The sequence below is a fragment of the Arthrobacter psychrochitiniphilus genome (genome assembly GCF_003185915.1).
Classification (GTDB): domain Bacteria; phylum Actinomycetota; class Actinomycetes; order Actinomycetales; family Micrococcaceae; genus Specibacter; species Specibacter psychrochitiniphilus.
Genome location: NZ_QHLZ01000007.1, coordinates 115,344 through 173,014 on the forward strand (window position 1 = coordinate 115,344; position 57,671 = coordinate 173,014).

49 protein-coding genes and 1 tRNA gene (1 of these 50 only partly in view) are annotated in these 57,671 nt (G+C 60.2%); 36 read left to right on the forward strand and 14 right to left on the reverse strand.

The window, feature by feature from the left end:
* The 3 genes in view from hrpA to CVS29_RS12225 are tightly spaced (at most 48 nt apart) and all read right to left on the reverse strand, a layout consistent with a single transcriptional unit that may run on beyond the window.
* Window positions 1–3,812 carry the 5' portion of an ATP-dependent RNA helicase HrpA gene (gene hrpA / locus CVS29_RS12215; protein WP_110106609.1) on the reverse strand. The gene continues 205 nt to the left of window position 1, outside the view, so the window shows 3,812 of its 4,017 coding nt (coding positions 1–3,812); its start codon is at window positions 3,810–3,812; the stop codon falls past the left edge of the window.
* Between the two features lie 12 nt (window positions 3,813–3,824).
* The gene (locus CVS29_RS12220; protein WP_110106610.1) at window positions 3,825–4,703 is read right to left on the reverse strand and encodes a hypothetical protein; all 879 of its coding nucleotides are present in this window, start codon (window positions 4,701–4,703) and stop codon (window positions 3,825–3,827) included.
* Between the two features lie 48 nt (window positions 4,704–4,751).
* Window positions 4,752–5,237, reverse strand: coding sequence for a MarR family winged helix-turn-helix transcriptional regulator (locus tag CVS29_RS12225; RefSeq protein WP_110106611.1), 486 nt, complete (start codon window positions 5,235–5,237; stop codon window positions 4,752–4,754).
* Between the two features lie 45 nt (window positions 5,238–5,282).
* Between CVS29_RS12225 and CVS29_RS12230 the strand changes: the two genes are divergently transcribed.
* The 3 genes from CVS29_RS12230 to CVS29_RS12240 all read left to right on the forward strand — a co-directional run bounded on the left by CVS29_RS12230 (window position 5,283) and on the right by CVS29_RS12240 (window position 8,875).
* Entirely contained in the window at window positions 5,283–6,239 is a 957-nt protein-coding gene (locus CVS29_RS12230; RefSeq protein WP_110106612.1) for an EamA family transporter, read from the forward strand.
* Window positions 6,157–6,648, forward strand: a complete 492-nt coding sequence (locus CVS29_RS12235) for a GNAT family N-acetyltransferase (protein WP_110106613.1) — start codon at window positions 6,157–6,159, stop codon at window positions 6,646–6,648. The genes CVS29_RS12230 and CVS29_RS12235 overlap by 83 nt, the downstream gene beginning before the upstream one ends.
* Window positions 6,649–6,883: 235 nt before the next feature.
* Window positions 6,884–8,875 (forward strand): HNH endonuclease, encoded by a 1,992-nt coding sequence (locus CVS29_RS12240; RefSeq protein ID WP_110106614.1) that lies wholly within the window; start codon window positions 6,884–6,886, stop codon window positions 8,873–8,875.
* A gap of 13 nt (window positions 8,876–8,888) precedes the next feature.
* On the opposite strand, the gene CVS29_RS18675 is transcribed toward CVS29_RS12240, so the two are convergent.
* Together CVS29_RS18675 and CVS29_RS18680 are read right to left on the reverse strand one after the other, a co-directional pair.
* A complete protein-coding gene (locus CVS29_RS18675) occupies window positions 8,889–9,068 on the reverse strand; it encodes a carboxymuconolactone decarboxylase family protein (protein WP_211315130.1) in 180 nt (59 codons plus the stop codon).
* A complete protein-coding gene (locus CVS29_RS18680) occupies window positions 9,065–9,340 on the reverse strand; it encodes a carboxymuconolactone decarboxylase family protein (RefSeq protein WP_211315131.1) in 276 nt (91 codons plus the stop codon). The genes CVS29_RS18675 and CVS29_RS18680 overlap by 4 nt, the downstream gene beginning before the upstream one ends.
* Before the next feature lie 137 nt (window positions 9,341–9,477).
* On the opposite strand from CVS29_RS18680, the gene CVS29_RS12250 reads away from it, so the two are divergent.
* From CVS29_RS12250 to CVS29_RS18915, 4 genes are all read left to right on the forward strand, one after another.
* Complete coding sequence (locus CVS29_RS12250) at window positions 9,478–10,761, forward strand: MFS transporter (protein ID WP_170120968.1); 1,284 nt, start codon at window positions 9,478–9,480, stop codon at window positions 10,759–10,761.
* Between the two features lie 74 nt (window positions 10,762–10,835).
* Complete coding sequence (locus CVS29_RS12255; protein ID WP_110106616.1) at window positions 10,836–12,617, forward strand: sulfatase; 1,782 nt, start codon at window positions 10,836–10,838, stop codon at window positions 12,615–12,617.
* 140 nt (window positions 12,618–12,757) lie between these two features.
* Entirely contained in the window at window positions 12,758–13,546 is a 789-nt protein-coding gene (locus CVS29_RS12260) for a glycosyltransferase (RefSeq protein WP_245932218.1), read from the forward strand.
* Window positions 13,547–13,849: a glycosyltransferase gene (locus tag CVS29_RS18915; RefSeq protein ID WP_281268048.1), complete on the forward strand. Its 303-nt coding sequence runs from the start codon at window positions 13,547–13,549 to the stop codon at window positions 13,847–13,849.
* 13 nt (window positions 13,850–13,862) lie between these two features.
* On the opposite strand, the gene CVS29_RS12265 is transcribed toward CVS29_RS18915, so the two are convergent.
* Both CVS29_RS12265 and CVS29_RS12270 read right to left on the reverse strand, forming a co-directional pair.
* The gene (locus tag CVS29_RS12265; protein ID WP_110106617.1) at window positions 13,863–15,242 is read right to left on the reverse strand and encodes a GH1 family beta-glucosidase; all 1,380 of its coding nucleotides are present in this window, start codon (window positions 15,240–15,242) and stop codon (window positions 13,863–13,865) included.
* Between the two features lie 251 nt (window positions 15,243–15,493).
* Window positions 15,494–15,566 (reverse strand) — tRNA-Arg (locus tag CVS29_RS12270).
* A gap of 165 nt (window positions 15,567–15,731) precedes the next feature.
* Here CVS29_RS12270 and CVS29_RS12275 point away from each other — a divergent pair.
* The 10 genes from CVS29_RS12275 to CVS29_RS12320 all read left to right on the forward strand — a co-directional run bounded on the left by CVS29_RS12275 (window position 15,732) and on the right by CVS29_RS12320 (window position 29,653).
* On the forward strand, window positions 15,732–17,033 hold the full coding sequence (locus CVS29_RS12275) for an MFS transporter (protein ID WP_110106618.1): 1,302 nt from the start codon (window positions 15,732–15,734) through the stop codon (window positions 17,031–17,033).
* Between the two features lie 161 nt (window positions 17,034–17,194).
* Window positions 17,195–18,847, forward strand: coding sequence for an arginine--tRNA ligase (gene argS / locus CVS29_RS12280; RefSeq protein WP_110106619.1), 1,653 nt, complete (start codon window positions 17,195–17,197; stop codon window positions 18,845–18,847).
* Window positions 18,848–18,850: 3 nt separating this feature from the next.
* A complete protein-coding gene (lysA, locus tag CVS29_RS12285; protein WP_110106620.1) occupies window positions 18,851–20,320 on the forward strand; it encodes a diaminopimelate decarboxylase in 1,470 nt (489 codons plus the stop codon).
* Between the two features lie 36 nt (window positions 20,321–20,356).
* Window positions 20,357–21,718, forward strand: a complete 1,362-nt coding sequence (locus CVS29_RS12290) for a homoserine dehydrogenase (protein WP_110106729.1) — start codon at window positions 20,357–20,359, stop codon at window positions 21,716–21,718.
* Window positions 21,718–22,821 carry a threonine synthase gene (gene thrC, locus CVS29_RS12295; RefSeq protein WP_110106621.1) on the forward strand — a complete coding sequence of 368 codons (1,104 nt, stop codon included), beginning with the start codon at window positions 21,718–21,720 and terminating at the stop codon, window positions 22,819–22,821. Before CVS29_RS12290 ends, thrC begins: the two co-directional genes overlap by 1 nt.
* A 68-nt stretch (window positions 22,822–22,889) precedes the next feature.
* Window positions 22,890–23,843 carry a homoserine kinase gene (gene thrB, locus CVS29_RS12300; protein ID WP_245932220.1) on the forward strand — a complete coding sequence of 318 codons (954 nt, stop codon included), beginning with the start codon at window positions 22,890–22,892 and terminating at the stop codon, window positions 23,841–23,843.
* A 339-nt stretch (window positions 23,844–24,182) separates the two neighbouring features.
* Window positions 24,183–26,456 (forward strand): transcription termination factor Rho, encoded by a 2,274-nt coding sequence (gene rho, locus CVS29_RS12305; RefSeq protein WP_245932221.1) that lies wholly within the window; start codon window positions 24,183–24,185, stop codon window positions 26,454–26,456.
* Window positions 26,457–26,631: 175 nt separating this feature from the next.
* Entirely contained in the window at window positions 26,632–27,705 is a 1,074-nt protein-coding gene (prfA, locus tag CVS29_RS12310) for a peptide chain release factor 1 (RefSeq protein ID WP_110106624.1), read from the forward strand.
* Window positions 27,706–27,853: 148 nt separating this feature from the next.
* Window positions 27,854–28,723 carry a peptide chain release factor N(5)-glutamine methyltransferase gene (gene prmC, locus CVS29_RS12315; protein ID WP_245932228.1) on the forward strand — a complete coding sequence of 290 codons (870 nt, stop codon included), beginning with the start codon at window positions 27,854–27,856 and terminating at the stop codon, window positions 28,721–28,723.
* A 72-nt stretch (window positions 28,724–28,795) separates the two neighbouring features.
* Window positions 28,796–29,653 carry an L-threonylcarbamoyladenylate synthase gene (locus CVS29_RS12320; protein WP_110106626.1) on the forward strand — a complete coding sequence of 286 codons (858 nt, stop codon included), beginning with the start codon at window positions 28,796–28,798 and terminating at the stop codon, window positions 29,651–29,653.
* Window positions 29,654–30,297: 644 nt separating this feature from the next.
* Here CVS29_RS12320 and CVS29_RS12330 read toward each other — a convergent pair.
* From CVS29_RS12330 to CVS29_RS12340, 3 genes are read right to left on the reverse strand one after another with little or no spacing between them, the layout of a single operon-like run.
* Window positions 30,298–31,296: an NAD-dependent epimerase/dehydratase family protein gene (locus CVS29_RS12330; protein WP_110106628.1), complete on the reverse strand. Its 999-nt coding sequence runs from the start codon at window positions 31,294–31,296 to the stop codon at window positions 30,298–30,300.
* Window positions 31,293–32,255 (reverse strand): glycosyltransferase, encoded by a 963-nt coding sequence (locus CVS29_RS12335; protein ID WP_110106629.1) that lies wholly within the window; start codon window positions 32,253–32,255, stop codon window positions 31,293–31,295. The genes CVS29_RS12330 and CVS29_RS12335 overlap by 4 nt, the downstream gene beginning before the upstream one ends.
* Window positions 32,252–33,151 carry a glycosyltransferase family 2 protein gene (locus CVS29_RS12340; RefSeq protein ID WP_110106730.1) on the reverse strand — a complete coding sequence of 300 codons (900 nt, stop codon included), beginning with the start codon at window positions 33,149–33,151 and terminating at the stop codon, window positions 32,252–32,254. The genes CVS29_RS12335 and CVS29_RS12340 overlap by 4 nt, the downstream gene beginning before the upstream one ends.
* A 312-nt stretch (window positions 33,152–33,463) precedes the next feature.
* Between CVS29_RS12340 and CVS29_RS12345 the strand changes: the two genes are divergently transcribed.
* The 15 genes from CVS29_RS12345 (at window position 33,464) to CVS29_RS12415 (ending at window position 48,935) form a co-directional block, all read left to right on the forward strand.
* Entirely contained in the window at window positions 33,464–35,230 is a 1,767-nt protein-coding gene (locus tag CVS29_RS12345; protein ID WP_308467745.1) for a polysaccharide biosynthesis protein, read from the forward strand.
* A complete protein-coding gene (locus CVS29_RS12350) occupies window positions 35,230–36,300 on the forward strand; it encodes an MraY family glycosyltransferase (RefSeq protein WP_110106631.1) in 1,071 nt (356 codons plus the stop codon). The genes CVS29_RS12345 and CVS29_RS12350 overlap by 1 nt, the downstream gene beginning before the upstream one ends.
* A 135-nt stretch (window positions 36,301–36,435) precedes the next feature.
* On the forward strand, window positions 36,436–36,957 hold the full coding sequence (locus CVS29_RS12355) for a Cg1360 family ATP-synthase-associated protein (RefSeq protein WP_110106632.1): 522 nt from the start codon (window positions 36,436–36,438) through the stop codon (window positions 36,955–36,957).
* A complete protein-coding gene (locus tag CVS29_RS12360) occupies window positions 36,950–37,204 on the forward strand; it encodes a hypothetical protein (RefSeq protein WP_110106633.1) in 255 nt (84 codons plus the stop codon). Before CVS29_RS12355 ends, CVS29_RS12360 begins: the two co-directional genes overlap by 8 nt.
* A gap of 91 nt (window positions 37,205–37,295) precedes the next feature.
* Window positions 37,296–38,108 carry a F0F1 ATP synthase subunit A gene (gene atpB / locus CVS29_RS12365; RefSeq protein WP_170120969.1) on the forward strand — a complete coding sequence of 271 codons (813 nt, stop codon included), beginning with the start codon at window positions 37,296–37,298 and terminating at the stop codon, window positions 38,106–38,108.
* A gap of 92 nt (window positions 38,109–38,200) precedes the next feature.
* Window positions 38,201–38,416 (forward strand): ATP synthase F0 subunit C, encoded by a 216-nt coding sequence (locus tag CVS29_RS12370; RefSeq protein WP_038463392.1) that lies wholly within the window; start codon window positions 38,201–38,203, stop codon window positions 38,414–38,416.
* A gap of 76 nt (window positions 38,417–38,492) precedes the next feature.
* On the forward strand, window positions 38,493–39,044 hold the full coding sequence (locus CVS29_RS12375) for a F0F1 ATP synthase subunit B (RefSeq protein ID WP_110106635.1): 552 nt from the start codon (window positions 38,493–38,495) through the stop codon (window positions 39,042–39,044).
* Window positions 39,044–39,859, forward strand: coding sequence for a F0F1 ATP synthase subunit delta (locus CVS29_RS12380; RefSeq protein ID WP_110106636.1), 816 nt, complete (start codon window positions 39,044–39,046; stop codon window positions 39,857–39,859). Before CVS29_RS12375 ends, CVS29_RS12380 begins: the two co-directional genes overlap by 1 nt.
* A gap of 114 nt (window positions 39,860–39,973) precedes the next feature.
* Window positions 39,974–41,611 carry a F0F1 ATP synthase subunit alpha gene (gene atpA, locus CVS29_RS12385; RefSeq protein WP_110106637.1) on the forward strand — a complete coding sequence of 546 codons (1,638 nt, stop codon included), beginning with the start codon at window positions 39,974–39,976 and terminating at the stop codon, window positions 41,609–41,611.
* Window positions 41,612–41,681: 70 nt separating this feature from the next.
* Entirely contained in the window at window positions 41,682–42,575 is an 894-nt protein-coding gene (locus CVS29_RS12390; RefSeq protein ID WP_110106638.1) for a F0F1 ATP synthase subunit gamma, read from the forward strand.
* A 51-nt stretch (window positions 42,576–42,626) separates the two neighbouring features.
* Window positions 42,627–44,084 (forward strand): F0F1 ATP synthase subunit beta, encoded by a 1,458-nt coding sequence (atpD, locus tag CVS29_RS12395; protein WP_110106639.1) that lies wholly within the window; start codon window positions 42,627–42,629, stop codon window positions 44,082–44,084.
* Window positions 44,085–44,086: 2 nt separating this feature from the next.
* Window positions 44,087–44,377, forward strand: a complete 291-nt coding sequence (locus CVS29_RS12400) for a F0F1 ATP synthase subunit epsilon (RefSeq protein WP_110106640.1) — start codon at window positions 44,087–44,089, stop codon at window positions 44,375–44,377.
* 25 nt (window positions 44,378–44,402) lie between these two features.
* Window positions 44,403–44,819: a DUF2550 domain-containing protein gene (locus CVS29_RS12405; protein ID WP_342766784.1), complete on the forward strand. Its 417-nt coding sequence runs from the start codon at window positions 44,403–44,405 to the stop codon at window positions 44,817–44,819.
* Between the two features lie 118 nt (window positions 44,820–44,937).
* Window positions 44,938–46,308, forward strand: a complete 1,371-nt coding sequence (locus CVS29_RS12410; RefSeq protein WP_110106642.1) for an alpha/beta hydrolase — start codon at window positions 44,938–44,940, stop codon at window positions 46,306–46,308.
* A gap of 41 nt (window positions 46,309–46,349) precedes the next feature.
* Window positions 46,350–48,935 (forward strand): bifunctional lysylphosphatidylglycerol flippase/synthetase MprF, encoded by a 2,586-nt coding sequence (locus CVS29_RS12415; protein ID WP_170120970.1) that lies wholly within the window; start codon window positions 46,350–46,352, stop codon window positions 48,933–48,935.
* Window positions 48,936–49,034: 99 nt separating this feature from the next.
* On the opposite strand, the gene CVS29_RS12420 is transcribed toward CVS29_RS12415, so the two are convergent.
* The 3 genes from CVS29_RS12420 to nucS all read right to left on the reverse strand — a co-directional run bounded on the left by CVS29_RS12420 (window position 49,035) and on the right by nucS (window position 51,368).
* A complete protein-coding gene (locus CVS29_RS12420; RefSeq protein ID WP_110106644.1) occupies window positions 49,035–49,238 on the reverse strand; it encodes a cold-shock protein in 204 nt (67 codons plus the stop codon).
* Between the two features lie 144 nt (window positions 49,239–49,382).
* A complete protein-coding gene (locus CVS29_RS12425) occupies window positions 49,383–50,627 on the reverse strand; it encodes an N-acetylglucosamine-6-phosphate deacetylase (RefSeq protein ID WP_110106645.1) in 1,245 nt (414 codons plus the stop codon).
* A 36-nt stretch (window positions 50,628–50,663) separates the two neighbouring features.
* Entirely contained in the window at window positions 50,664–51,368 is a 705-nt protein-coding gene (nucS, locus tag CVS29_RS12430) for an endonuclease NucS (RefSeq protein ID WP_218868028.1), read from the reverse strand.
* A 60-nt stretch (window positions 51,369–51,428) separates the two neighbouring features.
* On the opposite strand from nucS, the gene CVS29_RS12435 reads away from it, so the two are divergent.
* Both CVS29_RS12435 and CVS29_RS12440 read left to right on the forward strand, forming a co-directional pair.
* On the forward strand, window positions 51,429–51,797 hold the full coding sequence (locus CVS29_RS12435; protein WP_110106646.1) for an ATP/GTP-binding protein: 369 nt from the start codon (window positions 51,429–51,431) through the stop codon (window positions 51,795–51,797).
* A gap of 10 nt (window positions 51,798–51,807) precedes the next feature.
* Window positions 51,808–52,599 carry an alpha/beta hydrolase gene (locus tag CVS29_RS12440; RefSeq protein ID WP_110106647.1) on the forward strand — a complete coding sequence of 264 codons (792 nt, stop codon included), beginning with the start codon at window positions 51,808–51,810 and terminating at the stop codon, window positions 52,597–52,599.
* Window positions 52,600–52,705: 106 nt separating this feature from the next.
* On the opposite strand, the gene CVS29_RS12445 is transcribed toward CVS29_RS12440, so the two are convergent.
* Window positions 52,706–54,055, reverse strand: a complete 1,350-nt coding sequence (locus CVS29_RS12445) for an AI-2E family transporter (RefSeq protein ID WP_373366697.1) — start codon at window positions 54,053–54,055, stop codon at window positions 52,706–52,708.
* A gap of 204 nt (window positions 54,056–54,259) precedes the next feature.
* Between CVS29_RS12445 and CVS29_RS12450 the strand changes: the two genes are divergently transcribed.
* Window positions 54,260–56,584 (forward strand): hypothetical protein, encoded by a 2,325-nt coding sequence (locus tag CVS29_RS12450; protein WP_146213048.1) that lies wholly within the window; start codon window positions 54,260–54,262, stop codon window positions 56,582–56,584.
* 114 nt (window positions 56,585–56,698) lie between these two features.
* Window positions 56,699–57,643, forward strand: a complete 945-nt coding sequence (locus tag CVS29_RS12455; protein ID WP_110106649.1) for a tetratricopeptide repeat protein — start codon at window positions 56,699–56,701, stop codon at window positions 57,641–57,643.
* Window positions 57,644–57,671: the final 28 nt, after the last annotated feature.

Sequence of the window (57,671 nt, forward strand, 5' to 3'; positions counted from 1 at the left end):
GACTGCCCATCCCGGAACACATTGCTGGGCAACTTTTCCAACCGCTTCTCAATCGCGGAGAGGTAGCGCGGCAGCGCGCTGAGCTGGGCAAAGCCTGTCTTGGCCACGAAACCCGGGTAAACCAACAGTTCCAGTTGCTGCCTCACATCGTTGCAAGCGCTGATGAGCGGCAGGCTGGTGCTTGCCTGCAGTGCCTTCTGAATCCGGACCTTGGAAGCCAGGACACGTTCGACGACGGCCGTTACGGAAAACACCGAATCGACAAGTTCCGCGCGCACCACCTCATACAACGCGTCGAAATCCTTTTGGTTCCACGGCAGTGCTGCGGGGGATAATTTATCGATCGTGGCCAGTGTGCAATCGGCAATCAGCTCCGTGACGGAACCGTGCGGGTTCTGGCTGAAGGTGAGCTTTTCGGTGTTGTTCAAGTGGTCCAGTACGTACCTGTCCGGGGACGGAATCCGCAACGCGAGCAAACGGATCACACCGCCGCGCATGGCCTTTTCCGCCACATCCTGGCGTTGGAACACCCGGACGCCAGCCGTGGCACCCTCATCCACCAGCGCTGGGTAGCCCGTCACGGTGTGACCTGCCACTAGGCGCTTGATCTCATGCGGGAGTACGCCTACGTCCCAGGCCGTGATTCCCGAGCGTTCGGCAATGCCGGAAGAGCCTGTGGCTGGCGGATCCTCTGAAGGCCCTTTCTGCGCCCCGCTCTGCGCCCCGCTCTTCGCCCCGCCCTGCGGCGCTGTCTGCGGACCGCTTGACTTGGCCGAAACCTTGGCTGCCCGTGCCGGTGTGACGGTCTTTGGCGTAGCCCCCAGCGATTCGGCAATGGCGCGGCGGGTGGCGCCGGCTAGTTTCGCCTGAAGCCCGGACAGATCTTGATCTTCCTCCAGAATGCGCCCATTTTTATCCACCACGGAGAAGGTCATGCGCAGGTGGGAGGGCACTGCGTCCCAGTTCCAGGACTTTGGCGGGATGACGTGGCCCTTGATCCGGCGCAATGCCAGCTCCAATGAGGCCTCCAGCGTTTCTGTTCCGGGGTCAAAATCGGCTGCCAACGCTGCCGCAGCCTGCCGTCCCACATCCGGGGCCGGTATGAAGTTCTTCCTGATGGCCTTGGGCAGTGACTTGATCAACGCGGCCACCAGCTCCGCCCGCAGGCCAGGAATCTGCCAGCGGAATTGGGCTTCCTGCAACTGATTCAGGAACAACAGCGGCACCTGCACGGTCACGCCGTCGGACGGGTTGGGTGCGGCACCGGGCGCGGTGGGGTGGAATTCGTAGGAGAGCGGCAGCTCAAATTCGCCCTGCACCCACGTCTTGGGGAAGGCGGCCGGATCCAGATCGGGTTCCTCCGCCATGACCACGTGCGCATCGAAATCGAGCAGAGCGGCATTTTGGTGCCGGGCATCCTTCCACCATTTATCGAAGTGCAGCTCGGAGACCACCTCCGGGCCCACACGCTCGTCGTAGAACTCGAAGAGTGTCTCGTCATCCACACGCAGATCACGGCGGCGCATGCGGGTTTCCAGTTCCTCAACCTCGGCCAGGACAGCCTGGTTGCGGTGGAAGAACTTATGGTTGGTATGCCAATCGCCCTCCACCAGGGCATGGCGAATGAACAGCTCGCGGCTCAGTTCCGGATCAATGCGCCCATAGTGGATACGCCGGTCAGGCACAATGGGCACCCCGTAGAGGGTGACCTTCTCATGGGCCATGACCGAGCCCATTTTCTTGGACCAGTGCGGCTCACTGTAGCTGCGCTTGACCAAATCTGGGGCCACTTGTTCGGCCCACAAAGGATCGAACTTGGCGGCCGTGCGTGCCCACAGCCGGGACGTCTCCACCAGTTCGGCGGCCATGACCCAGTCAGGGGACTTCTTGAACAGGGCCGAGCCCGGGAACACCATGAACTTGCTGCCACGGGCGCCGGCGTATTCACGTTTGCGTTGGTCGTAGAGGCCAATGTGACTGAGCAGTCCGGTCAGCAGCGACATGTGGATGGCGTCATGATTGGCTACCGGGTCAATGTCCTTGCCGGAGACCTTAATATCCAACGACTTGCCCATTTGCTTGAGCTGGGCGAACAAATCCTGCCACTCGCGCACGCGCAGGTAATTGATGAATTCGGCCTTGCACAGGCGCCGGAACGCGCTGGAGGACAGCTCCGCCTGCTTGTCCTTGATGTAGCGCCACAGGTTCAAAAAGCCTGTGAAGTCCGAGTTCTCGTCAACAAAGCGCTTGTGCTTCTCCGTGGCAATTTGGGCTTTGTCAGTGGGGCGTTCACGCGGGTCCTGAATAGTGAGTGCCGCAGCGAGCACCATCACCTCGGCGGCAACACCGCGTTTGGCGGCCTCCACAATCATGCGTCCCAGCCGCGGATCCACCGGCAGTTGGGAGAGTTGGCGTCCCACACCGGTGATGGCACCGGCGGCGGTCACGGCACCGAGCTCGCGCAACAAGGTCACGCCGTCGGTGATGGCACGGGAGTCCGGCGGCTGCACGAACGGGAACTTTTCCACGTCCTTGGGACCCTTGGCCACGCCCATGGCCGTCATCTGCAAAATGACGGCGGCTAAGTTGGTGCGCAGGATTTCCGGATCGGTGAACTCGCTGCGGGCGGTGAAGTCCTCCTCCGAGTACAGGCGGATGCAAATACCGTCAGAGACACGCCCACAACGTCCCGAGCGCTGATTAGCCGAGGCCTGGGAGACCCGTTCAATGGGTAGGCGCTGGACTTTAGTCCGGTGCGAGTAGCGGGAGATCCGGGCCGTGCCGGGATCAATGACGTACTTGATGCCCGGCACTGTCAGGGAGGTCTCGGCAACGTTGGTGGCCAGCACAATGCGCGGGCGGTTACCGGGGGAGAACACGGCGTGCTGCTCGGCCAGCGACAACCGGGCATAGAGAGGCAAAATCTGCACATTGCGCAGACGAGGATTCGTTTTAACCCTGCCAGCCAGGGCATCGGCGGCGTCACGGATTTCACGCTCGCCGGAGAAGAAAATCAGGATGTCCCCGGGTGCTTCCTTGGAGAGTTCATCCACGGCGTCACACACGGCGTCCAGGGGATCCCGATCCTCCTCGTCGTTGCCGCCGTCGCGTTGCCGGTCACCCAAGCGATCCCTTGCCGAGCGGTCGGCACCCACGCCTAGTTCGTCGTCGTCCTCCCCATCCTCAGAGGCTCCATTGGCGGGGCCAGAGAGCGGGCGGTAGCGGATGTCCACGGGGAAGGTGCGCCCCGAGACCTCAACAATGGGGGCCGGGCCCTCGGGGGAGGCGAAGTGCGTGGCGAAGCGCTCGGGGTCAATGGTGGCTGAGGTGATGATGACCTTCAAATCCGGGCGCTGGGGCAGGATTTGCCGCAGGTAGCCGAGGATGAAGTCGATGTTCAGGGAGCGTTCGTGGGCCTCGTCAATGATGATGACGGAGTATTTGCGCAGGAGCCTATCGCGCTGAATTTCCGCCAGCAGGATGCCGTCGGTCATGAGTTTGATCTTGGTGGCCGGGCCCACATGACCGGTGAAGCGGACCTGGAAACCCACCTCCTGGCCAATTTCCACGCCGAGTTCACTCGCGATGCGTTCGGCCACGGTGCGTGCGGCGAGGCGGCGCGGCTGGGTGTGCCCAATGAGGCCCTTCTCGGCCAGCCCCAATTCCACGCACATCTTAGGGATCTGGGTGGTCTTTCCCGAACCGGTTTCGCCGGCGATGATGGTGACCTGGTTGGCTGCGATCGCGGCCATGATGTCCTCGCGGCGCTCAGAGACAGGCAGCGCGGGAGGATAAGTAATAGTCAAAGTCATGGTGCCACCAGTTTATGCCGTTATTGGTACCGGAGCCCCTTTGCGCACTGCGGCGCGGATACTGAGGGTTCTTTTGGCAGCCAGCACCAGAAGTACGACGCCGGATACTGCCACCGCCGCCCCGCCGGCAACACACGCCTGGCCCAAGTACGGGACGGGCTGCGCGGTCGCCTTGAGCAGCGCGCTCGCCTCAAGCAGCGCCAACCCGGTCATGATGGCCGTGCTGCCGAGCCCCGCCAACAGCACGCCGCTGGTGAACTGTAGGAGGTTCCCGGCAGTGCTCCGCCGCCATGAGCGGTCAAGGGATGCCATGCGGGGATCGGGGAGGGAAAGTGTGGTCATGATCCGGTGCAGGGCCAGTGCTGACGCGCCGCTGAACAGGACCGCCACTGCAGCCAGCGGGACGCCGTCGAGGTGTATTGCAACAAAGGCAGGGGCCAAAGCAGTAGCTGCCACAAAAGCAAGGAAGGCCAGCAACGCAGCGCCCGGGAGGATGAAGGAGCGGGCTGGCACAAGGGGCATGGATTCCTGGGCCGAGGCGGGCTGTTGCTTGGCGGGCTGTTGCTTGGCTGGCAAGGCCGAATAGAGCAGTAGCCCGCCACTGGCCGCGAGTCCTGTTGTCAATGCAGTTGCTATGCCCGCATTGGCTACCAACCCAATAGAGACCCTCAACAGGGCCGCAAACATGACCGCTGCGAATATGAGTCCGCCTACCATGCGCATTTGCGCCCCCAGCATGGCCTTGTCCTCTTCGCCCTGGCTGGGGGCAGACGGGGTGCGCCCGGGAGCGAGGGCCCTGGGTGCCTTCTTCTTCGTAATCCATGAGGCGGTTGCCGTAATGCCCCACGCCACGGCGGCCAGAACGGCGAGCAGAGCAATCAACTTGGTCATGGGGAAAGTCTTCCATGAATCAAGGGGCCCGTTGGTCCACGGAAACGGTCAGCTTGCTGCGTCGGTGATCTTCTCCAGCAGTTTCGCCAACAGGGCCTGTTCATCCTTGGAAAGCGTGCCGGTGATGGAACGCTCCGTGGCCAGGTGGGTTGGCAGAGCGGCCTCCACCAGATTCCTGCCGGCCGGCGTCAGCGAGACCAAGGTGCCCCGTCCGTCGTCGGGGTTGGCAGTGCGTGAAACCAGGCCCCGCGCCTCAAGTTTGTTCAGGCGCTGGGCCACGGCACTGGTGGAAATCATGGCATCGCGGGCCAGGACGGCCGGTGTAAGGCTGTGGGGGAGGCCGCTGCGCAAGAGGGTTGCGAGCACGTCGAAGGTGGGAGAATCCAGTCCCTGCGCCGCGAAATTCGCGGCGATGCGGGCCTCCACGGCCGATGCGGCACGGCTGAGTCGGCCAATGACGGCCATGGGCGAGACATCCAGCTGTGGCTTTTCGGTGTGCCACTGGGCAAGGATGCGCTCTACTTGGCTTGTCATGGAACCATAGTAGCAATTTGCTAAGCACTTAGTTATATTAACTAAGTGCTTAGCAAAAAACTTATTCTCGTCACTGCCGTTGCTCCCGCCCTGTGGGGGACTACCTATCTCACTACAACCTTGTTTCTGCCGGAGGGGAGGCCGCTGCTGGCTGCCGTGCTACGTGCCGTGCCGGCGGGGATTGTGCTGTTGGCCCTTGCCCGACAATTACCGCGGGGGTCCTGGTGGTGGAAGTCGTGGATTCTTGGAGTGCTGAACATTGGGCTCTTCTTTGCCCTGCTATTTGTGGCGGCATACCGGCTGCCCGGGGGAGTCGCCGCCATCGTGGGTGGAGCTCAGCCACTGCTTGTTGCGCTGCTGGCGAGCTGGCTGTTGCGCGAGAAGTTGACCCTGCAGCGGCTGCTGGCTGGCTGGGCGGGCGTTTTCGGGGTGGCTTTGATTGTGCTGGCGTCCCAATCGCGGCTGGATGCGCTGGGTCTCGCGGCTGCTGCAGGCGGCACCATATCCATGGCGACTGGCACGGTCCTGGCCAAGAAATGGGGCCAGCCTGCATCCAGGACGGGGCAGGCCGTGCCGCAACTGGCCACCACCGCATGGCAGCTGCTGGCCGGCGGGGCCACTCTGGCTGTTCTGCTCCTGGCGTTTGAGGGCCTGCCATCAGAACCGCTGACTGGGCGCAACGTGGCAGGTTACCTCTATTTGTCTCTCGTGGGGACGGCGTTGGCCTATTGGTGCTGGTTTCGAGGCCTGGCCGGGCTTCCTGCTGGCGCGGCGGCTTTCCTGGGCTTGCTCAGCCCCGTGGTTGCCATTGTGGTGGGGTGGGCCGTCGCTGGCGAGAAACTGGGCCCGTGGCAGTTGGTGGGTATCCTCGTGGTGTTGGCATCAGTTGTTGCCGGCGTGAGAATGAAGGGATCCGATCATGACCTTGGCAAATTTCGAGCTCGCAGACAGGACTTTCCTGTTGCGGCGGGCAGTGGAGTCCGACGTCGGGCCCCTCGTTGAGCTGTTGGCCAACGACCAGCTGCGTGCCGATGTGGATTCCGCGGACCCTGCACGTCAGCTCGGCTACCTGGATGCCTTTGCGGCGATCGATGCCGATCCTGCCCACTTGCTGTGTGTGGTTGAGGATGACTCGGGGGAGGCGGTGGCCACCATGCAACTGTCCTGCATACCGGGGCTGGCCCGCGGCGGATCCTTGCGGATGCAGATAGAGGCGGTTCGTGTCTCGGAGGGTTTGCGGGGTGCTGGGCTGGGATCGGCCATGATGGGCTGGGCTGTTGAAGAAGCCCGCCGGCGCGGTGCTGCCTTGGTGCAGCTCACCAGCGACAACTCGCGCACGGATGCCCACCGCTTCTATGAGCGGCTGGGCTTTGTGCAGTCACATGCAGGGTTCAAACTGCTGCTGCGGTGAGAGGTGCTGTGGTGTACTGTGCAGTGCGGTTTCCGCTCCCAGCTCCGCTCTTGATTCCTCCACAGTGGGGTCTGCGGTGGCGCCTGTCCACGAGGGGGAATCCACTGCTTTGAATGTCAGTGCCATGCCCTAGTCTGGAAGTACGAATTGGTTAGGGGTTACCCGTACAGAGATTCTTTCATTCGCCAGATGTACCGGCTTCAGCCGGAACGGGAGTTTCAGGCAGGTGAGCGGCATGGCAGTACCGGAGTGGTTCGACGAACGCGGCGGCATGGGCCGGTTCCGTGCAAGCGACCCGGCGCAGCTAGGCTCTGTCGCCGCCCCTGCCGCAGGCACTGTCGCCGCCCCTGCTGCTGGCCCCGGCGCGGCACCTACTAACGCCACTGAACTCAGCCCCGGTGCCGGCCCCGGCGCGGCACCTACTAACGCCCCTGAATCCAGCCGCGGAGCCATCGGGCTTGTGCATTGGGGAATGGATACGCTCCAGCGCTGTGGTGAATTTTTTGATCCTGTGGTTTTGGCTAATTTGGATGCCGCGCTGGCCCACGAACTGGCCAACCGTGCCAGCAGTAGGGCAGCTGACGCCGCACAGGAGCTGGAATTGGCCATTTGTGAGTCCCGCCCGGCCCAAGCTTTGGCACACTTTGCCCAGCAGCAGTCTTCCTCCAAGGCAACAGCAGCCAAGGCTCAGGGACGCGCTGCCGAAGCCACCGTGGTGATCACCTCCCTAGGCGGCGCGGCCACTGATCTCGGCTTTGACCCCGCAATCGTTGACGGTGTTTCAAGCGCATCGCTTGTGGACGCCATTTCCGTTTTGGAGGAAGCCAAAAATGCCTTGTCGGCTGTGCAAGCTCAGGCCCAAGCGCTTTTCGTTGCAGGACAACGGCTGGAACAGGCTAGGTCCGGGGTGCCCCAGGAAAGGTTGGGCCGGGGCATCATCCAACAGGTGGCGTTGGCCCGGCATGAATCACCGCACCGCGGACGGCAGCTGGCTGAGCTCTCAGAAGTCCTTGTCCGGGAGATGCCCCACACCATGAACGCACTGGTTCAAGGGAATATCAATGAGTACCGTGCCACCATCGTGGCGCGCGAGACGGCGTTTCTGTCCTTCGAAGACCGCGCGAAGGTGGACCAAATGATCTGTGGCGACGCGGACGCAGTTGCACTTCTCGGTACGCGGGAGCTTGCAGCCTCCAGTCGCAAGGCAGCCTATGGGCTGGACCCGCAGGCGTTTCTCAAGCGCCACGAGAAAGCGGTGGGAGACCGCTACGTCTCGCTCTGTCCTGCTCCCGACGGCATGACATTTTTGACCGCACTGATCCCGTTGAAGCAAGGGATTCGTATCCTGACCACCCTCACCAAGGTTGCAGATAGCGCCAAAGCTTCCGGAAACGAACGAAGTAAGGGCCAGATCATGGCAGACGCTTTGATGCACCGGCTCATTCAGCACGCACCCTGCGACGAAGGCGCAGGAACGTTGAGCGACCACCGCGGAGTGCCCGAAGAAGGAGCGCCAACGGAGGGCGCGTCAACAGTTGGTGTGCCGTCCCAAGCTGTGGCCGCTGAGGGCACAACAGCCGCCGGGGTTTCCGGGGCCGGCCACGCGGCTGGCACGTCGTGGACAACAGGTTCCCAGCCCTCTGCAGGCGGCGGCTCCATGTGCACCACCGTCAGTGAGCCGGACATCGCGTTGGAACTGGTCATGACGGACAGGGCGCTGTTCGAGGGGGCCAATGATCCGGCCGTTCTGGTGGGCTACGATCCCATCCCTGCGCCCCTGGCGCGCAGCATGGTTCTAGGTGATGGGGGCGGATTCTCTCCGCAGGTGTGGTTAAAACGGCTTTTCACGCATCCGAAGAGCAATGCGCTCATGGCCATGGACTCACGATCCCGGCTCTTCCCGGAAGGCATGAAGGAGTTCATCAGGCTCCAAGACCAGCGCTGCCAAACACCATACTGCGATGCGCCCATCCGCCAGTACGACCACTTCAAGGCTTACGCCGCAGGTGGGCTAACCACCATTGAGAATGGGAAGGGGCTCTGTGTCGATTGCAATCAGCAAAAGGAAGCACCCGGCTGGTCGTTTGAGCGGGGAGCCGGACCAGAACATGGCCTGCCCACCACAGAAATACGCACACCCACAGGCCACCGTTATGTCTCCACGGCACCTCCGCTGCCGGGAGGCACCCAGGGAAAGCCTTCACGACGGTCGAACGGGAAGTGGTGATGGGGCCACCTGCTCAGGCGGGCAGTGTTGGCAGGGCCTGGTGGGTTGCAACTGCCAAACGGTTCCAGACGTTGATGGCGGAGATTGCCATGAGCAGCATTGGCATCTCCTGGCCCGGAAACTGTTGAGTAGCGGCTGCCCAGACGTCGTCGGACACACCGCCCTCGCTAATCAGGGTGACGGCTTCCGTCAACGCAATGGCCGCCTGTTCGCGCTCGCTGAACAATGACTTGGCTTCCCGCCAGCCAGCACATCCAGGCGGCGGTTGTCCACGCCAGCCTCTCGGGCTTCCCTCCCATGCATGTCGAGGCAGTAGGCGCAGCCATTGATTTGCGATGCACGGATTTTCACCAGTCCCAGGAGGTCCTCGCCCAGGGAGCCACGGTGGATGTACTTTTCCATGGCGTACATGGACTTGTAGGCTTCGGGGTCGATTTCGACGATGTTCAGGCGCTCGGTGGTCATGGTGGCCGCTTCCTTCATGTGAAAGGTTTCTCAAGGGACATTTTCAGCCAACTCCTTACAGCCGGACTACGCAAGGGCCGGGGCCGCGGTCTACCCGACCATTGACGTTGTGATGCATGCCACGCATAATTCAAGACATGGCCACCTTAGACCCGGCCAATGCCAGCGTGGGGATGGCGGCAGCTGATCCCGCAGCCGCATTGGCCCAGCTTCCTGAGCATCCCCAGCCCCCACCGGTCAGCCGGTCGTGGCTGTGGTATTTCTCGCTCGCTTGGTTCGGCTTTTGGCTGCTGGTCATGTTGCCGGGCCAGTTCATGGTGGCCAAGATCAGCGCTATGGTTGCCCCAGAAGACAAAGTCAGTGTCACCTCGTTCTTGATTGCCGAAACGGCCATTGTGATCCTGTTGTCAGTGCCTGTCATTGGCGTGCTGTGCGACAGGAGCAACTTCCGGTTTGGCCGCCGTCGTACTTGGGCACTTATGGGCTTTGCCGTGGCTGCGGTGCCATTCTCCATCATCGGGCTGCAGAGCAACTGGGCAGTGATTGCCATATTGGTGGCCATTGTGGCGCTAGGTGAGGCAGCCGTCCTCGTGGCACTTTCGGCCATGATCGCCGACCAAGTTCCCACTAACCAACGTGGCCGTGCCTCTGCCGCCATGGGCGTGCCGCAAGTGCTGGCCCTAGCCATCGGCATGGTCCTGGTGACAATGCTGGTCACATCGGTGCCCGGCAGTTGGGCGCTCATTGGAGTGCTGGGACTGCTGTGTGCTCTGCCGTTCCTGCTGCGCTTCACCGAGCCGCCCGTCCCGGAGATTCCAGCAAGCCGGGCCACCTTACGCCATGCCATCACGCTGCCGCGGCCCAAAGCCTACCCCGGGTACTACTGGGCCATGACCTCGCGGGTGATGATCCATTCCGGAAACCTGGTGGGCACTACCTATCTGCTGTTTTTCCTCTCCGACGTCCTTGAGGTCAAGAGTCCCGATGATTCCCTCTTGGTCCTGATCTTGATCTACCTGGTGGCGTGCGGCTTCACGAGCTGGCTGGGCGGGGTGCTCTCCGACAAGTGGGGCAAGCGCCGGGTCTTCATAGGCATGGCGGCCGGGTTACAAGGCGCGGCAGCTTTGTTACTGGCCGTCCTGCCCACCTGGGAGGCCTCGATGGTGGCTGCCGTGCTGCTGGGATTGGGCTTTGGCATGTTCCTCTCCGTAGACCAGGCGCTCGTGACGGACCTGCTGCCCAACGCCGCGACCCGCGGAAGGGACCTTGGCCTGATCAACACCGCCCAACACATCCCGATCGCCCCCATCGTGGGTTGGCTGGTGCTCAGCTTTGCCGGCTACCGCAGCCTGTACGTGGTGGCCGCGCTCATCATGATTGCTGGCGGAATTGCCGTATACCGCATACGGAACGTGCGCTAGCCACACGTCCGCCGGTTTGCCCACCACATGCCCGCACCCGAACGCCGTCGTACTTTAGAAGGAGAATGCCACCCATGAAAGCCATTGTGATCCTGTTTGACACGCTCAACCGGAAATTTCTGCCGCCGTATGGCAACGACTGGGTGAAGGCGCCAAACTTCGATCGGCTTGCCGGGCGCACCGCCACCTTTGACAACTGTTACGGCGGGAGCATGCCGTGCATGCCGGCGCGGCGGGAGCTGCACACCGGCCGGCACAATTTCCTGCACCGCGGCTGGGGACCGTTGGAGCCCTTTGACGACTCGGTGCCGGAAATGCTCAAGCAGGCGGGCGTGTATACGCACCTGGCCACGGACCACCAGCATTACTGGCTCGACGGCGGTGCTACCTACCACCCGCGGTTCAACACCTTCGAACTCATCCGGGGCCAGGAAGGCGATGAATGGAAGGGACAGGTGGCGGATCCGGACATGGCCGGTGTGCTGCCGTATTCCAGCAACCAGGCGCTGCGCCGGCAAGACCACATCAACCGCGGGTACATGGAGGAGGAGAAGGACCACCCACAGACGGGAACCTTCGACGCCGGGCTGCACTTCATCGAGAGCAACCATGGTGAAGACAACTGGATGGTGCAGATTGAGACGTTCGATCCGCATGAACCATTCTTCAGCTACGAACAATACAAACAGCTGTACCCCCATGACTACGACGGGCCGGAGTTTGACTGGCCTGACTACAAACAGGTCACGGAGTCGCCCCAGGAGCTTGAGCACCTCCGCTACGAGTACGCGGCTCTGCTGTCCATGTGCGATGCCTCCTTGGGCCGGGTCCTGGACGCCATGGATGAACATGACCTTTGGGAGGACACCATGCTGATCGTCTGCACGGACCACGGGCTGCTGCTAGGGGAGCACGACTGGCTCGGCAAGAACGCCCCACCCTTCTATGACGAGAGCATCCATACGCCGCTGTTCATCTGGGACCCTCGCACCGGAGTCAGGGGCCAGCGGCGCGAATCCCTGGTCCAGACCATCGACCTGGGCCCAACACTGCTGGACTTCTTCGGCGTGGCACGGACCGCAGATATGCAAGGCCGTTCGCTGCAGGACACGGTGTCCCATGACGAGCCCGTGCGGGAGGCCGGTCTCTTCGGTATCCATGGCGGGCATGTCAACGTCACCGACGGGCGGTACGTATATATGCGTGCCTGCGCTCAACCCGGCAACCAGCCACTGGTGGACTACACGTTGATGCCCACCAGCATGCGCGGGCGGTTCTCCACGGAGGTCATGAGCCAGGCCGAGCTGGTGCCGCCGCTGCCGTTCACCAAGGACATGCCCGTGCTGCGCGTCCCCGCCTATAGTTACACGGACCCGCACAGTTTCGGCACTCTGCTCTTTGACCTCAAGAACGATCTGGACCAGCAGAACCCGCTGCAGGACGATGCGCTGGAGTTGAAAATGGCGAGCCTGCTGGTGGATTTGATGCGCAGCAACGCGGCCCCGCCAGAGCAGTTTGTTCGGCTAGGGCTGCCCGAACATGGACCGGTGGGCAGTGAGCACCTGCTGGTCGCTGCCCAGTGGGAGCAGGTGCTCTCCTCCCGCAGCGGGCCGGTCAATGCGCAGGAATTTTTCGACGGCGAGCTGAGTGTGAACCTGCCGCTTCGAGATTTACTGGCCAGTCCGGCGGCGCTCGCCGTACTGCGGATGCGGCTGGGTGCCCTCGTGGATAGCCCCCTACCCGAGGAGGCCATGGGCATGACGCTGGTGGAGATCACGAACCTTGCCTTCGGCATCATCCCGCACGAAGCCCTGCGTGGGATCGATCAGGACTTTCAGGTGCTTTCGCGTCGCTAGCAAGCCCTTGTGGTGGGTCCTTGCGGCATCACAGGTTGTAGGATATTTCCGCAGCACTGCTGCCTTCCGGAACCTTCACGCTGCTCGTGGCCTGGGTGGACCAGCTGCTTATCCTCAGCCCCGCCCACCAAGGGAAACCCATGTCTGCCATTCTGATTTGCAGTACTCCTGTCCATGGCCACGTCACGCCGCTGCTTGCGGTGGCAGAACATCTTGTCTCCGCGGGACACCGCGTGCGTTTCCTGACAGGAGCCAAATACCGCTGTGCGGTCGAGGAAACGGGAGCCACTCATCTGGCCCTGCCCGCTGGGGCCGATTATGACGATAGCGACATGGATGTCGCCTTCCCCGGCCGAGTGGGTAAATCTGGTGTGGCAGGGATTCGCTGGGACATTAGCAACATCTTCTTCAAGCCGGCTAAGGAACAATTCCACGCACTGGAAGCGGCGCTTGCGCAGGAAATTACAGACGCGATCCTGACCGAAGGGATGTTTGTCGGAACAGGAGCACTGCTGGCGCGGCCACGAAACTTGCGTCCCGCCGTCGTGCATTTGGGAATTATCCCACTGGGGCTAGGTAGCGTAGACACGGCCCCCTATGGGCTTTGTCTGCTGCCCAAGCCAGGGCTGGCCGGCCGGGCCCGCAACGCGATGCTGGGATTCGCCACGAAGAAGCTGCTCTTCGGCTCGTTGCAAAAGGAACTGGACGCCATCCTGCTGTCCCTGACGGGGAAGAAATTCACCATATTCTTCATGGACGGTGCGGCGCAAGCGGATGCCATTGTGCAGGCACTAGCTGGCGAGGATGTCTTGGTGGTTGTCAGTACGGGCGGGCGTGATATTGCCACGTTTGAGGCGCCGCTGCCAGCGAACGTCCGCGTCGCCGCGTACCTGCCGCACGATTTGCTGCTGCCGCTCACCAGCGTGTAAGTGAGCAATGGTGGGTATGGTGGCGTGCACTTCGCACTCAAGCATGGGGTGCCGCTCGTGGTGGCCGGCACCACCGAGGACAAGCCCGAGGTCAACGCCCGCGTGGAATTCACCGGCGCCGGCATCAACCTGCGTAGCAACCAGCCCAAGCCCGACACCGTAGCGAAGGCCGTGCGCACGGTGCTGGCTGATCCTTCCTATGCCTTAGCGAGCGCTCGAATCAGCGCAGAAATTACTGCCGCGACCGGGTTCGCTGGCTTGGAGGACGTACTGCAGGGGCTCATCGGCGCGCACACCCCGTAGGCGCTCGCTGCTGTTACCCTTCGGTGCTCTTGCTGGCCTTGATCAGCGCCTGGTACCAGTAGTAGGAATCCTTCGGCGTGCGCTTTTGGGTTTCATAATCAATGTGGACCAGGCCAAAGCGTTGGGAGTAGCCCACGGCCCACTCGAAGTTGTCCATGAGTGACCAATGGAAATAACCGCGCACGTCCACGCCGGCATCCATGGCTGCCTTGAGCGCGCGCAGGTGGGAATCGGTGTAATCGATGCGGCGTTGGTCCGCCACACGTCCGGTGGCGTCCGGGTCGTCATTGATGGCGGCACCGTTTTCCGTGATGTAGATGGGCGGCAGGGCATCGCCGTAGCGTTCTTTAAAGTTCAGCAGCAGGTCGGTGAACGCCTCCGGGACCACGGGCCAGTCGAAGTCGGTGCGCGGGTAGCCTTCAATCTCCCGCAGGGAGAACGGCAGGGAGGAATCGAGCTCATGTCCGTCAATAAACGCCGCCTCGCCCGCAGTTGGCGCGCCAACCAGGGTGGGGTTGTAGGAGTTGATGCCGTACCAGTCGATGGGGGAGGAGATGATCTCCAGATCACCGTCGGGAATGGGCGGCAGATACGGTGCCAGTTCCTCGGGGTAGGAACCCTTGAGGATGGGGTCGGCAAAGATCCAGTTAGCAATGTTGTCATACAGCCCGGCCGCCTGGAGGTCCTCTTCAGCCTCGCTGGCGGGCCAGGTGAGTGCGTGGTTGTTCGCGATGCCAATGTTGGAGGCCCCTGCCGCACGTAGCGCCTGGACCCCAAGGCCGTGAGCCAGCAGCAGGTGGTGGGCTGCGGGTAGGGCGTCGAAACCGAGCGCCAGCCCGGGAGCTTGGATGCCGGCGCCGTAGCCGAGCATGGTCAGCACGACAGGTTCGTTGATGGTGATCCAGCGCGGAATACGGTCCGCAAAATGCTCGCCAACAATCTGCGCGTAGTCGGCAAATCGCTCCGCAGTGTCCCTGTTGAGCCAGCCGCCTGCCTGTTCCAGCTCCAGCGGAGTGTCCCAGTGGAACAAGGTGGGGCTGGGGGTGATGCCCGCCTCGAGCAGGCCTTCCACGAGTTTGTCGTAGAAGCCAAGTCCGGCAGCGTTCACCGCACCTTGGCCACCGGGCTGGATGCGCGACCACGAGAAGCTGAAGCGGTAGGCGTCCACGCCCAGTTCCTTCATGAGCGCGATGTCTTCGGGGTAGCGGTGGTAGTGGTCGCAGGCAACCTCGCCGGTATCGCCATTGATGACGCGGCCAGGCTGGGCCACGAAAGCGTCCCAGCTTGAGGGGCCGCGGCCGTCATCGTTGACGGCACCTTCAATTTGGTAGGAAGCGGTGGAAACCCCCCACGTAAAGTCACGCGGGAAGGTGGGGAAGGCGGGCTTGTCCATGGAGACCTCTCATTGGTGGCTTGGCCTGAGCCTTTCGAATGCCCGCAGGGAAGTCAAGGTTTTGCAGCTATGAGCGCGTATGAGACGGACCGGTTGCGTAGCTGGAACGTAGGCGATTCGCTGCAGGCCAGTGTGGAGGGGGAGCCGTGAACCTGCGAGCCCGATAAGGCATGAATCTGGGCAGCAGGAGAAAACAAAAAATGGTGTCCGGCTTAGCGACTAAATTCGCTAAGCCGGACACCATTGCAATGTGCCCTCGGAGGGATTCGAACCCCCGACCTACGGTACCGGAAACCGTCGCTCTATCCCCTGAGCTACGAAGGCGCGGCAACCGTGGCTGCCGAAGGGAACGAGAAAGAGCTTAGCAGGTACAGGGGGCTCGATGTAAAACCGGGCCCTTGGGGGGGTGGTGATTATTACCAGAATCACAGCGGCCGTGGCAGTAGGTGGTGCGGAACCAGCGGGTAACGTTGGGGCAATGGTGACCACATGAGTGTGAAAAAGCAGCAAAAACTATGGCTTTTTGCGGCGGGCATAATCCTTACGGCGTTGACCCTGCGAGGGGCTGTGACGGTGGTGCCTCCGCTGATCTCAACAATCAACGAGGATTTGCCTCTCAGCGCAGCCACTATTGGCATTTTGGGTATGCTCCCCACGGCTGCTTTTGGCCTCTTTGGCTTCCTGACGCCGTATGTGATCCGCCTGGCATCACTGGAAAAGCTCATTGTGGCCGCCATTTTACTGGGCATCATTGGCCAGCTGGTGCGCGTCATGGTGCCAACCACCCCGCTATTCTTAGTGTTCTCCGTGGTGGCTTTTGGTGGGCTCGGTGCCGGAAATGTGCTGCTGCCACCGCTGGTAAAGAAGCACTTCCCTACGAAGATCGGTCTCATGACGGCCGTCTACGTCACGGCGATTTCCATTGGCACAGCCCTTCCCGCACAGCTCGCCGTGCCCGTGGCGGATGCCACTAATTGGCAGTTTTCCCTATCTTCCTGGGTAGCTCTGAGTACGGTGGCACTGATTCCGTGGTTCGTGGCACTCTTTTCGCCAAAAACTGTGGCGGGATCTGCTGGCGTGGACACAGTGGCCGGGGAACCGGCCGGAGGGGTGCGTGGAGAAACCGGGGCCACCACCAGTGCTGACGCGCTAATAATCCATTCTTCAGCCGTTGCCACGGCGCCACCGCCGAAAATGAACCTGTGGCGTTCTCCCACAGCCTGGGGGTTGACGTTCATGTTTGGTTGCACCTCACTGAATACGTACGCACTCTTTGCCTGGTTGCCGGAAATTCTTACCGAGGCAGGATTGGACCGGGCCCATGCCGGATCCATGTTGGCGCTGTTTGGCGCGCTGGGCCTGCCCCTGAGTTTGGGCATTCCTTTGATTGCGGCGAAACTTCGGAATCCCTTTCCTGCCGTAGTGGTCATGCTGGGCTGTTTTGTTGCCGGCTACTTGGGCTTGTTGCTCTCACCGGCTGATGGCACCTGGCTGTGGGTTTCCTTGACCGGGCTTGGCCCCGGTACGTTCCCGCTGGCCCTATTGTTGATCAACCACCGCACCCGCACTCAGGTGGGTGCTGGTGCGTTGTCAGGATTTGGTCAAGGCATGGGCTACACGCTGGCGTGCACGGGCCCGTTGTTCTTTGGGTTGCTGCGCCAATGGACGGGTTCCTGGACGGCCCCGTTCATGTTCTTGTTTGCCACGTTGTTGTTACTGGGTGCCGGGGCCTGGGTCATTTGCCGCCCGCGGATGCTCGAAGACGATTTCGCACCGCGCCTGGCCAGCTGATTTCGCCGTTCTCTCCCTTATGCGGAGCGGCAAGAGGTAGTTCTTAAGATCGGAGTACGGTTCACCGGCCTCCGATCTTAACAACTACCTCCTAGTCCGCCGTGAAGAACCATATGGACCGGATTGGGGGAGGACCCGGCCGGAACCGTACACTAAGAGGCGTGACTCCTGAAGAACTTTCTGCCGCCATTGCCACCTGCCTCAAAGATGCCGTCGACGCCGGTGACCTCACCGTTCCCGTCGAGGCGCTGCCCACGGAAGTCCGTGTGGAGCGGCCCAAGAGCCGCGAGCACGGGGACTGGGCCACCAACATTGCGCTCCAGCTGGCCAAGCCGGCCGGTGTACCGCCACGCAAAATTGCTGAAGTGCTGCAAAACCGCCTGAGCGAAATCCCCGGAGTGTCGAAGGTGGACATTGCCGGCCCCGGTTTCTTGAACATCACCGTTGACGCCGCTGCAGCCGGTGAACTGGCCAAGGCCATTGTTGAAGCGGGTGAAAGCTACGGTACCAACACGGCCATGGCGGGCACCAAGATCAACTTGGAGTTCGTCTCCGCCAACCCCACAGGACCCATTCACTTGGGCGGGACCCGCTGGGCCGCCGTGGGCGATTCCCTGGCCCGTGTGTTCCAGTCCCAGGGTGCAGATGTCACCCGTGAGTACTACTTCAATGACCACGGCAACCAGATTGATAAGTATGCCCGCTCACTGCTGGCCAGCGCCAAGGGCGAGCCCGCACCGGAAGACGGTTACGGCGGAGCGTACATTGAGGACATCGCCAACGAGGTGATGGCCAACAACCCCGCCATCCTGGAATCAGAGGATCCGCAGGAAGAGTTCCGCGCCCAGGGCGTGGAGCTCATGTTCGCAGCCATCCGCAAGTCTTTGCACGAGTTCGGTGTGGACTTTGATGTCTACTTCCACGAGAACTCGCTGTTTGAGGACGGCGCAGTAGATAAGCTCCTGGAACAGCTCAAGGGCTCCGGCAACATGTACCTCAAGGACGGCGCCTGGTGGCTGAACTCCACCGATTACGGCGACGATAAGGACCGCGTTGTCATCAAATCTGATGGCAACGCCGCCTACATTGCCGGTGACATTGCCTACTTCAAGAACAAGCGTGACCGCGGCTTTGACCTGTGCATTTACATGCTCGGTGCCGATCACCACGGATATGTGGCCCGGCTCAAGGCCGCAGCTGCAGCCATGGGCGATGACGCTGACCGCGTTGAGGTGCTCATTGGCCAGATGGTGAACCTGGTCCAGGACGGCAAGCCCGTACGCATGTCCAAGCGTGCTGGCACGGTTGTCACCATGGAAGACCTCGTAGAGGTTGTTGGCACCGACGCCGCCCGCTACCAGCTGGCCCGCTTCTCCTCGGACTCCAACATTGACATCGATCTGGATGTGCTGACCAAGAAGTCCAACGAGAACCCCGTGTTCTACGTCCAGTACGCCCATGCACGCACCTGTGCCGTGGCCCGCAACGCAGCAGCAGCCAAGGTTGAGCGCACCGTCTTCGACGCGAGCCTGCTGCGCCACGTCACCGAATCAGAACTCCTGGCGGTCCTGGGCCAGTACCCGGGCGTGCTCGCATCCGCCGCCGGGTTCCGCGAACCGCACCGGGTGGCACGCCACCTGGAAGTCATCGCTGGCGCCTACCACCGCTGGTACGACGCCTGCCGCGTCACGCCCATGGGCGAGGGCGCCGTCACTGACACCAACCGCACCCGCCTCTGGCTCAACGACGCCGTGGGCCAGGTCCTCGCCAACGGCCTTTCCCTGCTGGGCGTAAGCGCTCCGGAACGGATGTAAGTAATGACTGACACAACACAGGAAATTGCCGGCGCGCAGCTGGCCCCCGAATGGCTGCCCGCCGCCGGGGACCTCAATGAGATGGTGCCTGCAATGTGGGCGCACGACGTCGAACGCGGCCCAAGCGGCGAAGTCACCATTAGCGGCATTGCGGTCAGCGAACTGAAGGCACAGTTTGGCACGCCGCTCTTTGTCATGAGCGAGGACGATTTTCGCGCCCGCGCCCGCACCTTCAAGGATGCCTTCGACGAAGCATTCAAGGACATTTGCGGCGGCGTTGACGTCTACTACGCCGGCAAGGCCTTCCTCTCCACCGAAGTAGCACGCTGGGTGGACTCCGAAGGGCTACGCCTTGACACCTGCTCCGGTGGAGAACTGGCTGTGGCCCAGCGCGCCGGACTGACAGGGGAGAAGCTGGGGCTGCACGGCAACAACAAGTCCGCAGCAGAGATCAACCGCGCCCTGGATATGAAGCTGGGACGGATTGTGGTGGACAGTGTGCATGAGCTGGCACGTGTGGCGGACATCGCCGCCGCCCGCGGAGAAAAGGCCAACGTCATGCTGCGCCTGACCCCGGGCGTCCACGCACACACCCACGAATCCATCGCCACGGCGCACGAGGACCAGAAGTTCGGCCTCTCGATGGTCTCCACGGTGGACGGGGTCTCCGCAAACGGCCATGTCCTCAGCGCCGCGGAGTCAGCTGCAAAGCTTGCCGTGGACTCGGAGAGCATTAACTTCCTAGGCTTCCACGGCCATATCGGCTCGCAGATCTTTGAAGCTGAAGGCTTCGAAATTGCGGCCCGCAAGTTACTGGCCTTCACCCACAAGATCCAGGAAAAGTACTCCATCACACTGCCCGAACTGGACCTGGGCGGCGGCTACGGCATTGCCTACACCGCGGTGGATACCCCGCGCCCGGCTGCCGAGGTCGCCGCGGCAATGGCCGCCGTCGTCCGGGGTACCTGCGCAGAACTGGGGATGGCAGCGCCAAAGATTTCCATTGAGCCAGGACGGGCAATCGTTGGCTCCACCACCTTCACCCTCTACGAGACCGGCACGCTGAAAACCGTGCAGGTTGAGGTGGATGGCGGGGAAGATGTGACGGCCCCGCGCCGTTATGTGTCGGTGGATGGCGGCATGAGCGATAACGCCCGGCCAGTGCTGTATGAGGCCGATTATTCGGCGGTTCTGGCCAGCCGCTCCTCTCACGAGGCTCCCGCATTGTCCCGAGTAGTGGGCAAACATTGCGAGAGTGGTGACATTGTTGTTAGAGATGTATATCTGCCCAATGACGTGGCGGCCGGGGATTTGCTTGCAGTCCCCGGAACGGGCGCGTATTGCTGGGCACTTGCCAGCAATTACAACTACGTGCCCAGACCGCCCGTGGTGGCCGTGAAGAACGGTGCCGCACGCTTGATAGTGCGCGGCGAAACAGAAGACGATTTGCTGGCACGCGATTTAGGGGCCTAGAGACCTTTGACAGAGCGCAACACCGTGGACACTTCCGTGTCCGCAAACACTAAAACCTTGAAAGTGGCGCTGCTTGGCGCCGGAAATGTGGGCTCGCAGGTTGCCCGTATTCTGCTTACGGATGCATCCGCACTGGCCGCCCGCACTGGGGCCCGGCTGGAGCTAGTGGGCATTGCCGTGCGTAACGTTGATGCTCCGCGTGAGGTTGAAATTCCCCGTGAGCTGTTCACCACGGACGCCTCAGCGCTCATCCGCAAGGCGGACATTGTGATTGAGCTGATGGGTGGGCTGGAGCCGGCGCGCACGCTGATCCTCGAAGCAATCGAGCATGGCGCCACCGTGGTCACCGGCAACAAGGCGCTGCTGGCCGTTGACGGACCCACCCTGTACGAGAAGGCCGACGCCGCCGGTGTCCAGCTTTCCTACGAGGCCGCCGTGGCTGGTGCTATCCCGATCCTGCGCCCCATCACGGATTCGCTGGCAGGGGATAAGATCACCCGTGTCATGGGCATTGTCAATGGCACCACAAACTTCATTCTCGATGCCATGGATTCCACGGGCGCAGAATTTGCTGACGCTTTGGCCGAGGCTACCCGCCTGGGCTACGCAGAAGCAGACCCTACTGCCGATGTTGAAGGTCACGATGCCGCCGCCAAGGGTGCCATCCTGGCCTCGCTCGCCTTCCATACGCGTTTCGCGTTGGAGGATGTGCACTGCGAGGGCATCACCGGTGTGAGCGCGGGGGACATTGCCGCGGCCAAGGAAGCCGGCTATGTCATCAAGCTGCTGGCGATCGCCGAGAAAATTTCCGTCCCTACAGGTGGTCAAAATAATGACGATGGCGGCACCTTCACTACGGGTGTGAGCGTGCGGGTCCACCCCACCCTGATTCCGCGTGAGCACCCCCTGGGTGCGGTTCGCGGCGCCTACAACGCTGTGTTTGTCGAGGCCGAATCCGCCGGAGAGCTGATGTTCTACGGCCGTGGTGCCGGCGGTTCCCCCACGGCCTCGGCTGTCATGGGTGATGTTGTCTCAGCAGCGCGGCGCCTAGTATTGGGCGGACCGGGACGCAGTGACTCCACCATTGAGGTGCTGCCGGTGTTGGGCATAGATGCAGTGAAAACCCGGTACTACATCGGTATGGACGCGGCGGATCAGCCCGGAGTCCTATCAAAGATTTCTGCCTTGTTTGCGGAGAACGGGGTCTCCATTGAGACCATGCGCCAAACGGTGCACCGTGAGCGCGACGCCAGTGAGAACGGCAGCGCCGCATCGGCGGAGCTGCGCATTGTCACACACCGCGCCAGCGAAGCCGCCTTGGCGGCAACTGTTGAGGCCATCAATGGCCTTGACATCATTAATTCAGTTACGAGTGTCTTGAGGGTGGAGGGAGTCTAATGGCTCACCAGTGGCGCGGAGTAGTCCGCGAATATGCAGAACGCCTGCCGGTAACGGCAGAAACTAAGATCATCACCCTGGGTGAAGGCGGCACACCCCTGGTGTACGCGCAGCACCTCTCAGCCTTGACGGGTTCCAATGTGTACCTGAAGGTGGAGGGCATGAACCCCACCGGTTCCTTCAAGGACCGGGGCATGACCATGGCCATGACAGCTGCCGTTGCAGCCGGAGCCAAGGCAGTTGTCTGCGCCTCCACGGGCAACACCTCGGCATCGGCTGCAGCCTATGCCAAGGCTGCCGGATTGACCTGTGCGGTGCTAGTGCCTGAAGGCAAGATCTCCATGGGCAAGCTCAGCCAGGCCGTAGCCCACGGTGCCACCATTTTGCAGGTTGACGGAAACTTTGACAACTGCCTGGACGTGGCCCGCAAGCTTGCAGATTCCTACCCGGTGTTCCTGGTCAACTCGGTCAACCCTGCCCGTATTGAGGGTCAGAAGACTGGTGCCTTCGAGGTTGTTGACGCCTTGGGCGACGCCCCGGATTACCATGTACTGCCCGTAGGCAACGCAGGAAACATCAGCGCTTACTGGCGCGGCTACAAGGAATACTGCGCGCCCTACGAGTCAGCAGAAAATGGCACCCTGCCGGCAGTGTCCACGCACACCCCCATCATGTGGGGCTTCCAGGCAGCCGGGGCAGCCCCGTTTGTGGCAGGCCACCCCATCACCGAGCCGGACACCATTGCCACGGCCATCCGCATTGGCAACCCGGCGTCCTGGGACATGGCAATTGCCGCCCGTGACGAATCCGGGGGAGTCATCGAAGCTGTCACAGATGAAGAGATCCTTGCCGCCCACCGCTGGCTCTCCGCCAAGGAAGGCGTCTTTGTGGAGCCCGGCTCCGCAGCCGGTGTTGCTGGTCTGATCAAGAAGCATGCGGCGGGGGATGTACCAACCGGTAAAACCTTTGTCATCACCGTTACCGGCCACGGCCTGAAGGATCCTGACTGGGCCCTGAAGAACGCTGACGGCAGTTCCGCCGCACCCAAATCCGTGCCCTTTGACGTGGTAACAGTTGCCGGCGCACTGGGACTGACGGACTAGCCGCAATCATGACAGGGTCCACCATGACACCCCCGCTTTCAAAAAACCCGCTTTCAAAAAACCCGCTTTTGAAAACCCCGCTTTCGAAAACCACCGTCACGGTGCGCGTTCCAGGCACCAGCGCCAACCTTGGCCCCGGCTTTGATTCGTTGGGTTTGGCAGTTTCGCTCTATGACACCTTGAACATCACCACAAGTGATGTTCCGGGACTGGAATTTGAGCTCAGCGGGGAAGGGGAACAAGTTCTCCCTCGGGATGAGAGCCACCTCGTGGTGAAGACCCTTGACATTGCCTGGTCACGCCTTGGGTACAGCCGTGTGGGAGTACGGGTCAGTGCACACAACGTGCTCCCGCACGGCCGTGGCCTGGGCTCCTCGGCTTCGGCAATTGTGGCTGCCATCATGGCCGCCAACGCGCTGGTGGCCCCGGAAGATCAGCAGGACAAGGCGTGGGTTCTCCAGCTCGCCTCAGAGTTGGAAGGCCACCCGGATAACGTAGCACCGGCCATCTTCGGTGCCGTTGCGCTTTCATGGCAGGACGGTGAGGGATACTTCAGCGCCAGGGCCACCCCGTTGGAAGCGGTGGTTCCCGTGGTGGCCATCCCGGATGTGGAGCTCAAAACCGAACGGGCTCGCGGAATGCTTCCTGCCAGCGTCCCGCACGCTGATGCTGCAGCGAACTCCGGGCGGGCGGCGCTGCTTATGCACGCGCTGACCACCGAGCCTTCATTGCTGCTGGCCGGTACCCGCGATTATTTGCACCAGGATTACCGGGCGGAGGCCATGCCAGCTAGTGCCGCGCTCGTCGCTAGTCTGCGGGCCGCAGGCTACGCCGCTTTCATTTCCGGAGCCGGCCCCACCGTCATGGTGCTGGCCAACGGCTCCGAGCAGGCGCACGCCGCAGTCCAAAGCATCATCGAAGCTGGTGCTGTGGCATCAAATGCCAGCCAAGGCGGCGTGTCGTGGCGTGTAGAGCGGCTACAGGTAGACCTCGAAGGTGCTAAAGTGGAAGTGCATCCTTAGCCCACAAACACTTTCCCTGCAATGGCTGTTAGCCAGCTGATGCGGAATTGAACAATGTTTGTTTGGCTGGCGATGCCACTCTTGCGGCCTGCACGTTCTTGAGCGGTGCCCGTTGGAACAATCCATGGCAGCCGCCCGATTGATCTTAAGAATCGCTCCCATTTGAGAAAAGATTCAAAGAGTGAACTACACCATTCCCTGATAGATCCGGTATTTCGGGCACGGGAATGGAACCTCAGAAATTTCCCAATGCAAGCCAGTGCGGCAGCAGCGGGGAGTCTGACACTAATCATCGCGGCCCCAATCATTGGGCCCGCCATCGAGGGGGAAGGATCCTTCGTGACCGAAACTGTAACTTCAGCCGCCGCTCCCAAGGCCGCTGAATCAAACACCACCGCAGCACCTGCCAAGTCCACCGGCCTGGCCGGTCTAAAGCTTGCCCAGCTGCAGGTTCTGGCTGGACAGCTGGGCATCACAGGTGGTTCCCGGATGCGCAAGGGCGATCTTGTTGAAGCCATTTCAGCGCATCAGCGAGGTTCCTCCGTTGCAGACCGTCCTGCCACTGTCAAGGCTGGCACCGCCGCCAAGTCCGGCGTTGAGAACGGCTCCACCGAGAATGCGCCTGCCGCGCAACGTTCCAACACCCGTCGCGGTGCTGGCGCAAAAACTGCCACCGACGGCGCAAGCGAGACTTCCGTAGCCAGTGCACCCGCCGCTAATGCTGCCAGCAACGGCGCCACCGAGACCAGCACCGAAGCAACGGAGCGCCCGGTCCGCGGCCGTGGCCGTAGCCGCCGTGCTGCCAGCAGCGATGGCATCATCACCACTGACACGGGCACCATCTCCAGCGTTGTCACAGTGGAGAGCGCCGCTGCCGAATCCTCCACACAGACTGCCCAGGAAGCGCCCGCCACGGACGCAGGGGAGTCCGAAGGTGATAACCGCCGCTCATCCCGCACCCGCAACCGCCGTGCACAAGGTGGTGGCCGCCAGCATGAAGCCAGCTCTGAAGGCGCCGCTACAAGTGAGAACGCAACAGTTGAAGCCCCGGAAGCCTCCGAGGCAGACGCGGCTGGCGGCGAGAGCTCAGAGAACGGCGACCGCAATGGTCGCAACCAGCGCAACAGCAACCAGCGCAACCAGCGCAGTGGCAACGAGCGGACCAGCAATGACCGCGGCAACGGTGCCAACAGCGCCCCTGAAGATGAAGACGGAACACGGAACAACCGCAACCGCCGCAACCGCCGCGAGCGCAACTCCAATGAGTCCAGCGACCGCAGCAACAGTAATAACAGCAACAGCAACAGCAACAGCAACAGCAACAACAACAACAGCAGCGGACGCAATGATCGCAACGATCGCAATGATCGTTTCCGCGACCGTAACGAACGCCGCCGTGGCCGCACCCAGGGTCCGGACTTTGATGACACGGAACTGACAGAAGACGATGTTCTCCTGCCCGTAGCTGGCATCTTGGACATCTTGGAGAACTACGCCTTTGTGCGCACCTCCGGATACTTGCCCGGTTCCAATGACGTCTACGTCTCCTTGTCGCAGGTCAAGAAGTACAACCTGCGCAAGGGTGACGCCGTGGTAGGTGCCATCCGCGCACCCCGCGAAGGCGAAGACCGCAGCAATGCCCAGAGCGCCCGCCAGAAGTTCAACGCCTTGGTGCGCGTCACCAGTGTGAATGGCAAGAACCCGGATGATCTGAAGAACCGTGTTGAGTTCGCCAAGCTTGTACCGCTGTACCCCTCGGAGCGCTTGCGTCTGGAAACTGATCCCAAGGTTATTGGCACCCGTGTCATCGACCTGGTTGCCCCCATTGGTAAGGGCCAGCGTGGCTTGATTGTTTCCCCGCCCAAGGCTGGCAAGACCTTGATCCTGCAGGCCATTGCTAACGCCATCACCATTAACAACCCTGAGGTTCACCTCATGATGGTTCTCGTTGATGAGCGTCCTGAAGAAGTCACCGACATGCAGCGCACCGTCAAGGGTGAGGTCATTGCCTCAACCTTTGACCGTCCCGCCGATGACCACACACAGGTTGCAGAGCTTTCCATTGAACGCGCCAAGCGTCTTGTGGAAATGGGTATGGACGTAGTTGTCCTGTTGGACTCCATGACCCGATTGGGCCGTGCCTACAACAACTCCGCACCCTCCTCCGGACGTATTCTCTCCGGTGGTGTGGACTCCGCAGCCCTGTACCCGCCCAAGCGCTTCTTCGGAGCTGCCCGCAACATTGAAAACGGCGGCTCACTGACCATCCTGGCAACGGCACTGGTGGAAACCGGTTCCAAGGCTGACGAGGTCATCTTCGAGGAGTTCAAGGGCACTGGCAACATGGAACTTCGCCTGTCCCGCCAGCTGGCTGACAAGCGCATTTTCCCGGCCGTTGATGTCAACGCATCGGGTACCCGCCGCGAAGAAAACCTGTTGTCCCCCGAGGAAGTCAAGATCATGTGGCGCCTGCGCCGCGTGCTCTCCGGTCTGGAAATGCAGCAGTCCCTTGAACTGCTGACCTCCAAGATTCGTGAGACAGGCTCTAATGTTGAGTTCCTCATGCAGATCCAGAAGACAACACTGGGCTCCAAGGCTGAACACGACAAGTAGCTAAGCTAACTAAACCGCCTCTATTGTGAAGGGGCCCTGCACACTTCCCGGACGCCCGGAAGCGTGCACCCGGGGCCCCTTCACAACGACGGCGGTTTCGTGCGTTAAACAACCAACGTGTTTCGCTCTGACAAGAGTAATTAGACTTGACCAACGTCGAGAGAGGTTTTTTTAAATGTTTGAATCCATCCACGGTTTGCTTGATGAGCATGCCGAGCTGCAGATGCGCCTCAGCGAGCCTGAAGTACACGCCGATCAGGGATTGGCACGTAAACTGGGCCGCCGCTATGCCGAATTGAGCAACGTGGTTGAGGGCTACCACCAGGTGGAGACTTTGGGCGATGATCTAGAAGCAGCCAAGGAAATGGCCTCCGAGGATGCTGAGTTTGCCGCGGAGGTCCCCGTTCTTGAAGCGGCCTTGGCAGCGGCACAGGAGAAGCTGCGCCGCCTGCTCATCCCGCGCGATCCCGATGACGCCCGTGATGTAATTCTTGAAGTCAAGGCCGGCGAAGGTGGTGACGAGGCTGCCTTGTTCGCGGCTGACTTGGTACGCATGTACACCCGGTACGCGGAAAGCCGTGGGTGGAAGACTGAGGTCATCTCAGCCACCCACTCCGATTTGGGCGGCTACAAGGATATTTCCATTGCTGTTAAGGGACGCTCCAACGATCCCGCCGAGGGTGTTTTTGCCCGGCTGAAGTTTGAAGGCGGCGTGCACCGTGTACAGCGTGTGCCTGCTACGGAATCTCAGGGACGAATTCACACTTCTGCGGCCGGCGTTTTGGTGCTGCCCGAAGTTGACGAGCCTGAGGAAGTAGACATCAGTCAGAACGACCTCAAGATCGACGTTTACCGTTCATCGGGCCCCGGTGGCCAGTCAGTTAACACCACCGACTCCGCCGTTCGCATCACCCACTTGCCCACAGGCATTGTGGTAGCCATGCAGAATGAGAAGTCGCAGCTGCAGAACCGTGAAGCAGGTATGCGCGTGCTGCGTGCCCGCATCTTGGCCCACCAGCAGGCCATCATCGACGCCGAAAACTCCGCAGTGCGTAAGTCACAGATCCGCACCATGGACCGTTCCGAGCGTATCCGTACCTACAACTACCCGGAAAACCGGATCGCGGATCACCGTACCGGTTACAAGGCCTACAACCTTGACGCTGTCATGAACGGTGACTTGGAGCCGGTTGTGCAGTCAGCCATCGAGATGGATGAGCAGGCACGATTGGACGCCATTGGTGACTAGTCCCCACTCGCCGGCCGAAGAAATCGCTGGGGCGATTTCCCCGGAACCTGGCGAGCGTGGGCCCACCCACTCGCCGGCCGAAGAAATCGCTGGCGCGATTTCCCCGGAACCTGGCGAGCGTGGGCCCACCCACTTGCCGGCCGAAGAAATCGCTGGCGCCACCTTACTGGCTGACGCTGTCAAGGACGCAACGGCCGTGTTGGCTGCTGCTGGTGTTCCCACACCGGCTGTGGATGCGCAGCTTTTGGCCGCTCATTTGCTGGGCGTGAGCCGCGGTGAACTCGGTGCCATGCTTTTTGGTACAGCTGTGTCACCTGTTGGCTACGAGGAATTTGTGGCTCGACGTGCAGCGCGGGAACCGTTGCAACACATCACCGGAGTGGCGTATTTTAGGCACCTGGAATTGGCAGTTGGCAAGGGAGTTTTTGTACCTCGGCCGGAAACTGAATCTGTAGTTCAGCTAGGGATTGACTTTTTAACTCAGCTGCGCCAGGAACGTGGTGATGCGGCCAAGCTCATTGCCGTGGACCTTGGTACGGGATCCGGAGCAATAGCAGGAGCCATGGCCACTGAAGTGGCGGGCAGCTCCGTATACGCTGTGGAGCTCAGTGACGATGCCTTTGACTGGGCTGCCAAGAATTTATCCGGCACAGGTGTCACTTTGCTGCACGGCGATATGCGCGATGCCTTTGCGGAGCTCAATGGAACTGTGGATGTGGTGGTTTCCAATCCGCCATATATTCCTGCAGCAGCCATCCCGAGGGACCTTGAAGTACGGTTGCATGATCCCCACATGGCACTTTACGGCGGGGGAGAAGACGGTATGGAAATGCCCGTCGCGGCGCAGGCCACGGCCGCACGGTTGTTACACCCGGGTGGATTTTTTGTCATGGAACATGCCGAAGTTCAGGCAGCCCAAATGGCAGAACTCTTCAGTAAAAGCGGGCACTGGGATGACGTGCGCACGCACATGGATCTGACCGGTAGGGACAGGGCCACCAGCGGCATCCGGCGCTGAACATTGGAAGTAAACATGGTGATTGAACTGGCGCGTTGCACTCTGTGGACGCCGTGATGAAAGAATGGTCTTGTGAGTACCACTTCCTATAACTGCACCAATGAAGAGCAGCGCGCCGAGGGCCTGGCCCATGCGCAGAAGGCCATTGCGGCCAAGCAGACTGTCGTCATGCCCACAGACACTGTCTATGGGATCGCCGCGGACGCGTTCTCTCCACAGGCCGTAGCCACACTGCTGGCTTCCAAGGGCCGTGGCCGCAGCATGCCGCCGCCGGTTCTCATCCCTCGGATCGGCACCATGGAGGGTCTGGCCGTTGATATCCCTGACGACGCCCGCAAATTGGCCGAAAAGTATTGGCCTGGCCCGCTGACCATCATCTTCCATGCTCAGCCCACCTTGACATGGGATCTGGGCGAAACCAAGGGTACCGTTGCGCTGCGCGTGCCAGATGATCAGTTGGCCCTGGACCTGCTGACCCTCACGGGACCACTTGCTGTATCCAGTGCCAACAGGACCGGGCAGCCCGCAGCGCAGACCGGATCCGATGCCAGGTCACAGCTGGGCGAATCTGTGGAAGTGTATTTGGAAAGCGGATTCCGTCCGCTCGAAGGTACAGAGCCCATTCCCTCCACGATTGTTGACGCCACCGGTCTGCGTTTGCGCTTGGTGCGTGAAGGTGCGATCTCGTTGGCTGAGATCAAGACAATGATTCCCAGCGCCTTGGGCGCAGACGTGGACCCGGAAATGTGGTTGCCTTCAAATCTGAGTAGCCCCGACGCTGCGGAAGTCTCTGAGGTTGCACAGACCCCTGACGCTGCGGATGCTTCTGATGAGACGGATACTTCTGAAGAGGCGGATGCCGCAGCTGAGGTCACGGACGGCGATCGTGACGCTGTGAAACCGGCGCAGGACGGTCCCTCAGAGGTTTAGGGCCCGGGCGCATTGGTCACGGAAATCTCGGCGGAAGTGGGGAACCGTGCAGTGACCCAACCTAGCGGTAGCACGTTCAACGGCTCGCCCACAGACGTGCGTTGTTCTGGGGAACATCATCACCCTAGAAGACACGGACAAGCGCGTGTGGGTGGCTATCTCTCGAGTGACGATCATGATGAGAATTTCACTGCTGTTTTTATCTGTCGCAGGACTTCCGGACTGAATCTGAGATGCCACTCGGGCGGCACTGCCTGAGGAAGGCGTTGTTGCATCTAGACCGGCTGCCCGCAATGGGGATGCTTGTGGCTCATTCCCCCGGTGGGCATCTAAGGATGTTCACCCAGCCCAACCAACTAGCAGCCTTGATCGCCGCATTTCACGCCGAGGTATCCGGCTATGAATGGGGCGGAGGATAAAAATACTGTGCACCGTACCAAAATTCTGTTGCACAAGGGTCAGTAGATATCCAGGTATGTCCTTCATTCCTTACGTCAAAGGAAACCCACCATGAAGCTCTCTGCTAACGCATTCACCACTCTCGACGGGGTTATGCGAGGCCTTGGGGTGGGTTTCCAGGTGGCCGAATCCAGGGTCACGGGCCCTAGCAGTGCCCCTAGCAGTGCCCCTAGCACGCGTATCTGTCAGCGCAGGCTCAGGCGTGCCTGTTCCAGAACGTGGGCAATAGCCGGGGTAGGGATCAGGCCCGCCGATTCCGCCCAGCCTGGCTCTTGGCCCTGACCGAACCACATGAGTTCCACCCGACGGATGGGTCCGTGGAGCCGTTCGCCTAGCATGCGTGAGATAAAGTAGCCAGCGCTCAGCACGCCGTGGCAGAACCACTTCGGCAGGCGCACGGGTGCCCGCCCGCCGGCAGCCCGCAGTACTTCGCTGACGCTCAACCCCTCCCACGGTTGCAACACCAGTGGTGGGACAGGGCCAGTAAACAGCGCGCTCTGGACAACAAACCACGCCAACGCGTCGATGGAGCTCACGGGGGTGGGGGCGGTCCCGGGCGCCGCAACGGAGGCAAGGGCCGAGGAGGCCACCTTGACCAGCGAACGGGTAGTTGGACGGCAGGGACCCTGCACGGAGGTTGCCCGAATGCTCACAACGTTGCCAGGAGCAAGGCCACCTGTTGAACCAACTTCAGCGGTGGCGAGCAGTTCCAGAACTTCCTCACCCAACGCCTTGGTGCGGGAATAGGCTGAAAACGGCGCCCTCTGCCCACTTTCATCAATCATGCGGCGGTGTCCCTGGACGGAGGCGCTACTTAGGTGCACAAAACGTCTGACACCGGCCTGCCTCGCTGCCAGTGTAATGACGGCGGGTAGCAAGCCATTGGCACCCATCATTGCGGGGGAGCTGCCCTCTGCGGGTGTGGCTAAGCCAGCAGCATTAATGACAAATTCGGCTCCGGAGAAGGCCTCTGCGAGCGAATCGACAGCGGGGGAGTGGGCCGCCTCGGCAACGAGGGCGGCGGCATTTGATGCGTCCGAGCTGAGCCGGGGTGCTGCCATGGCCATGACGTGCTCCCCGCGGCGCAGCAGTTCCGCCACGATGGCGCTGCCCACAAAGCCGCTGGCACCCAGCACTATCCAGCGGGGCAATTTCCTGTGTGGCCCATCCGAGGGTGCACTCATCTTATGGTCACCTTTTTTAGGGCGGGCATGGGCTTAAAATCCGTGGCAGCCAGGATTTGCCGTGACTCCCGCCAGCCCGCAACAAGCCGGCCGCTGCCACGCAACGACTTCTCCACTGCCAGTAAGCGCACTACTTCCTTGGCTGCGGTCAACGCCGTGCCAAGCGCAAAGCCCACTGGATTGAAACGGCCGTGGAGGCGCAGATACTGCCCCAGAAGTCCACGGTTTCGCATGACATAAAACCGGCCCAAGTCCGAGGAATCATTGAGGTGCCGGATCCCCAAATCAATTTGCCGTTGGGCGCGGGCCTTGTGCAGGACAAATTCATTGACGTAGACAACAGGGCGGTCAAGTGAAATAAGCCAACCGTACGTGGTGTCATCCCAAGTCAGAAAGAAGCGCGGATCCGGCAGCCCCACAGCCGCCACTGCATCCTTGTGCAAGAGCATGCCCTCAAAGCAGCCCACATTCGTGGCAAATTCATCTGAGGTGGCAAACACGTCGCCTCGCACGGGAAGGGGGAAGCCCAAAAAGGTGCTGAAGTTGTTCTGCCAGTAAAACGGTTCGCCGGCGGCGTCGTAGCGTCGGCCCACCAGTGCGTCATATTTATCCATCCACGGCGCAAAGGCGCCGATGGCCCCGGGAACGCATGTGACGTCGTCGTCCATTAACCAGATCCACTGGGCACCTTGCGCCAACGCCCGCTCCACACCGGCGGAGAAACCGCCGGCCCCACCGGAATTTTCAGCCAGCAGGTGGTGGATCAGCGGAACAGGGAATTGCGCCCGGGCAGTCTCAATAACCGCGGCCGTGGTATCGGTACTGGCGTTGTCCACCACAATGACACCGTCTGGGGCAGGATTCAGTGCGGCCACGGAGTCCAACAGCCCGCCAAGGTAGTCGGCGCGGTTATAGGTGGTGATGACCAGGAAGAACTGCTCGTGCCGGGACAGGCTCAAAACTTTTGGTCCTCAATGGGGCCAAACTTCGCCCCGCGCAGGCCAGCGCCATAGGTGCTGGCCCATTTGGCTAAGCCCTTAACATCACCCTTCTTCAGGAAATACAGTGGATAACCCACCACATCAGCCACGAAGGAACGCACACGGCGGTGCTTGCGTGTGAGGAAACCGCGGTTGCGGTAGTAGTAGAAACGCTTGAACGGGGACTCCGGAACAAGCACATGCAACCTGTCGCCCAGCACCAGTTGAACCTCGCCCCACCCTGCCGGGTGCGTCAGTGCCACGGTGGTGACGGTGCCGAACTTGATCTTGGCAGCGCGCAGGCGCAGCATGAAGTCAATCTCGTCTCCGCGGATGAACAGGCGCAGATCGGGCAGGCCCACCTTGAAGAAAACATCCGTACGGATCAGCGCGCCGTTGAAGAACTGGCCAATGTCCTCAATGAAGCCCAGCGGCTCAACCACCGAACGCTCGTGGGTGAGGTGGCCGTCAATGCGGAACGGGAAGGAAAGCTTGGTTGGTTCACCGGGGGCCACAATCAGCGGCACCACCACTTCCAGATCGCGGGCCTTGGCAGCGGCCAGCAGTGTGGCCAAGCACTCGGGATCTTCCGGGTGAGCGTCGTCGTCCATGATCCAGACCCACTGTGCCCCTGAGGCGATGGCATTCAAGATAGCCAGTGAGAAGCCGCCGGCTCCACCCAAGTTAGCCAAGGAGCGCACATATGTGACCTCGGCCGGAGCCTCGGCGGCAATGTCGCGAACCTCCGCCGTGCCTGAATCAACCAAGGCAATGGCATGCGGGGTGTGGCTTTGCACGGCGAGTGCCCCCAACAGGGTGCGCACGTCCTCGGGCCGGTCAAAGGTGACGGCAGCGACTGCTACGGAATCTGTCAAAGGGGAGTCCTCTCGGCTGGTGCCTGCGGCATTGCGCGGCATCCGGCACGGCTAAACAGTGAGTAATCATCGGAAGGGATTACTATTCATGTGTACCTTCTTACTTTAGTACAGCCACCATCCGGCAGTTTGTTGCGCCGTGGACAGCAGCGCCGCCGCCGGCAACCTTGGCAGAATACGGAAATACGAATCACGTTGAATACCTTCAGTACACAGGCACCCGGAAAATTCGCGAGCACTTCACCCGAGAGTGATCGAAAGCCCCGGCTATGGCTTTGGTCACAGGCGATTCTTGATTCTCTTGCCTGGACCGTGGCCCTGTTACTGGCAGTGTTGCTGCGTTATGAGCTGGATATTGGCCTCATTAACTTCGCCGGTCTGGCGGCACTGGTGGTTGTGGCCGTGGCCACCCAGCTCATTGCCGGCTGGTACATGGCCCTCTACCGCGGGCGCTATACCTTTGGCAGCATCCACGAGGCCCGTGTACTGGTTGCCGTCACGCTGATAGTGGCGGTTGTCACCAGCATTTTCTTGTCCATCTTTATCAATGAAATCCATGTTGCCCGTTCCGTGGCCGTCATTGCCTTCCCCTTTGCCGCTCTGACCATGGCCGCCGTACGTTACGCCAAGCGGTTGTACGTGGAGGGCAAACCGATGTTCGGGGATGAAGCCCAAAAAACCCTGATCTACGGAGCAGGGTTTCTCGGTAATTCGCTGGTGACGCGCATGGTTCAGGATCCGGAATCCCCGTACGTGCCTGTGGGCCTCATTGATGATGACGCCGCCAAGAAGCACTTACGCTTAAGTTCAGTTGGGGTGTTGGGTAGCGGCAAGGACATAGCTGAGATCATCAAGCGCACCAAGTCAACCGTGATTGTGCTGGCCATCGCCCACCTGAGTGCCAAAAGGATCCGGGAAATCTCCGACAGCGTTTCCGGCCTAGGTGTGAAAGTTCTGGTTCTGCCACCTCTGCAGGAAATGCTCAGCCCCGACACCAATAAGGACAACCGGGGCGGGCTCACCGATTTCCGCGAGATTGATGTTGCTGACCTCATTGGCCGCACCCCTGTCGAAACCCAGGTGGAACTCGTGGCCGGTTACATCAGGGGTAAACGGGTGCTGGTGACGGGGGCCGGAGGTTCCATCGGGTCGGAGCTTTGCCGCCAGCTGCACGGCTTTGAACCTGCCGCCTTGATCATGCTGGACCGCGACGAATCCGGCCTGCAACACACTCAGCTCTCCATTGAGGGCCACGGCTTGTTAGATAACAAGGACATTGTGCTGGCGGATATCCGCGACGGCGAGGCGATGGCGAAAATCTTTGCAGACAGGCGCCCCGAAGTGGTGTTCCATGCCGCAGCGCTCAAGCACGCGCCCCTGTTGCAGATGTATCCGGACGAGGGCTGGAAAACCAATGTTTTGGGCTCGCTGAATGTTCTTGAGGCCGCCCGCAGCGTGGGTGTTGAAACGTACGTCAACGTTTCCACCGACAAGGCGGCCAGCCCCACCACTGCACTGGGCCACTCCAAACGTGCGGCAGAGAAGCTCACCTCCTGGATGGCTCAGGAGACGGGCATGCGCTACGTTTCGGTCCGCTTCGGCAATGTTATTGGCAGCCGCGGCTCCATGCTGCCCTTGTTCACAGACCAGATCAACAAGGGCGGCCCGGTGACGGTAACCCACCCGGATGTGACGCGCTTTTTCATGACCATCCCTGAGGCCTGCCAGCTGGTCATCCAAGCTGGTGCTATTGGGCACGGCGGTGACGTGTTGATCCTGGACATGGGTGAACCGGTGCGCATCATGGATGTTGCCGAGCGCATGATTGCGATGTCCGGCCGTGACATCAAGATCAAGATCACTGGCTTGCGCCCCTCGGAGAAACTCCACGAACAGCTCACAGGTGATGACGAGATTCAGAATCCTGACGGTCACGCCAAGATTTCCCACACGCAGGCCCGTCCCTTGGCCCCGAAGGACCTTGACCTTGGCCTGTGGCTCCAACGCTGCAAGGACGAAGCCGGGCCGGATGCGCCCAGCATTGACGAGTCCGACGGCGACGTTGCGGGCGGTGTCTGATGGAACTCTGGGCACAAATAACCGTTGGCGCAGTAGCCTTGGTACTGGCCCTGGTGCTGCCGTTGTTCGTGCGCCCGCTGCTGGCCCGGGCCGGGGTTCTTGACGTCCCCAACGAGCGTTCATCCCACACCGTACCCACCATCAGGGGTATGGGAATTACAACTGCGGTAGCCTTGCCCGCCGCTGTTCTGGTGGCGGTGTTCCTGCCCCAAGGCAAGACCGGGTTACAGGGGTCATTGACGCTGGTTGTTATTCTCGTCGTGGTACTGGGTGCCGCAGCGATTGGCTGGATTGAGGACATTCGCGGCCTGTCGGTGAAGATCAGGGCCGGGCTACAGCTGCTTCTTGGCGGTGCGGCCACCGCTGTGGTGGCCATCCTTGACCCCGGCCAACAACAATTGTGGCTGATTCCGGCCGGTGCCCTTGCCGTTGCCGCCTACGTCAATGTCACCAACTTCATGGACGGTATTAACGGAATATCCGGCACGCACGGCCTGCTGGTGGGTGGCTTCTACGCCTATGCTGGCTTCATGACCTCCCATGACTGGCTGGTCTATGCGGGCATTGCCATCTCCCTGGCCTTTGCCGGATTCCTGCCGTGGAACCTGAGCCGCAACAGGGTGTTTCTCGGTGATGTGGGCAGTTACCTGTTGGGTGCCGCCATCGCCATCACCGCCATGTGTGCGTTCCTGGCGGGAGTTCCCGTGGAATATATTTTCTCGCCCGTACTGATCTATTTGATTGATACCTTTGTGACGTTCCTGCGCAGGCTCCTGGCGGGGGAGCGCTGGTATGTGGCACACCGCCAGCACGTCTATCAGCGCCTGGTCATAGTGGGCCTGAGCCACATCCAAGCCACACTCGTAGTTGCCGCCGCAACCATTTTTGTCAGCTTTCTGGGCATCGCCGCGGCACAAGGGCATGAAGTGGTTCAGATTCTGGCCACCGCGGCCGGCTTTGCGGTGGTCCTGGCGTATCTGCGCACTCCAACCCTCTTCCAACGCTTCCTGCGTAAAATCAAAGAGCGCTCCTCCGCGGACGGCACACCAACAAGCACCGGCCAGGACTGAAAGGACCCGTATGGCGGAGAACCATGCACGTCAAATTCAAGTTCTATCTCGTGTAGAATTTCCTGTGGTGACATTCACTCTGCCCGCTGTTCAGCGAGGCGCCTTGCCCCAACCACTTCCCATGATGGAGTTCCCATGAAGGACACAAGCGCCCACCATAGCGCTGCGCGCAGGCCGTTGACGGCCTCCGGTCCCACTGCGAGCCCCAGCTGGAATATCTTGAAGAAGTGCCTGCTGGTGGACGGTATTGCCGTCCTGATCATGGTGGTTGTTGCTTATATTTTCACGGATGTTCACGGCGTCTTAAGCGTGCTGTTCGGCTCCCTTTTGGTGATTGCCTTTTTTGGCTTGAGCCTGCTGGTGGGCCACTTGTTCAGCAAGCGGATGCCAGGTGCTGTCATGGGTATCTTCGTGATGACGTACTTTGTCAAAGTGGTGGGATTCGCAGCGGTGTTATTTGCGCTGGGAACCCCCACTTGGCTAAACAAGCCCTGGTTCGCCGGGGCGGCCGTGGCGGCTGTGCTGCTATGGCAGGCCACTGAAGTGATCATCTTCAGCAAACAGCGTTTTCTCATCTTTGATGAATCCGCGGTGGAAGGCTCCCCGGCTGGGACAGCAACCACTCCGGACGTAACAAAGGATGTTGCCGATGACTAAGAAGACGCCCGACTCCGGCAAACCCGACCATGTGGTAATTCCACCTGCTTCTAATGCCGAAAAGCTGGACTACACCTACATTATTGGCGGAATCCTGCTCTGGGGTTTGATAGGGTGGGGACTGGACTTTTTGTTGGATACTGGCTGGCTATTGTTCGCTGCATTGCCCGTTGGGGCGCTTTGCGGATATTTTCTAGCCAGGCATCATCAAAGGCATGGCCGCCCAGATGATGACAAGAAGCAATGAATCCCACCATCAGACTTTCCTACGGTGCTAACCATCTTTTGATGGACCGCCACACTTGCCCTTTGACCGAAACTGCAGAGAGGACAGCGCGTTGACCGCGTTTGCGCTTCCGATGGCCTCGAATGACGGTGGCTTCGTTCCACCGACAATTAGCGATACCCACCTCCCCGACATCCTTCCCTGGATGACCGATTACGGCACTGGGCTCGGCAAGCAGATGATCATGATCATCTTGTCGGTGGTGTTGATCGTCTGGTTCTTCAAGGCTGCGATCCGAAATCCGAAACTGGTTCCGGGACGGGTCCAGTTCTTCGCCGAAGGCTTCTACAGCTTCGCCCGCAACACTGTTGGCCGCGACATCATGGGTGAGAAAAACTTCCGCCCGTGGGTGCCGCTGCTCTTCTCAGTGTTCCTATTTGTGCTGCTGAACAACATCTTTGGTGCCATTCCGTTCCTGCAGCTTCCTTCCTTCTCACACGCTGGTAGTGCTTACGCCATTGCCTTGATTATCTACTTCACGTGGATTGCTGTGGGTGTGCAGAAGCACGGCATTCGTTACTTCAAGCTGGCAGTGGTCCCCACTGGTGTTCCTGCTTGGATTCTGCCGCTGCTGGTGCCGTTGGAAATCATCTCCAACTTTATTGTCCGCCCGCTGACGCACTCATTGCGTTTGATGGCGACAATGCTGGCAGGTCACATGATTGTGGTTCTGGCAGGTAGCGGCGCCCAGTACCTGATTGTTGTTCAGGACAGTATCCTGCTCAACGCAACGGGTGTGGCCGTGATTGTTGGCTCCATTGCCATGTACTTCCTGGAACTGTTGATCATGGTCCTGCAGGCCTTTGTTTTCACCCTGCTGACCGCGATCTACATCCAGGGCAGCCTGGAAGCAGATGCGCACTAAAGTTTTCCCCTAGCATCACCCCTAATTTTTCTCGAATAAAAGAATCACCTCACAACCTGCCGGCACAACGCCGGTATCTTGAAAGGAACGAAATGGAACTCCACGGCTCGCTCAACATGATTGGCTACGGCCTGGCCGCAATTGGCTCGGCTATCGGTGTGGGTATGATCTTCGCCGCTTACATCAACGGTGTGGCCCGTCAGCCGGAAGCTCAGCGCATCCTGCAGCCCATCGCCCTGCTTGGCTTCGCCCTTGCAGAAGCACTGGCTATTCTTGGCCTGGTATTCGCCTTCGTCGTTGGCGTCTAGTCCAAAGACTCCTTGTTCCCTCTTGTTAGGGGACGAACCGTTCATGGACGAATATCAGATTAAGGATAAGTGAGAAATGGTTACCGCAGCAGTAATTCTCGCTAGCGAGGGTGCAAACCCGCTCCTGCCTAACTGGTGGGAAGTTCTAGTCACCGCTGTAGCTTTCGCTGTCCTGCTCTTTGTGGTGAAGAAATACATCGCCCCGATCTTCGAGAAGTCATACACGGACCGTGTAGAGGCTATTGAAGGCGGAATTGAGAAGGCAGAAGAAGCACAAGCTGAAGCTAACGCCCTCTTGGAGCAGTACAAGGCCCAGCTCATGGAAGCCCGCACGGAAGCCAATGGCATCCGTGAAAGCGCCCGTGCAGAAGGTGCCCAGATTCTGGCCGATCTGAAGGCGAAGGCTGCAGAGGAATCTGCACGCATCACCGCCCAAGCTCAGGTTGCGATCGAGTCCGAGCGCGTGGCCGCAGTGAACTCCCTCCGCAGCGAGGTTGGCACTTTGGCTACCGCGCTGGCAGGCAAAATCGTAGGCGAAGCCCTCGATGATGATGCACGTTCCAACCGGGTTGTTGAGCGCTTCCTGGCAGATCTGGAAAACCAGTCGAACGCGGGTGCAACGAAGTAATGGCAGGTGTATCGAGCAAGTCATTGGCAGCGGCTCTTGAGTCGCTGGAACCCAAGCTGGCCACTGCGTCCATCGCATTGGCGCAAGACCTCTTTGCAATCTTGGGACTTCTGGACAGCAACGCCGGCCTGCGCCGCGCCTTGACCGATCCCACTCGCGAGAGTGCGGACAAGGCTGCACTGGCCACCAAGCTCATTGCGGGAAAGGTCAGCGCAGAAGCTCAGCTTGTTTTCTTGGAGCTGGTTGCCGCACGTTGGAGCTCGGCTCGTGACCTGGGCGATGCACTGGAAACCTTGGCAGCAACGTCAGCGATCGCGGTTGCTGAAGGTCAAGGTGGCGGCTCCGCCAGCTTGAATGCTCTTGAAGAGGAACTCTTCACGTTCATTCGAGTTGTTGGGTCCAGTCATGATCTGCAGCGCGCATTTGATGATGCACAGGCAACGGGGAGCGCCAAGAGCGTTTTGGCGCAGAAGGTTGTTCCCCACGCCAGTGCTGTCTCAGCGTTGCTGATCCGCCAAGCTGTTGCAGCCCCCCGCGGGCTCAAGCCCACGGCCTTGGTACAGCGGTTCGTGGAATTGGTGGCCAAACGCCAGCAGCGTTGGATTGCCTACGTCAGTGTCACTCGTGACCTGAGCGCAGAGCAGACCGCACGCTTGCAGGCCGGCTTGAACAAACTCTATGGTCGCGATTTGAAGCTCAATGTCAATATCGACCCGACATTAGTCGGCGGAATCAAGGTTGTTGTGGGGGCCGAGGTTGTTGACGCAACCGCAGCGACCCGCCTGGCCGAGCTTCGCCGCCGGTTGGCAGTTTAGAAATCCTTCACAGGGTTTCAACAGCCAGTCCACAACTGACTGAATCAAAAATTTAGGTTTCCGGCACACATTTATTTAGCTGGCAACCACAACTTAGGAGAGCAGGGACTGCAGATGGCCGACTTGACCATCAATGCCGACGACGTCCGCAATGCCTTGAATGAGTTCGCAGCGTCCTATGAACCGGGCAACGCAGAGCGCGTCGAGGTTGGCCGCGTCACCACCGCAAGTGACGGCATTGCCAAGGTAGAGGGACTTCCCTCTGTCATGGCCAACGAGCTTCTTCGATTCGAAGACGGCACACTGGGCTTGGCCCAGAACTTGGACACTCGCGAGATCGGTGTTGTTGTCCTTGGCGACTTCGCCGGCATCGCCGAGGGCCAGCAGGTTCACCGCACCGGGGAGATCCTCTCCGTGCCGGTGGGCGATAAATTCCTGGGCCGTGTGGTTGACCCCTTGGGTCAGCCCATGGATGACCTGGGTGAGATTGAAGCCGAAGGCCGACGCGCCTTGGAACTTCAGGCACCCGGTGTCACCCAGCGCCAGTCGGTTACCGAACCGCTGCAGACCGGTATGAAGGCCATTGACGCCATGATCCCGATCGGCCGTGGCCAGCGTCAGCTGATCATTGGTGACCGCCAGACGGGCAAGACGGCCTTGGCCGTTGACACCATCATCAACCAGAAGGCCAACTGGGCTTCTAACGATGTCAAGAAGCAGGTTCGCTGCGTTTATGTAGCAATCGGCCAGAAGGCGTCCACCATTGCAGCTGTCCGCCAGACCTTGGCTGACAACGGTGCCTTGGAATACACCACCATCATTGCCTCCCCGGCATCTGACCCGGCTGGTTTCAAGTACTTGGCTCCTTACACCGGTTCGGCCATTGGCCAGCACTGGATGTACTCGGGCAAGCACGTTCTGATCGTCTTCGATGATCTCTCCAAGCAGGCCGAAGCTTACCGCGCTGTCTCACTGTTGCTGCGCCGCCCGCCGGGCCGCGAGGCATACCCGGGTGACGTGTTCTACCTGCACTCCCGCTTGCTGGAACGTTGTGCCAAGCTCTCAGACGAGCTCGGTGCAGGTTCAATGACCGGCTTGCCGATCATTGAAACCAAGGCCAATGACGTCTCGGCCTACATTCCGACCAACGTTATTTCCATCACTGACGGCCAGATCTTCTTGCAGTCTGACCTCTTCAACGCCAACCAGCGCCCCGCAGTGGACGTAGGTGTCTCTGTGTCCCGCGTTGGTGGTGCTGCACAGGTCAAGGCCATGAAGAAGGTTTCAGGTACGTTGAAGCTTGAACTGGCTCAGTACCGCGACATGCAGGCATTTGCCATGTTCGCCTCCGATTTGGATGCCGCTTCCAAGCAGCAGCTGACTCGTGGTGCACGCTTGATGGAACTGCTCAAGCAGGGCCAGTACGCACCGTTCCCGGTGGAAAACCAGGTTGTTTCAATCTGGATGGGAACCAACGGCTACCTGGACAACGTCCCGGTAGAAGATGTACGCCGCTTTGAGACCGAATTCCTTGAGCACCTGCGTATGCGCACGTCAGTTCTGACCACGTTGGCTCAGACCAACTTGCTGGAACCTTCGACTGTTGACGCACTCAAGTCCAACATCGTTGACTTCAAGAAGGGCTTCTTTGGGGATGGTGACGACCATTTGGTCGGCGCCGGACGTGAAGAGTTCGGTGCGCTTGCCGCCGAGGATGTCGACCAGGAAAAGATCGTTAAGCAGAAACGCTGACACCATCCTTTGAATAGCTTGCCGGCCCCGCGGGGCCGGCAAGCTAAACAAGGATAAGGAAAGGACAAACATGGGAGCCCAGATCCGGGTCTACCGCCAGAAGATCGCCTCGACCACGTCGATGCAAAAGATCTTCAAGGCGATGGAACTGATCGCTACGTCCCGCATTGGAAAGGCACGCTTGCGTGTTTCGGCTTCATTGCCGTATTCCAATGCGATCACCCGTGCCGTTTCTGCCGTTGCGTCCCAGTCCGAGGTCGACCACCCGCTGACAACCGAGCCGGATTCAATCCGTCGGGCTGCAGTGTTGGTCATGACTTCCGACCGTGGTCTTGCCGGTTCCTACTCCGCCAGCGTTTTGAAGCAGGCAGAGCACCTTATCGAATTGCTGCACGAAGAAGGAAAAGACGTCACGACCTACTTGGTCGGCCGTAAGGCACAGGCGTACTTTGACTTCCGTGGCCGCGATTACGCGAAGGTATGGACCGGTGGAACCGATGCGCCGGAATTTGAAACTGCACGTGAACTTCGCGAGGCTTTACTTGCGGATTTTGCCACTGACTTTGAAGAGGGTGGCGTGGATGAAATCCATGTCGTTTACACCCAGTTCAAGTCAATGGTTGTTCAGGAGCCGACCGTAATTCGTCTGTTGCCGCTGGAAGTTGTTGAGGAAGAAGTTCAGTCCTCAACCGACCTGTTGCCGCTGTACGAGTTCGAGCCGCAGCCCGAGGACGTCCTTGACGCCCTGCTGCCGCGGTACATTGAGTCACGCATCTTCTCAGCACTCTTGCAGGCGGCAGCTTCCGAGCTTGCAGCACGTCAGCGGGCCATGAAGTCTGCGGGCGATAATGCCAACGATCTGATCAAGAAGTACACGCGTCTTCGTAACAACGCCCGGCAGGCTGAAGTTACGCAGGAGCTCTCCGAGATTGTTGCGGGCGCCGACGCGCTCAACGCGTCTTAGCAGCCCAATTCATACTTATTCAATGCCATCTACACAAGTGAAGTGAGAGAGATGACTGCCCAACTCAACGAGCAGGGAACCGCAGCGAAGGCCGGTGCCACAGGCCGCATTGCGCGCGTTATCGGCCCGGTTGTCGACGTCGAATTCCCGGCTGACGGCATTCCCGCTATTTACAACGCACTCACCACCGAGATTACTCTCAACGGTGAGACGAAGACCATTACCTTCGAGACCAGCCAGCACCTAGGAGACGGCGTTATTCGCGCCATCTCCTTGCAGGCCACCGACGGACTTGTCCGCGGCAGTGTCGTGAAGGACCTTGGTAGCCCCATCACCGTGCCTGTTGGCGACGGCGTCAAGGGTCACATCTTCAACGTCCTGGGCGAACCCCTGGACGTAACGGATGCAGAGCTCGATTACACCGAGCGCTGGTCCATCCACCGCAAGCCCCCGGCATTTGCCACTCTCGAAGGCTCCACGGAGATGCTCGAGACTGGTATTAAGTCAATTGACCTTCTGACCCCCTACATCAAGGGTGGAAAGATCGGCCTCTTCGGTGGTGCCGGTGTTGGTAAGACGGTTCTGATCCAGGAAATGATCACCCGTGTTGCTCGTAACTTCGGTGGTACCTCGGTATTCGCCGGTGTTGGTGAGCGAACACGAGAAGGTAACGACCTTTGGGTGGAAATGGAAGAGTCAGGTGTTCTCAAGGACACTGCTCTAGTTTTCGGCCAGATGGATGAGCCGCCGGGAACGCGTTTGCGCGTAGCCCTGTCAGCTTTGACCATGGCCGAGTACTTCCGCGATGTGCAGAACCAGGACGTGTTGCTCTTCATTGACAACATCTTCCGTTTCACACAGGCCGGTTCCGAGGTTTCCACACTGCTGGGGCGCATGCCTTCAGCCGTGGGTTACCAGCCCAACCTGGCTGATGAGATGGGTCTCCTGCAGGAGCGCATCACCTCAACCAAGGGTCACTCGATCACGTCCATGCAGGCCGTTTACGTACCTGCTGATGACTACACCGACCCGGCCCCGGCCGCGACCTTCGCCCACTTGGATGCGACCACGGAACTTTCCCGTGAAATCGCTTCACGTGGCCTGTACCCGGCCATCGATCCGCTGACTTCAACCTCGCGTATCCTTGACCCGCAGTACGTGGGTAAGGCTCACTACGACACCGCAGTGCGTGTCAAGCAGATCCTTCAGAAGAACAAGGAACTGCAGGACATCATCGCGATCCTCGGCATTGACGAGCTCGGCGAAGAGGACAAGATCGTTGTGGCTCGCGCCCGCCGTATCCAGCAGTTCCTCTCGCAGAACACCTACACGGCCAAGCAGTTCACCGGCGTCGAAGGCTCCACGGTTTCCATCGCGGACACCATTGAAGGCTTCACTGCTATCTGCGACGGCGACGTGGACCACATTGCCGAGCAGGCGTTCTTCAACATCGGCGGTATGGATGATGTTGAGCGTCAGTGGGCCAAGATCCAGGAATCGACGAAGTAATCATGGCTAACCTCGAAGTTGAAATCGTAGCTGCGGACCATTTTGTCTGGTCCGGTGCAGCGACCCTCGTCAAGGGGTTCACCAGCGAAGGCGAGATCGGCATTTTGCCCGGTCACACCCCGATGCTCGCGGTTTTGGCGCCGGGCTTGCTGGAGATCGCTCCTGTGGACGGATCCCGCTTCCTTGTTGAAGTGGACGGCGGCTTCTTCTCGGTTGATAGCAACCGGGTTGTCATCGTTGCTGACAATGCGCAGTTGAAAGACAGCGCAACGTCAGGCGCAGGGATTCGCTAGCAATCAATTGATGAACGAACTCGGTATGCCGTTCATCGTGCTGGCAGGATTGCTCCTGCTAGTTGTTCTATCATTGTGCCTCTTTGGGGTGCGTCGCTTGGTTTTGCGACGCACCCTGGGCACCTTTGACACCTCCATGTGCCTGCGTTCAAATCGCTGGGCCATGGGGGTTTGTCGTTATCAGGAGTCAAATCTTCAGTGGCTGAGGACATTGTCCTTGAGCCCGATCCCAGTAAAAACCCTGCAACGGAACAAGATTGTGTTGGTTGGCCGCCGCGATCCTAGCGAAGCTGAGCTGACCCGGGTTCCCCCCGCCACCGTGATTGTGGTGCTGGACTATGAAGGCGCAGAGATCCTGCTCGCCATGAAATTCGGTGCTTACACCGGCCTCTCCTCATGGCTTGAAGCTGGTCCACAGCCCGGCATGAACACCCGGCGCTAACACACAGCACTTTCCCATACTTCGGCGCTAACACCCAGCGCTCTCCCATACTTTGGCGCTAACATCACTGTGCTCCTGCATTTGGCGGGCGTAAGTCTCAATAGAGTGCGGCGGCAGCATGCAAACAGTTCAAAATCTTAGCCTCATTAGCGGACCCATCCCCGTGCTATTTGGCGTTCTGGGGGTAGCCGCCGTACTTTTTCTGCTCTTTCGCCGATCGTGGCGCTGGTGGCTGTTTGCCCTGGCCGCCGCAGCAGTGGCCCTGCTGGTGGGCTTTGGTAGCTCGTGGCTGGTGATCCACGTCCTCTACTGGTGGCCGGAGGATCTGCCCACTGCTGTTGCCCTGTATGTTGCGCTCATGGTGTGGGCCCTGCTCATGGGAAGCGCGACGGCGTATGCCAGCTTTCGACGTCGCCGGCCAGTGAGTGCGCCTGCCGAGCGTGAGGGAACGAGCCGACAATTACGGCGAGCCGTTTCCCCTATGCGTGGCACTTTTGCCGTGCTGGCTGTTGCCGTGGTGGCTGCGGTGGTGGGCGTGGGCATCAACGCCGATTTTGGCCAGTATCCAACCCTTGGCAGCCTCATGAAGTCAGAGACTGAAATCTCCACGGCCGTGCTGCCCAAGCCGCACCAGGGCCAGGAGTCTCGTTTCATGAAGAGCGCTGTGTCAACGCGGTGGACGCCCCCTGCAGAGATGCCCGTGCGAGGCACCGTGCGTTTGGAGCCCATACCCGGGACTATTTCGGGCTTCAAGGCCCGCAAGGCCGTGGTGTATCTGCCTCCGGCCTACTCTGAGGCACAACGGCCGGTATTGCCCGTACTGGTTATGGTGAGCGGCCAGCCGGGGTCACCGGAATCGTGGCTGAGCTCCACGGGCTTAGTCAACCAGCTTGACGCCTATGCCGCCTCTCATGGTGGGCTGGCACCGATTGTGGTGATTCCGGATCCCAATGGCAGCACACAGGGAAATACAATGTGCATGGATTCGAAGCTGGGACAGGCTGATAGCTACATGTCCAAGGATGTGCCGACGTGGATCAAATCCAATCTTGAGGTAGATACCAACCCTGCCCATTGGGCTGTGGGCGGGTTCTCCTATGGAGCCACCTGCTCCTTGCAGATGGTCACCAGGCATCCGCAGATCTACCAAACGTTCATGGCGATTTCCCCTGAACGGGAACCGGCCCTTGCCGTGAACCGGTCATTGACGGTGGATCGGGCTTTCAACGGTGACACGGCTGCTTTTGATGCGCTCTTGCCACTGACGCTTATGGCACACAACACGTACCCGCAGATTCATGGCTGGTTTGCGGTAGGAAACGCTGATACCACGTATTCTGCCAATGTGAAGGTACTCGAAGCGGCAGCCAGCAAGGCCGGCATGAGCGTAAAAAGCGCATCCTACCCGGGAGGGCATTCCTGGGCTGTAGCCGATGCCGCTCTGCCTCAGGGCTTGGCGTTCGTCTTTGCCCGGGTTGGTCTTCCATGACCATGGTGGGGGCGACCACGAAGTCTGGGTGGGCCAGCCGCATGACGCCTGCGGTGCTGGGATGGGTGCGGCGGGCACCATTGAGCACCGCCTTGATGGCGACCATCATCGTGGGGCACGTGGCCTCGGGCGCCTTCCTAGCCAGGCTGCCAGGGCCAGTGGCACGTAATTGGGGCTTTCAGCCGGCTGATCTCAGTGATGGGCGCTGGTGGAATATTTTCAGCACGCTCTTTCTCAGTTCCAGCACCGCCGCCATGGTGTTGGGAATCGCCGTAGTGGCCGTGGTGGTGGGGATTTCCGAATTTACTGTGGGTACCCTGCGCACGGCCGCACTTTTCTGCGCAATCCAAGTGGCCGCCGTCGTACTTTATACGGTGATCATTGGGCTGGGCAGCACGCTCGGTATAGATTCCCTGGAGGGAGTGGATCAGGCAACACTGCTGGGTCCGTTTGCCGCCTCCGCCGGGACGCTGATGGCGGCAAGTCAGGGAATCTCACTGTTGTGGAGGCGCCGTGTGCGGGTCTCGATCCTGTCCACGGCGCTCATGCTCAGCGTGTATGTGGGGCATGCCCAGCACCTCTTCATCCTTGTGGCGGCGCTGATTGGGCTCGCCGCCGGGAAGGTGTTCTTCAAGGCCGCCGGCCGTGGAGGGACCAGGCGGTCAACAAGTCATGAAATACGCACCATCTTGGCCCTGGTGGTGGCCGTCTTTGCGGTAGGGCCGCTGGCCGCCGCACTGGCACACGTGGCGGTGGGGCCCCTAGCGATGCTGCGCACCTGGATCACCAACCAAGAACCCACACTTTCGCAATGGCAGGGCAGTTGTCATGTGGCTAATGCCGCCTGTCAGGGTATGGTCAAGGACCTTGGACTTTTTGGCTCCGGCGGTCATTTACTGGCACTGATGCCGATGCTGTTGCTGCTGGTTTGTGCGGAAGGACTGCGCCGGGGCAGCCGCCTGGCCTTGTGGGTGGCCGTCTATTTCCACCTGGTTATTGGACTGGTTTCAGCTGTCTACTTCCAGGTCTTTGCCGGGGTGGGCCTGTCATTGCGGCGCGGCCACCGCAGCCTGAGCATCAACGAATCAGTGTGGGAGCTGCTGCCAGTGGTTCTCATGCCCCTACTGATCGCCGTATTCTTGATCATCTTTCGCCGGCATTTCCGCGTTGAAACAGATCCAGTGCTGCGGCGCCGGGCACTGATCTACTTGCCGTTGCTGTTGCTTGCCGTAGTGACGCTCTACGCGGTGGCGTGGTTGGCCGAGGGGAATCTGGAGGACGGTGTGGGACTGCCCGCCCTGGTAGCGGCCATTCCACGGATCGTGCTGCCCTATCCCTTTCCTTTTAGCTATGCCGCGAATATTTATCCGCACGGGTTCTTTTCCCAACTCCTGTTCAGCTTTGGTGGGCTGGTGTTGTGGCTGGCCAGCACCGTGAGCATTCTGGCACTGTTTCTGAGCCGGCGCCTGCACAGCGGAGGTGTAGACGATATTGTGGCGGCGAAGGCCTTAGTGCGCAGGGGAGGAGATTCCCTTTCATGGATGACCCTGTGGGCCAAAAACCAATACTGGTTCAACAGCGCCGGGACAGTGGCCGTGGCGTACCAGGCGCACCGAGGGGTTGCGCTTACCGTAGGCGGGCCCATTGGGGAACCTGAGGACTATGAGTCTGCCGTGGATCAATTCCTTGATTTTTGTGCCGAGGAATCTCTCACCCCCTGCTTTTATTCCGTCAATGAAGCTCCCGCCGCCATGCTGGAGCAGCGTGGCTTTCGAGGAATTGTTGTGGCTGCTGAAACGCTCCTTGACGTTCGCAGCATGGACTTCAAGGGCAAGGACTGGCAAAACGTCCGCACTGCGCTGAACAAGGCGGCAAAACTGGAAATCACTGCGCAATGGTGCCATTACGGGGAACTGACCACAGGGCAGCGCACACAGATCCACGAGATTTCCGAGGACTGGGTCTCCGGCCAGGCGTTGCCCGAGCTTGGCTTCACCCTGGGAGGACTGGAGGAACTTAAGGATGAATCCGTCCAGCTCGCCCTGGCCATTGACGCCACCGGGCGGATTCACGCCGTCACAAGCTGGCTTCCAGTCTTTTCCCGCGGCGAGGTAGTCAGTTGGACCCTTGACTTCATGCGCCGCAACAGCGGCTCCTTCAATGGCGTGATGGAATACCTCATTGCTCAGGCTGTGCAGCATTTTGCGCTCACGGTCGATTACATTTCCCTCTCGGGTTCGCCCCTGGCTGGTTCGCCACGCTCAGGTTCGCCGCGCTCTGGGGCGGCCCATGTGGGTTCGGCCCTGGCGATGCCGGCCGGGCCTGGCGATGCCGTTGCTTCAACGGCTGCGCCATCACCTGCTGTGCCTTCACCTGCTGGAACTGTTGCTGACGGGCAGGAAAACACCCTGGCGCGCATGCTGGAACTGCTGGCCCGCACCCTGGAACCGGTCTACGGGTTCTCTTCCCTGGCCAATTTCAAACAACGTTTCAAACCACGGCACAGGTCCTTGTACTTGATGTATCAGGACCCGCTCTCGCTGCCTGCCATTGGCTGGGCCGTGGGCGAGGCATACCTGCCCAATGTTTCAGTGCGGTCGTTGACCAAGCTCTTGCGCCGGCAATAATAGCGCTGGCAATAGCGGCCAGCAATGACGGCCCCCGGCGCTATTGCTGGGGGCCGCTAAAGTTCTGGTGCGTGCCGTTCTAGTGCGTGCTAGAACACATCAGAGCGTGGTGACGCCGGTGGCCTGGGGACCTTTGCTGCCTTGACCAATCTCGAACTCCACCCGGGCATTTTCATCCAAGGTCTTGAAACCGCCGCTTTGAATTTCTGAGTAATGGACAAACACATCGCCCTCGGCGTTGTCCGGGGTGATGAAGCCGAAGCCCTTTTCAGCGTTGAACCACTTGACGGTTCCCTGTGCCATTGATTTCTCCTTGTGATGAACGTTCATGCTGTACCGCTATATGTACCGCATAAGGCGCCGAGGCAGTTGCTCCCGAGCCTCGTTTAGCATGACATGCGTCACATTCAAGGTCAATGAATGCTACTAAAGAGTCGCGATTGTTAACTAGCGCAGCCAGAGACCTGCACGCATGACGCGCTGCAGCTCCAGATCGGCATTGACAATGAGCACATCTGCCCGTAGCCCGCGGCGCAATGACCCCACTTCATCCGTGAGCCCCAACACCGCGGCAGGGACCGAGGTGGCTGACTTCAGTGCATCCGCAAATTCCACCCCGGCTGCTGTGGTGCGGCGCAGCACATCCAACAAGGTGGCGGTGCCTCCGGCAATGGAACCAGTTGCATCCAGTGTGGCCACACTGTTGGTGACAGTGACAGGGGAAGGACCCAGCATGTACTGGCCGTCAGCGAGCCCCGCAGCGGCCATGGAATCGGTGACCAACAGGATGTTCTCCGCGCCCACAATCTCAAACACCATCTTGACCGTTTCCGGGTCCAGGTGGGTGTTATCGCTAACAAGTTCAACGGCAGCATTCCCAGCTTTGGCGGCCCGCAGGCACGCGGCAACAGGACCGGGGGAGCGGTGGTGCATGGGAGGCATGCCGTTGAAAAGGTGGGTGACAGTGGGTCGTCCGGAGACGCCGTCGAACCCGGTGGAATCCAGGCCCTCCCGGGCCTGCTCCAGAGAGTTCGCAGCCGTCACGGTGTCGGAGTCCGTGTGGCCTACAGACGGGGTGATGCCGTGGCTGGTGAGCAGGTCAACCAGTTCCGGGGCGCCGGGCAATTCAGGGGCGTACGTCATGGTGGTGATGGTGCCGCGGCCAGCTTCAATGAGGGAAGTCATGAGCTCTAGGTCCGGGTCCAGGAGGAACGCCGGATTCTGGGCGCCACAGCGTGCGTGGGAGAGGAAGGGCCCTTCCAAGTGGATACCGGCCAGGAGGCCCTCGGCCGTCATATCAGCATAAATGCCGATGCCTTTGATGAGGTCTTCAGGGGATGCTGTGACCATGCTGGCCAGCAGCGTGGTGGTGCCGGCGCGGTGGAGGAAATCTACGGCAACCCGGGCGGAGGCCTCGTTTCCGCTGGGGAAGTCTCCTCCGTTGCCGCCATGATTGTGCACATCAACCAGGCCAGGGATCAGGCGCTGCCCGGCGGGTAAGGAAATAATGTTGGCGGCATCCATATCACCTGCGCCAAAACCGGGTTCATCGAAGTGGTCGGCACGGCCGGCGTACAAAATCCTGTCTCCTTCGATGGCGAGCAGTCCGCCCTCAATGACACCGTGGTCAGTGACAACGGCACCTTGAATCAGGTATTTGGTGGACGCGGGCGCGGAGCGTGGATCAGTCATGGCTTCAAGTCTAGTCAGGAAGGGGGGAAAACTTCTCTAAAATAGGCGTGAGGCGCTGTCATCCACGCCGCGCATGGCGTCGTAATCGAGAGTTTTGCACTCAATGCCTCGGTCTGTGGCGAGTGTTTTAGCCTGCGGCTTGATTTGCTGGGCAGCAAAGATGCCCCGCACGGGGGCTAACAAGGGATCACGGTTGAGCAGTTCCAGGTAGCGTGTCAACTGCTCCACCCCGTCAATGTCACCGCGCCGCTTAAGTTCAATGGCTACCGTGGCCCCGGCCGAATCGCGGGCTAAAATATCCACCGGCCCGATGGCCGTGAAGTACTCCCGGCGGATCAGCGTGAAGCCTGCGCCCAGCAAATGAAGTTGCTCGGCCAACAGCCGTTGCAGGTCCGCTTCCACGCCGTCCTTGATGAGGCCAGGGTCGGTACCAAGATCGTGGCTGGAATCATGGAGCTCTTCGTAGATGTTGATGATGAGCTGTTCATCAGCTTTGGTGGATTTCACAATCCACTGGGAGATGACACCGTCTTCAAGTTCGGCATCCTCCGGTCCCACAATCCGCAGAGTTGCCGGCGGGCTCATCCAGTTCAGCGGCTTGTAAGAGCCACCGTCTGAGTGCACCAGCACGGAACCGTCAGCCTTAACCAACAGGAGCCTTACGGCGAGGGGAAGATGGGCTTTGAGGCGTCCGACGTAATCGACGGAGCACTTGGCAATCACTAAACGCACGCCTGTCATTCTAGCGGTTACCGGACCGTGATGGGCCCCAGGCCCACTGAGGTGCGGCACAATGGAAGCATGCCCCGCTCGAACCACCCACGCCGCCGCACCTCCGCCGTCCGCGGCTCCAGCCAGTCTCGGGGACGCGGAGCCCAAGGTACCGGGCAGTCGGCGGGCGACGATGACGGCTTTGACCTGAACCGGGCCCGCCTGGGTATCGCCACAACGGAGTCAGCCTCGGACGGTCTCTGGACGGTTCGCACCATCACTGCTGGTAACGCTCAGAAGTCCTACACCTGCCCTGGCTGCCACCATCCCGTGAGCCCCGGCACTGCGCATCTTGTGGTGTGGCAGGAAGATGCCCTTTTTGGCGTTGAGGCAGGCTTGCGCGATCGCAGGCACTGGCACACCAACTGCTGGCGCGGGCGGAATTACAAATACCGGTAGGCTCAGGGGCATGGTTTTTGATCCCGCTTCCCTTGATTTTATTGATTCCGGCGTAGTTACCCCGGTCCGTGCCTCCACGATCTTGCCGGCCGTGCGCGAGAACATTGAACTGACCACGGCTGACGGACTGACTCTGGTGGGTGAATTGGCCTTGCCGGCCGACGGCGTCGTCCGGGCCACGTTGATCACGCTGCACCCGCTGCCTACACATGGCGGCTTCATGGACTCGCACGTGTACAAGAAGGCCTCTTACCGCTTACCGGCGCTGGCGGGGATTGCTGTGTTGCGGTTCAACACCCGCGGCACCGCCTCTGCGCGAGGCACGAGTGAGGGGAGCTTTGACGAGGGTATTGGCGAACGCCTCGATGTTGAAGCTGCGGTCCAGTTCGCTGTAGACCGCGGCCTGCCCAACCGCTGGCTGCTGGGCTGGTCCTTCGGCACCGAGCTGGTGCTCGAATACGGTGCGGTAGCCCCAGTGGCGCAGCAGGTGCAGGGGGCTGTGCTGCTCTCGCCGCCACTTCACCGGGCCACTGATACGGATTTGCTTGCATGGTCCGCGTACGGCAAACCACTGACCGTGCTTGTGCCGGAATTCGATGACTACCTGCAGCCGGAAGCTGCCACGGTCCGGTTCGCCTTAGTGCCCCAGGCCAAGCTCATAGCTGTTGACGGTGCCAAGCACTTGTGGGTGGGGGAGAAGTACGCTGCCCGAGCCTTGAATGAAATTGCTTCGAGCGTCTTGGGCACTGACGTGGAGTTGTCCGCACAATGGCACGGACCCGTGGCGGCACTTCCCGTTTAGCATGCGGCTGGCTTTTAGCGCTTGAATTCCAGAAGGAGGGGCGGATTCCCGCCCCTCCTTCTTACTTCTTTAGGATCAAAAAACGATCTCAGCCCAGAGGTGAACTTTAGTTCTTGTCCTGCCGGGCTATGAAGACTTCTCTCACCAGCAGCATCACCGCAGCGGCCGTGGGGATCGCAATCAGTGCGCCCAGAACACCGAGGAGTGTGCCACCGGCAATCACCGAAATAACGGCAACGGCGCCGGGAACCGCCACGGCCTTTTGCATGATGCGCGGTGAGATGAAGTACGCCTCAAACTGCAGGTAAGCAAAGTAGCAAATGGCGTAAATGATGGCGGTCTGCCAACCCGCTGTCAGGCTGACGGCGATCACCACAATCGCCGCGATCATGCCTCCCACCAGTGGAATGAATGCCAGCAGCGCCACAACAAAGGCCAGCAGGACGCTGAAGGGGATGCCCAGAATGCTCATGACGATGAAGGCAAAGGTGGCGTTGAGTACGGCCACGCACACCTGACCTATGACGTAATTGCCCACGCCGCGAGTGATTTCCTCGCTCAACTCTTCAACACGGGAGCGCTGTGAACGGGGTGCAAGGCGGTAGCCCCACTTCTTGATGGCAGGCAATGAGGCTAGAAAATACAGGCTCAGGACCAGCACAATAAGGGTGCCAAAAAGTGCATTAGCAATAGTGGTGCCAACACCTAGTACTCCGCCAAAAATACCGCCCACAGCTTGTGCGTCCTGGAAAAACTTGGCTACTTGCTCGTTGATCGTGTCAAGGACGTGGTACTGGACATCAAGTTGTTTGAAAAAATCCGAGTTGAGGAAGTCCTTGATCCATACCGGAGCCTTATTAATGAGCTGGGTAGTCTGCTCAACAATGGTAGGAATTAATGTGGCGAAGAACAACGCCACCACACTAAGCAGAGCAAGCAGAACCACAACTATTCCCAGAGGGCGCGGGACCTTGCGCTGCTCGAGCCAGCGGACCACTGGGTCCAACCCCAAAGCGATGAACAAAGCTGTCACAATCCACAACAGTAGGGATTGCGTGTTCGCCAGGATAGAGCTCAGAAACAAGGCAATGCCAACGCCCACGGTTCCCATAAAGCCAAAGTAAATAGGATGGCGGACCAAGCTGCCCCCGCTGGAACCTTCGTTGTTGCTCATGGGCGCGCCCGGTCCGCTCGGAGCCATCGGCAGGTCAAAGCGCACGCGAGGCTGTGCACCCGGAACCGGCTGCCGGATTTTGTCCGCCACCCAGCTGCGCCAACCCCGTTGAGCTGGTTTTGCTTCGAGAGATATTGAGGCGGCCGATGCCGCAACGGGGGCGGCCAACGTGGGGTTTGCTTCACCCTGCTCTTGGCGTGTTTCATTCCCGCCCTGAAGCGGAGCCGGAGTGGTTTCTTCCGGGAGCGGCTGTTCGCCGCTTGGATCTGGGGAAGAGTTCACTGTTTCTGCCTTAATGTCTGATGGATGGTGGCAAATTCTTCCACTTCCTTTAGTGAATAGAGGTTACCAGCGCTTGAGTGTTCAAAACGTGCGCCACGGGGATGCCAACGTGATAAAAGTCAAAGGAGAATGCCCATTAGATAACGGTTCAGTTACCCTTGATCTAACGATCACAGCAGTGTTCCGTCGATGTTAGGTAAGTTCTTGCGTTCAAAAATTGCGATTGTCTTGGCCATCCTGGGCCTCTTGGTGTTGGGTGCAGGCATTGGCCAGCGCACCATCTGGCTCCCTCCGGCCACGCTTACAGCCACAGCGCCGGCGCCCTCCGCGTCTGCACCACTGACTGTTATTGGTCCGCAGCTGCTCAATACTCGTGATGGCCAGTTCACCATGACCGTCAAGAGCGATGGGCCTCTGCAGCTTGCTGTGGCACGCCAGGACGATATCCTCGGCTGGGTAGGGAATGGCGCATATACCGAGATTGGTGGGGCCGATGCGGACTTTACTCAGCTGGCGGCCACCAGCCACAAGGGTGAGGCCACCGTGCCTAACCCTGCAGGCTCCGATATGTGGGTCAGCGAGGAAAAAGCCGATGGCGAACTCAGTTACACCTGGCAGGCTCCCGGCCGCGGGGACTGGGCCTTGCTCCTCTCTGTTGATGGCAAGGCCGCAGCGCCTACCGACATTTCCATCACGGTGGACAACGAAGCTGGCACCCCTTGGGCCGTCCCGCTGATGATCATTGGCTCAGCGCTGTTGGCTCTGGCCGCACTGATGTTCCTTATTGCACCAAACAAGCCCAAGGCAGAAGTTGCGGCAGGACGCCGTACTGCTGGCCGCGTCCCGTCCGATCCGGCCACCGGCGCACTGGAAGTGGACAAGATTGTAGCGTCCCGTTCAGCTGCCAAGCAGGCAGACGGTCCCGGCGCCCCTGCCACGATTGACGAGGCCCGCAAGGCAGAAGCCGACAAGGCAGGCCCAGACAAGGCAGGCCCAGGCAAGGCAGGCCCAGGCAAGACAGGCCCAGGCGATGATTCCACTGATCGCCCGGACAGAAGCTCAAGGCAGGACAAAGCTGCCCCCGTTCACGCAGTTGTTTCCGGCGATGCTACCTCCGCCCTGCCGCTGATGCTGTCTAAGACTGAGCCCCCCGCTGCGTCCAAGCCCAGCGACGCTCCGGTGGATCCGGTGGCCGTTGAAACTGAGTCCAGCTCAGATTCCGGCACCTCGGACCAGGCTGATCGGGACCAACCTGATAATGACCCCTCTGATCAGGACAAGCCTGATAACAACAAGCCTGATGACAACACGCCCGATAACAACAATGGCGGAAATAATATTGCTGGGGAGAACATTATTGCTGGGGAGAACATTGCCCGGAAGAACAAGCCTGCTAAGAGTAAACCTGCCAAGGACACGCCCGGTAAGGACCAGCAGACGGAGTTCAGGGCGCATGAAGGAACCATGGGACTGATGAACAAGCGCGCTAATTTCACCACCCGTTGGGGCGCGGCCTTGGCCGCAGTTCTAGTGGCTGGCAGCCTCAGCCCTGCTGTGGCTGCCGATCCCACCACACCGGCAACGAGTCCCTCAGCCACAGCTGCTGCCACAGAATCTGCGCCCGCCACGGCAACAGCCGTGCCGTCCACGCCAGGTTTCCCCGCACTGCTCGATAGCCAAGTGCAGCGTATTTCCTCGGCGGTTGCTGCTGCTGTGGCGGCTGGTGATAATGCAAAAAATGCTCAGGAACTTGAAGTTCGGGTTTCGGGAATGGCCTTGGAAGCCCGCACAGCCAACTACAAAATTCGGGCCAAGGTATCCAAGCAGGCGGCCATGGAACCGGTGAATGCCTCAACACTGCTGGCCAAGGTCGTCACCACAACGGAGACTTGGCCCCGTTCCAGCATGTTGGTTACACAAGGTGAAAACAATGCCCTGCCTCAGCTATTGACGCTGGTGCAGGCAAGCCCGCGGGAAAACTACAAGCTGATTCAGGCAACGCCTTTGCTGCCCGGTCAAACTTTCCCCAAGGTTGATAAGGAAGGCACCAAGGAATTGCCTCTTGATGCTGCTGATGGTCTGGCGATGAGCCCTGCTGACGCCATTGCGGCCCTGAGTGACCGCCTCACAAAGGCCGATAGCAAATTCAAAACCTCCTTCAATGACAGCGTCTACATTCAGAGCGTCCTTGATACCCAAGCCACCATCCTCAAGGAAGCCAAAGACGCCAGCTACGTGTTCAGCCACAAGGCAGACACCGGCCAGGTAGTAAACCTGCGCACGGCTGACGGCGGCGCCATGGTGGTAGTTGGATATAACTTCGGAATCGACGCTACGAGCAAGGAAAACGCCAACCTGACCGTGGGCGATGACGCGGCAGTATTCACGGGAGGCAAGGAAACCACCAAGGGCTTCACCCTCAATTACGCTGAGCCCGTGGTCATGCACATTCCGCCCGCAGGCTCGGATGGAAAAATCACCATCTTATCCGCTACCCGCAACCTGGTAGGCGGCAACTTCAAGAAGTAATTTCGCCTTGCACAGGGGACCCGGACGCTATCAGGAGTCTGAGTCCCCTTTGCCAGGTTTCACCCGCGGCGAGATTTAGCTAAGGCCGCCGCCTTGCCCAGTTAGAGTGAGTTCATGAGTCAAAACAGCCCCATGTCACCCAACGGCCTGTCCGGAGTTAACCTCCGTGGCGCCGTCGATCTTTCCGCCCTGAAAAACCGTGCCGCGGCCCCCGCGCCTGGCGCTTCCGCCAACGCCTCGCCCTATGCGGTGGACGTGAACGAGGCAAGTTTCCAAGAGTTTGTTCAGCTTTCGCAGCAGGTTCCCGTTGTGGCGGCGATGGGTTCTGGCCGCTCGCAGCAATCGGCCAACGTGACCGCCATGCTGGAAAAGGTTGTTAACGAATTCGGTGGCCAGTTGGCGCTCGGCCGGATCGATGTTGATAGCAGCCCGCAAATTGCTCAAGCTTTTGGCGTGACAGCGGTTCCCACAGTGGTGGCACTGATCAAGGGCCAGCCTGTGCCCATGTTTGAGGGTGAGCTTCCCGAGGAACAGGTCAAGGAGTTCTTCAATGAGCTCCTGAAGGTCGCAGCCAGCAACGGTGTTACCGGCAATCTCGGTGGTGCGCAGGACCCGGCGGCCGTGCCCGAGCCGCAACTGCCACCACTGCATCAGGCCGCCCGCGACGCCATTGAAGCAGGGGATTTGGAAACGGCGCAGAGTAGCTACGAGAAAGCCTTAGCTGAAAAGCCCAACGATTCCGACGCTAAGATCGGTTTGGCCCAGGTGCAGCTGATGCGCCGGACCGCTGGTATCGATGTGGTGGCGGCCGAGGAGCTGCGCACCCGGGCAGCCAGCGATCAAGACGATCTTGAAGCCGCCTTGGCCGTTGCGGATCTGGACGCGACAGGTGGTCATGTTGAGGACGCATTGGCACGGCTGGTGAAGTTCATTGCCACGCATTTTGGCCCCGAACGCGAACCTGCCAGGATCCGCCTCTTGGAGCTGTATGACGTTGTGGGCATCAGCGATCCGCGCGTTTCTGCTTCGCGGCAAGCACTGGCCCGGGCCTTGTTCTAAAGCTGCGTTCTCGAGCCGCGAAGCCGGC

Coding starts and splice junctions, on each gene's coding strand:
- thrC (WP_110106621.1), top strand. CDS start 21,718: ATGGCTCACCAGTGGCGCGGAGTAGTCCGCGAATATGCAGAACGCCTG.
- CVS29_RS12415 (WP_170120970.1), top strand. CDS start 46,350: ATGACGCCTGCGGTGCTGGGATGGGTGCGGCGGGCACCATTGAGCACC.
- CVS29_RS18680 (WP_211315131.1), bottom strand. CDS start 9,340: ATGACCACCGAGCGCCTGAACATCGTCGAAATCGACCCCGAAGCCTAC.
- lysA (WP_110106620.1), top strand. CDS start 18,851: ATGACTGACACAACACAGGAAATTGCCGGCGCGCAGCTGGCCCCCGAA.
- CVS29_RS12400 (WP_110106640.1), top strand. CDS start 44,087: ATGGCTAACCTCGAAGTTGAAATCGTAGCTGCGGACCATTTTGTCTGG.
- CVS29_RS12420 (WP_110106644.1), bottom strand. CDS start 49,238: ATGGCACAGGGAACCGTCAAGTGGTTCAACGCTGAAAAGGGCTTCGGC.
- CVS29_RS12255 (WP_110106616.1), top strand. CDS start 10,836: ATGAAAGCCATTGTGATCCTGTTTGACACGCTCAACCGGAAATTTCTG.
- CVS29_RS12360 (WP_110106633.1), top strand. CDS start 36,950: ATGACTAAGAAGACGCCCGACTCCGGCAAACCCGACCATGTGGTAATT.
- CVS29_RS12390 (WP_110106638.1), top strand. CDS start 41,682: ATGGGAGCCCAGATCCGGGTCTACCGCCAGAAGATCGCCTCGACCACG.
- CVS29_RS12260 (WP_245932218.1), top strand. CDS start 12,758: ATGTCTGCCATTCTGATTTGCAGTACTCCTGTCCATGGCCACGTCACG.
- CVS29_RS12330 (WP_110106628.1), bottom strand. CDS start 31,296: ATGAGTGCACCCTCGGATGGGCCACACAGGAAATTGCCCCGCTGGATA.
- CVS29_RS12220 (WP_110106610.1), bottom strand. CDS start 4,703: ATGACCAAGTTGATTGCTCTGCTCGCCGTTCTGGCCGCCGTGGCGTGG.
- atpD (WP_110106639.1), top strand. CDS start 42,627: ATGACTGCCCAACTCAACGAGCAGGGAACCGCAGCGAAGGCCGGTGCC.
- CVS29_RS12440 (WP_110106647.1), top strand. CDS start 51,808: ATGGTTTTTGATCCCGCTTCCCTTGATTTTATTGATTCCGGCGTAGTT.
- CVS29_RS12370 (WP_038463392.1), top strand. CDS start 38,201: ATGGAACTCCACGGCTCGCTCAACATGATTGGCTACGGCCTGGCCGCA.
- CVS29_RS12435 (WP_110106646.1), top strand. CDS start 51,429: ATGCCCCGCTCGAACCACCCACGCCGCCGCACCTCCGCCGTCCGCGGC.
- prfA (WP_110106624.1), top strand. CDS start 26,632: ATGTTTGAATCCATCCACGGTTTGCTTGATGAGCATGCCGAGCTGCAG.
- CVS29_RS12410 (WP_110106642.1), top strand. CDS start 44,938: ATGCAAACAGTTCAAAATCTTAGCCTCATTAGCGGACCCATCCCCGTG.
- CVS29_RS12350 (WP_110106631.1), top strand. CDS start 35,230: ATGGAACTCTGGGCACAAATAACCGTTGGCGCAGTAGCCTTGGTACTG.
- CVS29_RS12355 (WP_110106632.1), top strand. CDS start 36,436: ATGAAGGACACAAGCGCCCACCATAGCGCTGCGCGCAGGCCGTTGACG.
- CVS29_RS12405 (WP_342766784.1), top strand. CDS start 44,403: ATGCCGTTCATCGTGCTGGCAGGATTGCTCCTGCTAGTTGTTCTATCA.
- CVS29_RS12455 (WP_110106649.1), top strand. CDS start 56,699: ATGAGTCAAAACAGCCCCATGTCACCCAACGGCCTGTCCGGAGTTAAC.
- CVS29_RS12380 (WP_110106636.1), top strand. CDS start 39,044: ATGGCAGGTGTATCGAGCAAGTCATTGGCAGCGGCTCTTGAGTCGCTG.
- CVS29_RS12250 (WP_170120968.1), top strand. CDS start 9,478: ATGGCCACCTTAGACCCGGCCAATGCCAGCGTGGGGATGGCGGCAGCT.
- nucS (WP_218868028.1), bottom strand. CDS start 51,368: ATGACAGGCGTGCGTTTAGTGATTGCCAAGTGCTCCGTCGATTACGTC.
- CVS29_RS12275 (WP_110106618.1), top strand. CDS start 15,732: ATGAGTGTGAAAAAGCAGCAAAAACTATGGCTTTTTGCGGCGGGCATA.
- CVS29_RS12265 (WP_110106617.1), bottom strand. CDS start 15,242: ATGGACAAGCCCGCCTTCCCCACCTTCCCGCGTGACTTTACGTGGGGG.
- atpA (WP_110106637.1), top strand. CDS start 39,974: ATGGCCGACTTGACCATCAATGCCGACGACGTCCGCAATGCCTTGAAT.
- CVS29_RS12375 (WP_110106635.1), top strand. CDS start 38,493: ATGGTTACCGCAGCAGTAATTCTCGCTAGCGAGGGTGCAAACCCGCTC.
- CVS29_RS12425 (WP_110106645.1), bottom strand. CDS start 50,627: ATGACTGATCCACGCTCCGCGCCCGCGTCCACCAAATACCTGATTCAA.
- CVS29_RS12235 (WP_110106613.1), top strand. CDS start 6,157: ATGACCTTGGCAAATTTCGAGCTCGCAGACAGGACTTTCCTGTTGCGG.
- CVS29_RS12225 (WP_110106611.1), bottom strand. CDS start 5,237: ATGACAAGCCAAGTAGAGCGCATCCTTGCCCAGTGGCACACCGAAAAG.
- CVS29_RS12240 (WP_110106614.1), top strand. CDS start 6,884: ATGGCAGTACCGGAGTGGTTCGACGAACGCGGCGGCATGGGCCGGTTC.